We start from the raw sequence: 57,671 nt of genomic DNA on the forward strand, positions 1-57,671 counted from the left end.
CTGGATCTTGCGGCCTTCCGGGGGATGATGCTGGTCGAGATGTTCGGCCAGGTCGAGTTTCCACCGGTGGGCGACCATCCCTATTTCATCACCGTTGGTCCGCATAGTTTCTACTGGTTTAGCCTGGTGCCCCAGCGTGCCGAAGGTGTGCGCAGCGATGGAAGCGGACTGGTTGAGACTGCGGATGTGCCGTTACTCACCATTGAAGCCGGTGGTTGGGACGCAATCTTTTATGATGGCCGCCAGGCACAACTGGAACGGGTCTTGCCTGATTATTTGCGGCCACGTCGCTGGTTTGGGGCCAAGGCACGTCGGATGAAGCATGTGCATATTACCGATGTGGTGATGGTGCCTCATGATGATACGCTCTCCTACCTTGTCCTGGTAACGGTTCAGTACACCGAAGGAAGCGCTGAAACCTATCTCTTGCCGATGGCGTATGCCGAAGGCGAACGGAGCCGCGATATTCTCGCCGATGCACACCACGCGGTCATTGCGCGTCTGCGGGTCAACGATCAGCAGGAAGAACCTGGTATTCTCTATGAACCCTTGATTGACCGTGCGTTCTGTGCGATGCTGCTCGATCTCATCGTTGGTCGACGCCGCTTGCGCAGTGAACATGGGGCCGAATTGACGGCAGCAACAACCCGAGCGCTACGTGGCCTCGTTGGTGATGGGGCGGGCCTTGAAGCTTCCGTGATGCGTGGTGAGCAGAGCAATACCTCGATCAACTTTGGTGGACGGATGATTATGAAGCTCTTCCGCAAAGTTGATACCGGCGTCAATCCCGATCTCGAAATTGGACGCTACCTCACCGATGAGGCTGGCTATGTCCATACCCCGCCACTGGCTGGGGCGATCGAGTATACACGGCCTGGCGAAGAAGCGATCACGCTGGCCCTGTTGCAAGGCTTTGTGCCCAATGAGGGCGATGCCTTCGATTTTGCGATTGATGTCCTCAATGGCTATTTTGACCATGTGCTGGTTGAGCCCGAACTCGTCGCACCAAAGACCGAGGTGACGATTGCGGCGCTGCTTGATGCCGACGTTGAACCACCAGCCCCCGGGGGTGAGTTGCTCAGTGCCTATCTCGACTCGGCTCAGTTGTTGGGCAAACGTACCGCCGAATTGCACCTGGCCCTCGCACGCGGTAAATCATCGGCGTTTGCGCCTGAACCCTTCTCCCTGCTCTATCAACGCTCGCTCTACCAGTCGGTGCGCAGTTTGACCGCCGAAACCCTCCAAGGCTTGCGCAAGGTGCTGCCAGGCTTGCCCGAAAATATCCGCGAAGATGCCAGTCAGTTGCTGACGCTTGAGTCAGAGTTGATGGCGCGCTTCCGCCGGATTAGTGCGACGAAGATCGAGGCCACGCGAACCCGGATTCACGGTGATTACCACCTCGAACAGGTGCTTTACACTGGCCTTGATTTTATGATTATTGACTTTGAAGGTGAGCCGATCCGTCCGATTAGCGAGCGCCGGATTAAGCGTTCACCGCTACGTGATATCGCAGGGATGCTGCGGTCGTATCAGTATGCAGCCTATTCCAGCTATTTCGGGCGCCTCCAATCGACTGCGCTGTCGCCCGAAGAGACGGCACGTCTGCGCCAATGGGCCGATTTCTGGGCCTTCTGGGTTGGTGCCGCGTTCCTGCGCAGCTATCGTGAACATACTGAAGGGGCTTCGTTTGTGCCCGCTGCACGGGGCGATCTTGAGACCCTCCTTGAGGTCTTTTACCTCGAAAAGGCAGTCTATGAGGTTGCCTATGAAATGAATAACCGCCCCACCTGGCTCAGTATTCCGCTTAGTGGAATTTTGCGCCAGATTACAGGGTAAACTTCTCTAGATAGAAGTTCTGCCCATTTGACGAGGAATATATGTCAGAAGAGTCTAAAAAACCACGTCGTAGTCGTGCAAAAAAAACGACACCGTCACCCGAATCAGTGCTTGAAACGACAACCGCCCCTGAAGCGGATACGCCAGTTACGCTTACCGAGCCGCCAGTTGAGGCAGCGAGTCAGGCTGACGAAGCAGTCGTTACCACAACCGAAGATTCGGGTGCGCCAGAACCTGTGGCGGAACCTGTGCCCTCAGTTCCGCCGTCGATCCCGATCTCTGTGCCAGCGCCTTTCTATCCCGGATCGCCGATTCTGACTGATGATGATATCTACATCTTCAATGAAGGCAACCACTTTCGCTTGTACGAGAAACTGGGAGCGCATATCACGACAGTGGATGGTCAGGAAGGCACTTATTTTGCCGTCTGGGCCCCGAATGCCGAGTATGTTGCGGTCATTGGTGCCTGGAATAACTGGCAGCCGGGTCACAATCCGCTCAAGGTTCGCGGTGACTCGGGGATCTGGGAAGCCTTTGTGCCTGGGGTTGTCAAAGGGGCGAGTTATAAGTTCCACGTCTCGTCGCGCTTTCACGCCTACAAAGAAGATAAGACCGATCCGCTAGGGATTATGTATGAGGTCTCGCCTGGTACCGCCGCGATTGTCTGGGATCGTGAGTACACCTGGAATGATGAGGCCTGGATCGAGAGCCGCGCACAGCGTCAGAACTTGAATACGCCAATGTCGATCTATGAGGTTCACCTCGGATCGTGGATGCGTGTGCCCGAAGAAGGCGGACGCTCTTTGTCGTATCGCGAGATTGCGCCCAGGCTTGCCGAACACGTCAAGCGCTGTGGCTTTACCCATATCGAGCTGCTCCCCATCACCGAGCATCCCTTCTTTGGCTCGTGGGGCTATCAGACGACGGGCTTTTTTGCTCCGACCAGTCGCTACGGAACGCCCCAGGATTTCATGTACTTTGTGGATTATCTCCATCAGCACGGGATCGGGATTATTCTCGACTGGGTGCCTTCACACTTTCCTACTGATGGCTTTGGCCTGAGTTACTTTGATGGGACCCATCTGTATGAACATGCCGACCCCCGTAAGGGCTTTCATCCCGATTGGGGAAGCTACATCTTTAACTATGGGCGCAACGAAGTGCGGAGTTTCCTGATCAGTTCAGCCCTCTGTTGGCTCGATACGTTCCATCTTGATGGGTTGCGGGTTGACGCCGTCGCCAGTATGCTCTATCTCGACTATTCGCGGCAGCCGGGCGAGTGGATTCCCAACCAGTATGGTGGGAACGAGAATATCGATGCGATCATGTTCTTGCGTCAGTTCAATACCGAAGTCTACAAGAACGTCCCTGGTACGCAGACAATCGCCGAAGAGAGCACGGCATGGCCGATGGTTTCACGCCCGACCTATGTGGGGGGACTCGGCTTTGGGTTCAAGTGGGACATGGGCTGGATGCACGATACGCTCTCGTATTTCCAGCGCGATCCGATCTTCCGGCGGTTCCACCACAACGAATTGACCTTCCGCGGGCTCTATATGTTCACCGAGAACTACGTGCTCTCGATCTCGCACGATGAAGTAGTGCATGGCAAGGGTTCATTGCTCGACAAGATGTCAGGTGATGTCTGGCAGAAGTTTGCGAACCTGCGCCTCCTCTATAGCTATATGTATGGTCAGCCAGGCAAGAAGCTTATTTTTATGGGGAGTGAGTTTGGTCAGTGGCGTGAGTGGAAACACGACGAGAGCCTTGATTGGCATCTGATGATGTTCCCCTCGCATCGCGGGATCACTGATACACTCGCCGATCTCAATCGCCTCTATGTGAGCGAGCCAGCCCTGGCTGAACTCGATGCCGATCCGGATGGCTACGAGTGGATCGATGCGAATGATGCTGATAATAGCACCTACAGCTTCTTGCGCAAGGCCCGCTCGAATGGCGATCAGATCCTGGTCGTGATGAATGCAACCCCGATTATCCGTGAAAACTACCGTGTCGGGGTGCCACGTGGTGGTTGGTGGGAAGAGCTCTTCAATAGCGATGCCAAGGAGTACTGGGGCAGTGGCGTTGGCAATGCTGGCGGTGTCATGGCCGATGACCAGCCAAGTCACAATCGTCCCTTCTCGCTCAACATCGACCTGCCCCCGCTTGGTGCCATCTTCTTCAAGAGTCGCGGGTAGTGAGGGTTGAGGCCAGGGTGCCTGGCCTCAACCTACGCCCTTCGGCGGGGCTTGAAGGGTCCGATGGCCCTCAACATCTTTCTTTCGCGCAAAAAAGTTGAGTTGGGGATACCGCCCCCAAGAAGTTTGCTTGTTCTGGTGGAAGGTTTGTAGGGCGACAGCGCTACATTTAAGCGACATAGGGCCATTGGCCTACACCACATGCTTATGCCTGAGCGATATATCTGTATACACGGCCACTTCTATCAACCACCACGCGAAAATCCATGGATCGAGTCGATCGAGCGGCAAGATTCGGCCTACCCCTACCACGACTGGAACGAACGCATTACGGCTGAGTGCTATGAAGAGAACGCGGCTTCGCGGATTCTTGATGCCCAGGATCAGATTGTTCGCATTGTCAACAACTACAGCCGCATTAGTTTCAATGTTGGCCCTACTCTGCTAAGTTGGCTTGCCGAAAAATCCCCCCGTGTCTACCAGGCGATCCTTGATGGCGATGCCGAGAGCATTCGCTATTTTGGGCGTGGCTCGGCGATGGCCCAGTGTTACAACCATATCATTATGCCGCTCGCCTCGCGACGCGATAAGCTGACTCAGGTGCGCTGGGGGATTGCTGATTTTATCTATCGCTTTGGTCGTCATCCCGAGGGGATGTGGCTACCCGAGACGGCTGTCGATCTTGAAACCCTCGATATGATGGCTGAGCACGGGATTACCTTTACGATCCTTGAGCCGCATCAGGTCAGCCATTGTCGGAAACTTGGCGATTTGGTCTGGAACGATGTGCGTGGCGGTCGCATTGATCCGACCCGCCCCTATCGTGTGCAACTGCCGAGTGGCCGTACGATCGCCGTTTTCTTTTATGATGGCCCGGTCTCGCGCGCCGTTGCGTTTGAACGCCTCCTCGTCAATGGTTCAACCTTTGCTGCCCGCATCGCCGGAACCTTTAGTGAGTATCGCCCCTGGCCCGAGCTTGCCAATATCGCGACAGATGGCGAAACGTATGGTCATCATCATCGCCATGGAGATATGGCCCTTGCCTATGCCCTGCAGTATATCGAAGAACGTGGCCTCGCACGTCTGACCAACTATGCCGCCTACCTTGCGGCCTATCCGCCTACCGACGAAGTGCAACTTGTCGAGCAGACAGCGTGGAGTTGTGTGCATGGCGTTGGTCGCTGGAGTACCGATTGTGGCTGCAATAGCGGCGGCAATCCGGGTTGGCGTCAGACGTGGCGCGCACCACTACGTGCCGCGCTTGATTGGGTGCGCGATACGGTTGCCCCACGCTTCGAGGGGCTTGGTCGGCATTTGTTGCATGATCCCTGGGCCGCCCGTGATGACTATATCCAGGTGGTACTCGAACGAACCCCTGAACGCATCGAGGCCTTCCTTCAACGGCATGCCCGCCCCTCGCTTGACGAGAGCCAGCGCATCGCGGTGCTGAAATTGATGGAACTTCAGCGTCACCTGATGTTGATGTATACCTCGTGCGGCTGGTTCTTTGACGATCTCGCGGGGATCGAGACAGTGCAGGTGATCATGTATGCGGGACGGGCAATTCAGCTTGCCCATGAGCTCTTTGGTGAAGATTATGAGCCCAGTTTTCTCTCACGGCTCGCGCAGGCCCAGAGCAATGATCCCGCCGAGGGCGATGGCCGCCAGATCTATGAGCGCAAGGTGCGCCCAGCGATCGTCGATTTGCGCAAGGTCGGGGCTCACTATGCGATGTCTTCGCTCTTTACTGGTTACGAAGAGCGCGCCCAGGTCTATAGTTATATTGTTGAACACGAAGATTATCATCTGCTCCCCTCGGGCAAGGCCCGCCTCGCCATGGGTCGGATGCACATTCGTTCGGTAATCACCGGCGAAGCGGCCCGCCTGAGTTTTGGGGTCTTGCATATGGGTGACCACAATATCTCGGGTGGTGTGCGCGAGTATCAGGGCGAGACGGCCTATCACCTGATGATCGAAGAGTTGAGCGAGCTCTTTCTGCGCGCAGATCTTCCTGGTGTGATTCGCATGATTGATCATACGTTTGGTCGCGATGCGTCGTCACTCAAGTTGCTCTTTGGCGACGAGCAGCGCAAGATCTTGAAGATTGTGCTCGATTCGAGCCTCGCTGATGCGGCGGCTTCGTATCGGCGGATTTATGAGCAGTACGCTCCTTTGATGCGTTTTCTGGCGAGCCTTGGGACGCCGGTACCCAACGAATTTCAGATTGCAGCTGAATTCGCCCTCAATACCGAGTTTCGCCAACTGCTCGAAGCTGACACCCTCGATCTTGACCGCATTCATGCCTTGCGCCGTGAAGCTTCACGCGCCGGGGTAACACTTGATAACGCTGGTCTCGGTTATAGCCTCTCGCAGACCATCGAACTGATCACCGACGCATTTCAGGCGCAACCTCGCGATCTCGCCTTGCTGCAGCAACTCGATGATGCAGTCGGTTTGGCCCGCGGGCTGCCGTTTGAAGTGGATGTCTGGCAAACGCAGAATGTCTATTATCAGTTGCTCCAGAGTACCTACCTTGATGTGCGTGCCGAGGCCGCGCAGGGTTATAGCGAGGCACGTCAGTGGATCATTGCCTTTACGTCGTTGGGGCAGCGCCTTGGGTTTCAAGTGCGCGTCGTCAGTATGTAGCAGCACTTCTTGCTCTGCTGGTTGTCCCGGTCTGCATGCCCCTTTGCATAGCGAAAGAAATCTATGACAACATCACTCCCTCTCCAAGATAAAGAGCGTATCGAGCAACTGTTGCACCAGTTACCATGCCACCTTCCTCGGGCAACGTACCGGCTTCAGTTGCATGCTGATTTCAACCTTGACCAGGGGAGCCAACTTGCCGGGTATCTGCAACGCCTTGGCATTAGTGATGTCTATGCTTCACCAATCTTGACGGCCCGTGTTGGTAGTCCCCATGGGTATGACATTACTGACCATGGCCAGATCAATCCCGATCTAGGTGGCAATGAGGCCTTCGAGCGGTTCAGTGACACCCTGTTGCGGCATCAACTTGGCCTGATCCTTGATGTGGTGCCTAACCATATGGGTATTGGTGATCTGCGCAATACATGGTGGTCGGATGTCCTCGAGAATGGACCCTCTTCGATCTACGCACACTATTTTGATATTGATTGGGATCCTGTGCGCCCTCAGTTGCGGGATAAGGTCTTGCTCCCGATTCTTGGGGCGCAGTATGGCGATGTGCTCGATGCTGGTGAACTGAAACTTCGCTATAATGGCGGTGCGTTCTTCCTTGCCTACTACGAGCATCTTTTTCCGCTGGATCCATGTAGTTATGCCGAAGTGCTTGGCAATAAACTTGATGCCTTGATCGGCGAGCTTGGCAGCGATCACGTCGATGTGGTCGAGTTGCAGAGTATCCTGACCGCCCTCTCGTATCTGCCCGCCCATACCGAGGTTGCCCCGGAAAAGGTGTTGGAACGGAATCGCGAAAAAGAAGTCATCAAACGACGTCTGGCCAATCTCTATGAGCAGAGCGAACCCGTGCAGACGTCCATCGAAGCGACCCTGGCCTTCTACAATGGCACGCCAGGTCAACCCGAGAGTTTTGATCGCCTCGAGACGTTGATCGCAGATCAACCGTATCGTCTCGCGTTCTGGCGGGTTGCCACTGAAGAGATCAATTATCGTCGCTTTTTTGATATTAACGATCTCGCCGCGATCCGTGTCGAGTTGCCCGAGGTGTTGCAGGCGACCCATCAACTGGTCTTTGGCCTTCTTGCCGAAGGACGTGCGACTGGCCTGCGGATCGATCATCCCGATGGCCTCTGGCACCCGTCGGCCTATTTCCGCCAGTTGCAGGTGAGCTATCTTGAATATTGGGCCGCCACAACCCTCAAGGCCGCTGGCCTGGAACCCGGTGAGGATGCGGCAGACTCGGCTATCTTCGCCCACGTTGCTGATTGGATCGCTCAGACTCTTGCGCAGAGTGAACGCGAGGGGGCTGCGTGGCCGCTCTATGTGGTCGCCGAGAAGATCCTGTCGGCTGGTGAGGATTTGCCCGCTGATTGGGCCGTAGCTGGGACAACTGGCTACGATTTTCTGAATGAAGTCAATGGGATTTTTGTTGATCAGGCGGCACGCAAACAACTTGATCGCCTGTATACCGATGTGGCTGGTGTGCAGCCGCGCTTTGCCAATCTCGTCAATAGCAAAAAGAAGGAGATCATGCTCGTCTCGCTGGCGAGTGAGATCAATACCCTAAGCCATATGCTCGACCGGCTCACCGAGCGCAATCGCCACTATCGTGACTTTACCCTCAATAGCCTGACCTTCATTATCCGTGAGGTGATTGCCTGTCTGCCCGTCTATCGCACCTATATCAGTGGTCTTGACACTGTCACGCCCTGGGACGAGCGCTATGTTGAAGCCGCGGTGCGCGAGGCCAAGCGCCGTAATCCTCGTACCGCCGAGACGATCTTCAATTTCCTCTGCGATACGCTCTTGCTCCGCAATCTCGACAGCTTCGCCGAAGATGCTCGCCCCGAGGTGATCCGCTTTGTGATGAAGTTTCAGCAGATCAGCGGGCCGGTGATGGCCAAAGGCGTTGAAGATACGACGTTCTATGTCTATAACCGCCTGGTCTCACTCAATGAGGTCGGTGGGCATCCCGAGAACTATGGGCATAGCGTTGAGTACATGCATAAACATGCCGGTCATCGTAGTACCCGCTGGCCCTCTTCGATGCTCGGTAGTTCGACTCACGATACCAAACGGGGCGAAGATGTGCGCGCCAGGATCAATGTGCTCTCAGAGCTTCCTCAGGAATGGCGTCAGATCGTCAGCCGCTGGACCCGCCTCAATCTGCGCAAAAAGAAGACGCTTGATGACACGACGATGCCCTCGCGCAACGATGAGTATCTGCTCTATCAGACCCTCGTTGGCGCATGGCCTTTTGTCAATGGCGGAACCCCTGATCCCGAGGTCTATCGCGGTGAGGCCCTTGAAGGTTTCCGCGAGCGCATTGTCCAGTATATGGAAAAGGCGACCCGTGAGGCCAAGGTGCATACGAGTTGGGTTAACCCCAATGCCAACTATGATGCCGCTGTCCGCCGCTTTGTCGAGGGTGTCCTTGACCCACGCCGCAGCGGGCGCTTTCTCGATAGCCTCGCAACCTTCGCCGAGCGCGTCGCTTTCTTTGGCTTTTTTAATAGCCTGGCCCAGACCCTGATCAAACTGACGGCACCAGGGGTGCCTGATATTTACCAGGGCTGCGAGTTCTGGAATTTGAGCCTCGTTGACCCCGATAACCGCCGTCCTGTGGATTATGCGTTACGTGAGCGCTTGCTCGACGAGATGATTACCCGCGTTGAGGCAGGTGATCAGGCAGGCTTTGCGCACGAGTTGTTCGCACAGATCACCGATGGTCGCATCAAGCTCTATCTGACCTATACTGTCTTGCAACTACGTCGTGCCAAACCAGAACTCTTTGCTGAGGCAGGCTATCTGCCGCTCGCCGCCGCCGGTGACCGCGCCGACCACGTGGTCGCCTTTGCCCGCCAGAGCGATGCGGGCGAGTTGCTCACCGTTGTCCCACGGTTGCCGTTGCGCCTCGCCAATGGCGACCGTCTGCCCCCAACTGGTGAGCGCTGGGGCGAAACGCGCCTGATCGTTCCCCACGCAGGCGATGGCACCCACTACCGCGACCTGTTTACTGGGGCCATCATGACGATCGATACCCACGACGACCATACCGGCTTCTGGATGCGCGATGTGCTTGCCCAGTTCCCGGTCGCGTTACTGGAACAGATCTGAGCGATGGAGCGGCCCCTCCACGTCGTGGTAGCCAAAGCCCAGTCCTCACCTCGTTGTAACCAACCGCGCTAGCGCGGTTGGTTACAACGGAAAAACCTCTTCCACCGGAACCAGCCGTAACGACCCCGTGGGGCACCTGCTGACACACGTCAGGTCGTTGTACCCAGGGCACAGGTCGCATTTGTCAGCGCGATGCGTCGGCCTCGCCGGCTCCAGCGGGATCATCGGGCTCCGCCGCAGGCGATCACTCGCTGCCCGTAGCATTGTCACCAGCGGCCCGCGCTGAGGGCGTTGGTGGGGCAACGGGACACTCGCAACGGCATCGTAGGGGCACGCTTCAATGCATTTGCCACAGCCGGTGCAAGCGTCGGTGATGATCAACACACCGTTTTCGGTGCGCTCAAAGGCGTCATCAGGGCAGACTTCCACACATTCAGCGCCGACACTGCATTGCCGACAGGTATCGACAACATCAAACTGATCGATTTTGGCCCCGTTCAGACTCAAGCGAGCACGCCCATGCCGATCGGCACACGCCTGTTCACAGATACGACAATCTGGTGGGCAGAGTTCCGGGGTGCGCACGAGCAGATGGGTGCCTCGCAACAGGCCCTTCGTGACCGCCAGTTCAACCTGGTGCTTCCGCTCTTCATCATTGCTCACCTTCTCCGAGTTGCTGAGACGGGCTTCAATGACCTGGCGGAGTTGCGCTTCAAGTTCTGGACGCTCTTCAATCAGGCGGTAAAATTCAGCCCCTGGCAGGGCAAGCACATCGGTAGGGGTTAGGGCACGCACATTCGCCCGATGAGGCTTGCTGGTCAGCAACGCCATCTCACCAAAGAAATCACCCTCGCCCAATGTGGCAATGGTCACACCATCTTGTTCGACCATCACCTGACCATTCTCAACCAAATAGAGCGCACTCGCCGGTTCGCCCTGACGGATAATGGGGGTACCCCGCGCAATATGCATTGGTTCCAGCAACCCCGACAGAGCCAGGCGCTCCATCGGGAAGAGTTGACTCAACAAGGGAACACGCGCCAGGGTACAGTCAACCATGCGCTGCTTGTAGACGCGGCGCAAAGCCGCAGCCAGCATGGGCATGCTGCTCAGCGCATCGCGGAGTTCGGCAATCGGTATCTGTAACAGATGGCAGTCGGTTTGCGTCAGCGCACTCATCCGCCGAAAGAAATCACCAAACAGCGGCCCTTCGCCAAAACAATCGCCACGTGACAATGCGCCCATCAACACATCGCGGCTATCTTTGTCACGCAAGCGCAAAAACAGGCTCCCCTGCAACATAATGAAGAGGAAGCGATCCTGTTTCTGTTGTCCTAAGAGCGTCGCCCCGGCAGGGAAAGCGCGAAACGTGCTCATCGCCAGCAGGCGGCTCAATTCACCCGGCGGCACATCTTGGAAGCAATCAAGGCACGCCAGCACCGCCAGCGCTTCTTTACGCCGCATACTCTCACGATCAGCCCGCACCTGCGCGACAGACGAACGGGCTGGTGAAGATTTTTTTACCGCCATTACTGACTACCTTAGGTCTCATATGCATGAACTTTAGGGCGCTAGCCCTAAGAACCCATATGTATGCTGGTGAGAACGGCCAGCGCCACTGGCCGTTCTCACCAGCATACATATGACGAACTACTCACAAGCCTATGCCTTACTATAGCATACCAGATTGCGCGAGCAAGGTATAATAGGAAAAGAAGATGATGTAGCATTGTGAGCAATATACCTTATGGCTCTCCGTACTCTGACTATTGACCTGGCACGCGGTCACGCTCGCCAGTTTTTGCCGGCTACGGTCGAACGCGATTATCTTGGTGGTCGTGGCGCAATTGCCTGGCTGCTCTGGCATCACCTGCCGCCCGCTACGGCTCCGCTGGCCCCCGAAAATGTACTGGTCTTTGCCGCAGGTTCCCTCGCTGGTACCTCCGCATTTGCCTCGGGTGGCTTTGTGGTTGGGACTCGCTCGCCCCTGACCGGCGCAATTGCCTATAGCTGGGCCCAGGGTCACTGGGGGGCACAGTTGCGTCGCGCTGGCTATGATGTGCTCGTGATCCGTGGTCAGGCTACCAATTGGGTCTACCTCGCGATCGAGGATAACCAGGTGCAACTGCATTCGGCAACGCACCTGCTCGGTGCTGATACGGTAGCAACCGCCGCGATGCTTCAAGCCCGCCACGGCCATGAGGCCACTGTGGTCGCACTTGGCCCCGCCGGTGAGGCCGAGGTTGCTTATGCCAGCATCGTTGCCGAGGGTCGCTACCCTGCCGAACCCGCCGGTACCGGCGTTGTGATGGGGGCGAAACGCCTCAAGGCGATCGTCGTTCGCGGTGGCCCGCCCTTGACCGCCCACGATCCGCAGCGTATGCAGGCCGCCCTCGATGTCATCCGCCGCCGCGTTGAAAGCAGCCACGTTGCCGCCGGCCTCAGTGAAGTTGGCAGTAGCCATCTCCTCACGCGTGCCGTTGAGGCTGGCGCGTTCACTGAACACAATGGGCAACGTGGGTACGTCGGTGAGCACATGCTCACCCTTCGGGCTAGCCTCACGGCCCATCCCCGTGAGTCGCGTGGCTGCCAGGATTGCCCGATGCCCTGTTATTTCGATCTCTTCCAGAACCCCGAGGTGCGCCGCCCTGTGCCCGAACTTGAATGTGTCGCCGGGTTTGGGGCCTGGTGTGGCATTACTGACCTTGATTGCCTCACCCTCCTCGCTGACCGCTGCCTCCGCCTCGGACTTGATCCCGTTGCGACCAGTGCTGCCGTCAGTTTTCTGATGGAATGCCAAGAGCAAGGGCTGACTCAGCAGCAGTCGCTCGTCTGGGGCGATGGCGAGGCCGTCCTCACTGCTGTCGAAAACCTCGGTCGCAAGCACGAGAAACGTGACCTGCTCTCGCTTGGTGTTGGTGAGATGCAAGGCGTCTTCTGGGGTAGTGAAACGTTTGCACCTCAGGTCAAGGGCCAGGCGATGCCCGCTCTCGATGTACGCGCTTCCTATCTGCTGGCCCTCGCGACCGCGACCGCCCCCATTGGCGGCGATTATCGCTATGCGATGACCTACGAACCCTTCCATCTCGCGCCGCCTCCCTGGATTCCTGAACAGTCCGGGATGCCCCACGACGCTTATGGTAAGGTTGCCCGCCTCATCTGGCACGAGCGCTTCGCCGCCATCCTCGATGCCGCCGGAATCTGCCGCCGCCTCGGGTTGATGGGCTATCAGCTTTCACCAGGCGAATTGCTCGCGTTGATCGCCGGGGCAACTGGGGTGGTCTTGACCGGCGCTGATATGTCCCGTCTCGGTGAACGTATTCTGACGGTCGAACGCCTCTTTGCCCGTCGGTATGCCGATAATGGTGGCCTTGATACGCTCCCATCCCGCTGGCTGCGTGAGCCGCTTGAAGATGGACCCGCCGCCGATCAACTGCCGCCCCTTGCTTCAATGCTCGCCGCATATTATCAGCGCCACGGGTGGTCGCCTGCGGGCGATCCGACCCCCGAACGCCTGGATGAGCTTGGCATTAAACGTCCAACGAGTAGTGCTTAGTATGACAAACCTTCCTTCACGCTTTGTGATCAAGCTTGGTACCAGTGTCCTTACCGCCGGTACCGATCGCCTCAATCGCCCGTACCTCGTTAGCCTCGCTCGCCAGGTCGCCGACCTGCGCGCTCAGGGTGTCCAGGTGCTCCTTGTCTCGTCTGGGGCCGTCGCCGCTGGCCGCGAACGCCTCAATGATGCGCCCGATCACCGCTCGCGCGCCAATGTGCCCCTCAAACAGGTCTATGCCGCCGTTGGGCAGAGCCGCCTGATGCACCTCTACGAGCAACTCTTCGAGTTATATGGCCTCCAGGTCGCGCAGGCCCTCTTGACCCGCGATGACCTCCGCGATCGTCGGCGCTACCTCAATGCCCGTAATACGCTCTTGCTCTGCATCGAGCGTGGCATTGTGCCGATTATTAATGAAAATGATGCCGTGGTTACCGCCGAGATTCGTGTCGGTGATAACGATAATCTCTCAGCTATGGTCGCTGGCCTCGTTGACGCCGATCTTTTGCTGATCCTCACCGATATCACTGGTCTCTATACCGCTGACCCACGCAATGATCCCAGCGCTGAATTGATCAGTGAAGTCGAGGTGATCGATGAGCGAATCTGGAGCATTGCCGGTGCCGCTGGAACCCATCGTGGTACCGGTGGCATGCAAACAAAGATCCAGGCCGCTGAATTGGCGACCCGCGCCGGTACCACCGTCGTGATTACCTCGGGTATGCAACCCGATGTGGTACTCCGCGTTGCCCACGGTGAACGCCTCGGTACCCGCTTCCCGGCGGCGGCGAGCCACCTCGACTCGCGTAAGCGCTGGATCATTGCCGAAACAGCCCGCCAGAGCCGCCTCGTCGTTGATGCAGGTGCCGTCCAGGCTCTCCGCTATCAGGGTCGCAGCCTCTTGCCCGCTGGCATTGTGGCCGTCGAGGGCGAATTTGACCGCGGCCAGACGGTGCGTATCTTTGACCAGGAAGGCCACGAGATTGCCCGCGGTCTGACCCAGTATCGCGCTGCCGATGTCCGGACAATCAAGGGCCTCCGTTCAACGCAGATCGCCGAGACCCTTGGGTATGAGTATGGCCCCGCCGTCGTTCATCGTGATGACATGGTGCTGATGTGAGTTGGATTATTGTCCGTGGTGCCCGCGAGCACAATCTCAAAAACATTGATGTGCGCTTGCCCCGCCATCAACTGGTGGTCATCACCGGCCTCTCAGGCTCGGGCAAGAGTACACTGGCGTTCGATACGATCTTTGCCGAAGGCCAGCGTCGTTATGTCGAAAGTCTTTCGGTCGCCGCTCGTCAGTTTCTCGGCCAACTCGCGAAACCAGATGTTGATGCCATCGAGGGTCTTTCGCCAGCGATTGCCATTGATCAGCATAGCGGGAGCCGTCATCCGCGCTCAACGGTCGGAACCGTCACCGAGATCTATGATTTTTTGCGCCTCCTCTTTGCCCGCGCTGGTCAACCCCACTGCCCGCAGTGCGGCCTGCCCCTCATTCGCCACTCGGTGCAAGAAATGGTTGATGCGATCCTGACCCTCCCCGAAGGTAGTCGCCTGCTCTTGCTCGCGCCGCTAATTGCCCAGCGTACCGGCGATCACGTGCTTGTCTTTGAGGAAATGCGCCGCCGTGGCTTTGTCCGCGTGCGTGTCAATGGCGATGTCCGCGACCTTGATGAGGTCATTACCCTCGATCCTCTACACAGCCATACGATCGAGGTGGTGGTCGATCGCTTGATTGTCCGCCATCCTCCAACCAACGTCGCTCGCCCCCGCGCTGATCAACTCGCCGAACACCCCGATCGCGTGCGGATCACCGACTCGGTCGAGACGGCCCTCAAGCTTACCGCAGGACGTTTGCTTGTGCATACACTCAATGGCGCAACCCTGAGCTTTTCACAGGCCTATGCCTGCCCTGACCACGGGGCAATTAACCTCTTCAGCCTCGAACCACGTCATTTTTCGTTCAATAGCCCGCACGGTGCCTGCCCAACCTGTGATGGTCTGGGCCAGGTCGCTGAACGCGATCGCGGCGCGCATCGTGACCGCGAGTTGCTTGCGTCTGCGTTATCTGATGACGCCCCCGCTGATGAAGAAGAGGCCGATGAAGCCGCGTTCGTCAATGGGGCGTTCCAGATCTGCCCTGCGTGCCACGGCGATCGCCTGCGGGCTGAAGTGCGGGCCGTCACCTTTGCCGACCAGACTCTGCCCAACATCAATCGAATGCCGATTACCGAGGCGTTGGCATGGACCCAAAGGATCTTAATGCTGGTGGAGGAAAAACCGCCTACGCCACCACCAGACCATCCCTCAACCGACGCCGGCCTCGCCTCCACAGAAGCGGGCACGACACCCACAACCCTCACCACACGCCAACGCTTGATCGCCGCCCCGCTACTCAAAGACGTCGTCGAACGACTTGCCTTCCTTGTTGATGTTGGCCTCGGCTACCTCACCCTCGACCGGGCAGCCACGACCCTCAGCGGTGGCGAGAGTCAACGCATCCGTCTGGCAACCCAGGTTGGTGCAGGCCTCTCGGGGGTGATCTATGTGCTTGACGAACCAAGCACCGGTCTCCATCCCCGCGACCACGAGCGTCTGTTGCGGACGCTCATCCGCCTGCGCGACCTCGGCAATAGTGTGCTGGTGGTTGAACACGATGAAGCGACGATCCGTGCCGCTGATTGGATTGTTGATATTGGCCCCGGCGCTGGCCCACAAGGCGGCGAATTGATCGTCAGTGGCACCCTCGCAACCGTGCTCGCCGAGCCGCGCTCACTCACTGGGCAGTACCTCAGTGGCAAGCGACGAGTCCCGCGCCCAACGCAGCGACGCCCCGGCAATGGTCACTTCCTGACCCTCCGTGGTTGCCGTGAAAACAATCTCCACAATCTCGACGTGACGTTTCCGCTCGGATGCCTCGTGGTCGTCACCGGTGTTTCAGGGAGTGGCAAAAGCAGCCTCGTCATGGATACGCTCTATCCTCGCCTCGCCCAGGAATTGCATGGCGCCCAGGGGCGCGTCGGACTCCATACGAGCCTCGAAGGACTCGCCGCCATTGACAAAGTTGTCGCGATTGACCAGCATCCGATCGGGCGCACCCCACGCTCAAATCCAGCCACCTACAGTCGCGTCTTTGACCCAATTCGCAACCTCTTTGCCGCCACCATCGAGGCCCGCGCCCGCGGGTACGATGCCTCACGCTTTAGCTTCAATGCCCGGGGTGGACGCTGTGAAGCCTGTCGTGGCGAGGGCCTGATCCGCGTCGAAATGCAGTTTCTCCCTGATCTCTTTGTGCCCTGTGACCGCTGTGGTGGCACCCGCTACAACCGTGAAACCCTCGATATACGCTATCGCGACCAGACCATTGCCGATGTGCTCGCCATGACCGTCGCCGAAGGTGCCGAGTTTTTTGCCCGTGTTCCCGCGATTGCCGAACGGCTGCAAACTCTGCTCGATGTTGGCGTCGGCTATATTCGCCTCGGCCAGCCGGCCAATACCCTCTCGGGGGGTGAAGCGCAACGCATCAAACTGGCAACCGAACTGGCCCGTCGCGCCACTGGACGCACCCTCTATATCCTTGACGAGCCAACCAGCGGCCTGCACATTGCCGATATCGAACGCCTCTTGAGCATCCTGCATCGCCTCGTTGATGCAGGCAATACCGTTATGGTGATCGAGCATAACCTCGATGTCATCCTGCACGCCGACTGGGTGTTTGACCTGGGGCCCGAGGGTGGCAGCGGCGGCGGGCATCTCGTCGCCGCTGGCCCTCCTGAAACGGTGATGCAAGTCGCCGCCTCACCCACGGGGACATACCTTGCCAGACATCATGCTTCACTGGCTACTCAAGGTTAACATAATCTATTGACGATAGGGCAAGCCATCGTGTACAATACCAATACTCACCCCTACTGCGAAACCACGCATGGTTCTCGTAATGCGACTGTAACCTCGCCTACTTGTGATCCCAGTCGCTACATCCTATAGTACTTCGTAGGGGATGTATGCCATCAAGGTGGGTAGTTACTATCTCTCATGTTGTCGTGCAAGAAAGGGGATCTCGATGGAGCGCATCATCATCCGCGATCATCAACCGATCGCTCCGTTTGCTGAACCCGCACGCGAATTACGTATTCTGAATAAGCCCCTTTGGTTGCTCCAACGCGATCTGCTCAAACATCACTGCAAAGGTAGTCTTGAAATAAATTCAATTGAAGATCTTTTTACTGAGCAAAATAGCAACTCAAATGAATTATTAGTTTATCGCGATAATCTTTTTTTTAATGCAAATCTTATCGATGCATTCATCAGTGCCGCACGCGCTTCGGGGCGTGCCTGCCAGATCGCGTTTCGTGCCAGCAATCCTGCCACCGGCGTACGGGGTGACCCCACGATCGAACGCCATGCGTTGCAGTTGACCCGTGGTTTTGTTGCCCGCGCCGCGCAACCCTGCCTCGATGACGGTCGCGACGCGTGGGCCGATGTCTATCTTGCCGAACTCTACTATTTCCCTCACGGCCCCGTTCAAGACCCCACCCCGCTTATTATCGAAACCCAGAGCCACGAGATGGGCTATTATCATATCCCAAGCTATATGGCGCATAAGGGCGATCTCACCTATCAGATCCCGCTGCGCGCTTTTCTTTCCCTTGAAAGCTGGGTGCATGTCTTTATCGCCAATATCTTGATGGGTGTCTTCACCGATGCGGCAGCGCAAGATGTCAAAATGAGCCGCGCTCGCCTCAAAGATGTGCTCCACTGGAAACGCGAAGATTGGCGCATCTTTGTTGATAAGGCCGGCTTCTCTGCGGCGGCGATCTGGCAACGCCTCAATCCCTTTGAAGAGATGTGGCGCAACCATTTCCTCGCCTCGCATGCCCTGGTCAAAGTGGGCAAGAATTGCTCGATTGATCCCTCGGCAACCATCCACGGGCCAACCGTGATCGGGGATAATGTCTATATCGGGCCAGGCGTTGTGATTGCCAATAGCATCATTGGCAATAATGTCAATGTGATGCAGGGAAGCCAGGTAATGCTCAGTGTGGTGAGTGATCGCTGTTTCCTCCCCTTCAATGCAGGTCTCTTTATGACCACCTTGATGGAAAATAGTATGGTCGCCCAGAATTCCACCCTGCAGTTGACCGTCGTTGGGCGCAATACGTTTATCGGGGCCAATAATTGTTTTACCGATTTCAATCTACAAAATGAACCAATCAAAGTGATGCACCGCGGCGAAGCCGTTGAAGTACATCTCCCCGTCTTGGGGTCAGCTGTGGGCCATAATGTAAAAATCGGCAGTGGCTTTGTCGTCTACCCTGGACGAATGATCGAGTCGAATACCGTTATAATCTTTGATCATGATCAGGGCTTGATTAGCAAGACGGTCAGGGGGCACGATGTCGACGATGTCGACGTTGATACCAGTGAACCACGCCGGATTATCTATCACTGGCCCAATGTCTACCACGACCCAGCCCAACCAGACCAGCCTGAACCACCTGGGGCCTCCCTTGATCAGATCCAACCAGCCTATTCCAACGGAAGCTGCCGTTCCAATGGCGATCACCACGATGCCTCCACTTTGCATGAGCATCAGTCGTTGCCAACCCCAGCCCGATCAATTAGTCAATCGACTGGCTCTGTCAGCCAGCAGCACCAGCGCGTCGGTGTTTCTCCCACCAGTGCGAGGAGGTCAATCCGGTGAGCAAAGAACGTATTCTAGTCGTTGAAGACCAGCCTGATATTTCCAACCTGCTCAAGATCTATTTCACATCGCGCGGTTACGAGGTCTTCACCGCGATGCGTGGTTCCCATGCACTGGAGATCTGTAGCAAAACACCACCCAATCTCGCCCTCCTCGATGTCAATCTTCCCGATATGGAAGGCTATGAAATCGGGCGGGTGTTACGGGCCAACCCCCGTACACGCCATATTCCGATCATCTTTTTGACGGCACGCGGTGAACGCCGTGACCGTCTGATCGGCCTTGGTGAAGTGCAGGCTCAGTACTATATCGTCAAACCCTTTGATATCGAAGAAGTTCATACGATTGTCAAGAACCAGCTCGATGAGGCCCGGCGCAAAAATCAATTGCACCCCGTCACCAATCTCCCTACCGCCGAGTTGATCAATGAGCAACTCCGCAATCTCTTGACGACCCAGGGCTGGGCAATGGCCCAAATCCATATCAATGGCTTCGAGACCTTTACCCAGAGTTATGGCTCGGTTGTGGGTGAGGATGTGCTGAAGTTTACCGCATTGCTCCTCAACGAGGGGGTCAGTGAAGTTGGCATAGGTAATTCTGATGAGTTTGTCGGCCAGATGGTGGTCGGACCTGATTTTGTTGTGACCTCAACCCCTGAACGGATCAAACTGATCTGTGAACATTTGCTAAATCGTTTTGACGAAGAAATTGGGTTGCACTACAATTTCCGCCATCGTAAACAGGGCTTCCTGGAGATCACGGATGAAAACGGAACGATGCGCCAGGTGCCGTTGATGTCGCTCGCTATCGGTGTCCTGACCAGTCAAGATGGCCCGTTTTACGATATTCGTGAACTCAGCGAGACGGCTGCCGAAACACGCCAGCGCGCCACCCATCAGGCGCGTGAGCAGGGCCGTAAGAGTTGGATTGCCTATGGTCGGGGTCATGCCTAAACAGAAGTTGTCCGTTCAGGCTCTTCAGAAAGCTGCTTCATCTCCGTTTATATGAGCAGAACGTCGCTGTGGAGGAGCACCACGACTGCACTATGGATACCACACTTGCCCTGACCTCTGCAACAGGCTGGGAATTGCTCGCACAGCTTGCCCAGAGCATGCAACATCAAACACCAGTACCCTCAGCCGACTATGCCGGTCGGCTCGTTGCGTTACTGACTCGCTATCTTCCTTGCTCAGCAGGTCGCCTTGAACTCTGTGAGCAAGGATATGTCGTGGCTACCGCAGCCTGGGGTGCGGAGTTTGCACCGCCTGAAGCCTCGGCCCTCCTCGAGTGTCGTGCAGATGCTGAGTTGGTCGGGCAGTTGTTCCTCCATGAGCCCTACGGTGTTCTCCTCGAACCTGCGTTTCGTGCCGCCCTCGCGGCGCAACTTGCCTTCTTGATCGCCTCCCAGCAGCGCTTACTTGCCTCAAATCAGATCGAGCAGATCTATGAAATCGCCGCCGCTAGGCTCAAACTGGTCGGTGATCGCGATCTCGTGACCCTGCTTCAGTCGTTTCTGGCCAGTGTTGCCTCCCTTCTGCAGGTTGAGGCGGGCGCGATCTATACCGTTGACCCCGATGAAGGCCGCCTCAATTTGCTCGCCCTCGGTACGCGTGATCTGCGCCTCACCACGAGCTTGCCCCTGTCAAGTGAAAACCTGATTGTTCAGGCCCTCCAGGGCATGCAAGTTGGCACACTGACGCTTGACCTAGGTCGCACGACCCAGCCCCCCCCACAAGACCTTGCCCGACCCGCGCTGGCGGTGCCGCTCAAGCATCAGGACGAACCTGTCGGTACCCTCGTCTTCCTCTTGAAGCATGCGCACGTTGCGGCCTGGCTCTTGCAGGCCGCTGACGTATGTGCCTCCCAGGTGATGCTGCTGGTGCGCAATGCACGCCTCTTGAGCCATCAACAACAGCGTGCCCGTGAGCTCTTCGTCCTCTATGAAAATAGTCAACAGATTACCGGCACTGGTCAACTTGACGGTATGCTCGCCCGCGCAACCGAGAATATTGCCCTTACCCTCAAAGCTGATATCTGTGCTGTGCATCTGGTCGAACAATCACCGCCCGATACGCTGCATACTATCAGTGTCTACAGCGACGACTCGACCCACCATGCCGAGCGCAATGGACGCTTTCCTTCGACCCTGAAAGGGGCCAGGTTTATCCTCGCGCAAGTGGGTCGCGACGAGACGATGCTGATCGAGGATACGCAGGCGATCGCCAGCCATAATGATTTCGCCGCGATCCTCGCTGCCGCAGGCTGCCAGAGTGCGCTCGTTTTGACGCTGCGCGGTCAGGATCAGATCCTCGGGTTGATGACGCTTGGCTTCAACCGCCCCCGTCACCCTGTCTCGCCAACTGACCGCAACCTCGCACAGGTGCTCGCCGCTCAGGTTGCAACGGCTATTCTTAATCGCCGCCTCTATCTCGCGGCCCAGCAACGCGCCACCGAGCTTGAGTTGCTGCAGAGCATTAGTCAAAAACTGACGGCAGAACTCTCGCTTGAAGAGACGATCGAGGCGATCCTCGCCGGGGCCAAGGAACTCGCTCGTTTTAACGGTGCCCGCATTACCCTTGTTGATCAACGTGCGCAAGCGTTGCGCCTCGGTGCCCAGTGGGGTCTCGACGAGGCACTCGCTGCGGCTGAGTTGACCACCTGGCTTTCACGTCATCAGCGTACCCTGCGCATTAGTGACCTCGCACACCTTCCACCTCAACTCCGCGATCTGCATCTTTCAGGTGCTGTCAAACTCACTGATCAGGGGCCTGCACGATCCTATCTGGGGGTTCCGTTGCGCCTCCGCGAAGAATTGCTTGGAACCTGTGAGTTGTTTGCAGTACAACCTGGCGCTTTTACCGAAGATGATGCCCGTTTGCTCACGATTGTCGCTGGCTATGCCGCGCAGGCCATTGCCAATGCCAGTCGCTATGAACAGGCGGACACCAGTCTTCAGGCTCGTATTGAACAGTTGCGCGCACTCCAGCGCGTCTCGAGTCAGCTTGCCTCCACGCTCGACCAGAAAGAGATCCTGCGGTATGTGCTCGATCAGGCCCTCAAGGTGACCGGGGCGAGCCATGGCTTGATCGCTCTCCGTAACACCGCTGATGATGAGACGGCTGAACACGCACTGCTGCTCGATACGCTCGGGTTGGGTGACCAGCAAACCCCCGCCATCTATCGCGATGCCCTCGATACCGCTGTACCACAGGTTCGTTCGGTCTATTTTATTGCTGAGGCAGTTGGGTTTGAAACGGCACGCCATGATCAATTGATCGGCACTCCTTTGCCCTTCACCGCAACCACGGCCTGGCGCGCCCTCGAACGACGTGAGCCCGAGTTCAACGATCGGTTGTCTGCTGATGAGTGGGTTCCTGAACACCTTGCCGATAAGCAGTCAGCCCTCGCAGCCCCTATCTTCTATCAGGCTGGGGTCTATGGGGTCTTGATCCTTTTTGCACCTCGTTTGCGTGCGTTTGATTATGATGCCGTTGAGTTTTTGCGTGCCCTGACCCACCAGGCCGCGGTTGGGATTGGCAATGCCCAGCGTTACGCCGAGTTGGAACACCTCTACCGTACCCAGGAGACAAAAGCCGAGATCCTGAATAATGTGCTCGAAATTGGTCAGGCCCTGCGCGGTGAGCGTTCGCTTGAGAATCTGCTCGAACAGGTCGCGTATAGTGCCGTCGAGTCGGCCAATTATCGTAAGGCGCTCTTCTGCCTGACCAGCCCCCAGCAACCTCGTCTGCTCACGCCGTTCGCCGCTGCGGGTATTCCACGCGATGTGCTTGCCTCAATGAAACAACTGACGCTTGATGATCGCCTCGTAACTCGTTATCTCGAACCTCGTTTTCGGCTCGGACGCTGCTATTTCATTCCCGCTCAAGAAGCTCGTGTGATCGAAAGCGAGTTTGAGACCAACATTTTTGCGTATCTGCAAGGTGATGACGAGCCCTTGTCCTCCGAGTGGCAAATGAGCGACCGCCTCTGTGTGCCCCTCTATGCCACTGACGGCGATCTGCTCGGGGTCATGCTGGTCGCCGATCCGCTCGATCATCGCCGTCCAACTGAACGTACCGTTGAGCCACTCGCAATCTTTGCTGACCAAGCCGCTATCGCGATCGAGAATGCCTGGCTTTTGCGTGATGCCGATGCCCGCGCCGACGAGATGACTGCCCTCTTTCAGGTTGGTACGGCCGCAACCTCAACCACTGATCTCGATACCCTGCTCAACCGTGTCTATGCCGAGCTTACCTCCTTCCTTGGGGTGCCAAGTTTCTTCTTTGTGGCAAGCTATCACCACGAGACCGATGATATCTATTTCAATCTGTTTATGCAAGGCAACGAATTGGCCTATGCCATGCATAAGACCGTGGTGCCAAGATCGGGCCTGATTGAACTGGTACTCCACAATGGCGAACCACTGTTGATCGCGGATCTCTGGGCTCAACCAGCCTATCAGGCTCAGGCTGTGCATTATGCCGATGAAGCAGCATCCATTCGTTCCTGGCTGGGGGTGCCGCTCATCAGTCAGGGCCGCGCTATCGGTCTGCTCTGTCTGCAAGATGTGCAACCCCATGCCTTTGCCCAACCTGAGGTTCAGTTCCTGTCAACGGTCGCCAGCCAGCTTGCTATTGCAATCGAACGGGCAAGTCTCTTCGATGAGCGCGAACGCCGCCTCACTGAGCTTGATGTGATCAATCAGATTGGCCACGTTACCAGTTCAACCCTCGATCTCCAGATGATGCTTGAACAGGTCTATGATCACCTGAAGAGTTTCCTGTCACTCGATTCCTTCTTTGTCTTTATCTACTATGAAGAAGAGAATCGGATCACTCTCTCGATTGAAGTTGATGATGAGATCTTGACGTTCGATGATCATTGGCGTACCCCCAGTCCAACGAGTTTGACCGCACGGATTATTCAGACCCGTAGCCCCCTGCTCTTCCACGATCTCCGTCAGGAAGAGATGGACGAGAACTTCAACCCGGTTACCTTTGGTACCGAACGCGTCTCGGCCTCATGGCTGGGGGTGCCGTTGCTCGTTGGCGAGAGCAGTGTTGTCGGTGTCATTGCCGTCATGAGTTATAGCCCCGGGTTGTATGGCCCGCGTGAACGCTCCTTCTTGACGACGGTAGCAAATCAACTGGCCCTCGGTGTCCAGAATGCACGCTTGCTCGAACAGGCCGAGGCCCAGGTTGACCATTTGCAACTCGTCAATCAGGTATCGTTCATGGCGAGTGCCGAAACTGATGTCCAGGCGATCTATCAACTCGTGGTCGATGCGATGGCACAGGCCACGCGCGTCGATCAGGCCCGACTGGTCATCTATGACCGCGAGGCTGGGGTTGCCTATGCTGTCGCTGAACATCGAGCCAGTGGCGTTCTTGATCAGATCCGCATTCCGCTGCGCGATAGCCCGTCCGTTGATTGGCTCGATCAACACCGCGAGCCGCTGGTTGCCCTTGATGCGCAGCATGATCCACTCTTTGTCCTTTCTCATGCTACCTTCCGTGAGCTTGATATTCGCTCGATTGCCCTCGTACCGCTTGTTGTCGCGGAAGAGGTAATCGGTGCCGTGGGCCTCGATTTTGTTGGCCGAGTCGGTGAGTTCAGTACCCAGCGCGTCAAGCTGTGCCATACGATCGCGAATCAAACCTCGACCGCGATTAGCCGCGCTCAAGCGTTTGCCGCCGCAAGTGCGAGTGCCGAGGCCCTTGAACAAAAGGTGAAAGACCTCTCGACGGTGCTTGATGCCGCCGGGATCCTCTCCTCACTCTTGCGCGCCGATGAGGTGCTGAATAAACTGATGGATCTGGTGAGCCGAAGCCTCGGTGTGGCTACGGTGGCACTCTGGATTATCAATGGTGAGGATGTCCTGGTACCAATCGCCATTGCGGGCATTCCCATTGACCAACGCCAGAGTATGCGCGTTCCCGTCGGTGAAGGTATGACCGGACGCGTCGCCTCCACTCGCAAACCGCTCATTATTGATAATGTGGAACTCTCTGGCACGTCACTCTATCCAACCTACCAGCGCGAAAATCACCTCATCTCCTATATGGGTGTGCCCGTCATCTATCAGGGCGAAACGATCGGTGTCCTCAGTGTGATGACGAACGCCGAACGTCATTTTAGTCAGGACGAACAGGCGCTCTTGTTAGGTCTCGCTGACCAAGCGGCGACGGCCCTTCAGACCGCCCGCCTCTTTCAGGAACGCGAACAGAACATTCACGAGCTCTCGACCATCAATACGATTAGCGCTGATGTCAATGCCACCCTCCAACTTGATGACCTCATTTCCCATCTCCACGAGGGCATTGGCAAGGTTCTTGATGTCCGTACTTCAATGGTGACTCTCTATGATGTCCCCACCAATACCTTTACCTGCCCCCTCGCCTATCATCAGGGCCTTCGTGTGCAGCCTACCGCCCAGATGCTCCGTGATGCGGTGAATGCCAGGGTTGTCCAGTCTCATCAGTCGCTCCTGTTCACGAGCCGCGATGATATCCTGACCGCTGGCTTGCTCCCGGAACCATTTGATCCCGCGCTGGTCGAGTATCCGGTCGAATCGCTGCTGGTTGTGCCCATCCTGTTTGGCAATCAACCCCTCGGCGTGATCAATGTGCAGAGCTATGAACCACGTGCTTTTACCGAGGGCGACGAGCGTTTCTTGATGACAGTGGCGAATCAGGCCGCAGCCGCCATCAATAATGCCCGCCTCTTTAGCGAAATGACGCGCAATGCCGACGAGATGCAGACGCTCCTCGATGTGACGCGTAGCCTCGCAGGTTCCCTTGATCTCGATGAGACCCAGCGCCTCATTGCGTCCGGTGCGCTTGGGTTGCTCAATGCCGAGTTGTGCGCCGTGCTACGCCTTGATGCTCACGGAACCATCGAACAGCAGGTGCTCGTTGATGCCTCTGGCCTCCGTGACGATCTTCATATCGACTTCCGCTTCCACGGGATGACCCACGCGCTGCTCGAACGGAATGCCCCTCTCGCCATCGCCGATCTCCATGTACTCGAAGATTCAAATCCCGATGCGCTCCGTCTCGGTATTCGTAGTGTCGTCGGTACCGCGATTGGTCTGCACGATGAACGCCTTGGTGTGATTTGGATCGGATTGTATCAACCTCACGAATGGTCGTCTCAACAGATTTCTCTGCTTGGCATTCTCGCAAATCAGGCCGGTCAGGCCCTCAAGAGTGCCCGCCTCTTCGCCGAGGTCTCGAATCTCGCCGCCGATCTTGAGCATCGCGTGAAAGAACGAACCGCTGAGGTTGAACTCGCGAATCAGCAACTCTCTGAGGAAAAAGAACGCCTCGAAGCTGTCCATACCATTACGCTTGAATTGACAACCCAGCTTGATACGTCGATCATTCTGCGCGAATCCCTCGAGTCGATCTCGCTGAATCTTGGCGTCACACGCGGGTCAATTATGCTCCGCGACCCCGAAACCCAGGTGCTTATCTGCCGTGCTGTGCTCTTTGGCCTTGGTGATGCCCGTACCGCGAATATCCCCCTCAGCCTGGGCGGCGGTGAGGGACTCGCCGGCTGGGTGATGCAATACCACGAGTCGGTCAATATCCCTGATGTCCTCCAGGATCCGCGCTGGCAACAAGAACCCGGACGCGCTGATGATGTACGCTCTGCTGCTGCTGTACCTTTGCAAACCAGCGACCAGGCCCTTGGGGTGCTCGTGCTCTCGAGTACCCAGGTGAACTATTTTACCGACTCGCAGATGAATCTCCTTGGCACGATTGCCAGCGTCGTTGCAGCTGCCGTCTCGAATGCCCAACTCTATAGCTATATTAATGATCTCGCGAATAGCAATGGCTTACTCCTCGAAGCCCAACGCGAAGAGAGCTCCAAACGCGCCGCTGTCTTTAGCTCGGTCAGTGAGGGCATTATCGTGCTCGATCCCGACCAGTGCATTACCCTCTTCAATCCCGCAGCTGAACAGGTCGTCGAGGTTGCTTCGGACATGGTGCTTGGTCATCCGCTGAGTATCCTCGAACACCTCAACACCGATGATATGGCCGTGCAACGGCGTGCACGGGCGATCTTCCAGGCGCTCGCCAATGGCCTCAAACAGGTGGAGTTGCATCAGCAGATCTACTCAACTTCGATTGATCTCACCGATCCGACCCAGTTTATTGCGGCTAATCTGGCCCCCGTCATTGGTCCTAGTGGCGACCATTATGGCAATGTCGCTGTGTTACGTGATGTGACCGGTGAAATCGAGGCCGATCAGGCGAAACGCCAGTTTATCTCGGATGTGAGCCACGAACTGCGGACGCCCCTCACGGCAGTTAAAGGCTATGTCGATGTTCTGCTGTTGACCGCTGCGGATAGCCTGAATGAGGATCAGATTGGGTTTCTCCAGATTATCAAAAATAATACCAATCGCCTCCGGGCGCTGATTGACGATATTCTAGAATTCTCGCGCCCCGACTCCAAGCGTAAACTTCAGATTAGTGACATTGATATTCCATCTTTGATTAAAGAGGCCGTGCAGTCGTTGCTGCTCGAGGCCGAGCATAAGCAGATGCATGTCTCGCTTGATGTCCCCGACGATCTGCCGCTCGTGATGGGCGATCAACGCCGCATTAGCCAGGTCTTCTTCAATCTCTTCTCGAATGCCGTCAAGTATACCTTTGAAGGCGGGCACATCCACGTCCGGGCTTTTATGAATCCAGGTGGCATGCTCCAGATCGAAGTCGAAGATACTGGCGTCGGCATGACCCCCGCCCAACTCAAGAAACTCTTCCGTCCCTTCTACCGTGCGGATAATCCCCTCCGTGATATCACCGGAGGCACCGGTCTCGGCCTGGCGATTGCCAAACAGATTGTGGAACAACACGGGGGCGAAATGTGGGTACCTTATAGCGAACCGGGACGCGGCAGTGTCTTTAGTTTTATTCTGCCCCTTGACCAGCCTGAAGCTGAGCAGACTGACGAGGACGCCACGTGAGTGCCATTCATCTTGACAATCGTCTGGTTCACTACGAGGTCGTAGGACGTGGCCAGCCAATTATTTTCCTCCATAGCTGGCTCGGCTCGTGGCGTTACTGGGTCTCAACGATGGATCTTGTCTCCGAGCGCTACCGTGCCTATGCCCTCGATTTCTGGGGCTTCGGTGAGAGCGATCGGCACGGTAGTCATTTCACGATTACTGATTATGTGCATATGCTCGGCCAATTTATGGATCAGATGGGGATTGCCAAAGCTAATCTGGTCGGTCACGGCCTCGGTGGCATGGTGGCGATACGGGCTGCACGCGAGCAACCAGATCGCTTTTTACGCCTGATGACGGTCTCGACCCCGATGCAAGGCCATACCCTCGCCGATCTGGTCAAGCCAGGTACTTTTTCGCGCCTCCTCGGTAAATCGAATCCAAGCAATGTCTGGTCGAAGTTGCTCCGCAGCATCCCGATCACTGATCCTGAAGTGCAACACGAACTGCTCGAAGATACCGAGGGCCTCAGTGAAACAGTGCTCGCCAGTGTGCAAGAATCCCTCTTTGATACCGATCTCCGCTCAACCGTCAATGTGCTTGAGCGCCCCCTCCTGGCGGTCTATGGCGCCCAAGATAAGATTATCAATCTTGACCACGTTATGTTTCTCAATCAACTCCATGATCGCCCGGTGCAGTTGCTGATTCTGCCCAGAGCTAACCACTTCCCCTTCCTTGAGCAAACGACAACCTTTTCACGCCTGTTGCTCGATTTTCTCATCGCTGAACAGCAACCGGTGGAGATCAAGGAGGAATGGAAACGACGGGTCAATCAGCGCGAGTATCTCTAATCTATACCTGTACCGCGCTCCGCCGCATCGCATAGAGCATCATGCCCAGGACAATCAGGCCGAGACAGAGCAAGGCCACCAGTTTTGCACTCGCTGGGATGGCAAGCAGGGCGATCACTCCAAAAACGGTGCTGAGCGTGTAGTAGATCATAACGACTTGCCGCTGTGAGAGGCCTAGATCCAGCAGGCGATGGTGCAGGTGATCACGTCCCGCATGTGCAGCCGAGTCGCCCCGCACCGTACGGCTCAGAATCAGCCAGGCCATGTCAATCAAGGGCACCCCCATCACGAGTAACGCGGTGGCTAGTTTGGCCCCACCAATGATGGCACTGACCCCTAGAATGTACCCCAGTGACATCGCGCCCACATCACCCATAAACGTGCGTGCCGGGTGCAGGTTAAAGGGTAAAAAGCCCGCACATGCCCCCGCCAGCGCAAGCGGTAGAAACGCAACCGTGTATTGTGGCGGCTCAAGACTCAGGGTGTGCAAGGCGAGAATAACCCCGGCAATGAGCGTGATGCCCCCCGCCAATCCATCCAATCCATCTGTCCAGTTGACCATATTCTGCATCCCGACAATCCAGAAGACCGTGGCCCCAATCGCAAGCCACGGACTCAGGTTATGCAGATGGATCTGTTGGAGAAAGGGGAAATTAAAGGCTGTCAGAATAATGCCCCGTGCCTCGGTGGCTTGCCCCATCGCATCAGGATAGAGTGTCTGATCCCAGAGGTAGGGGCCAACCGCGATCAAAGCCGCCACGATATGCAGCACAAGACGACGTCCGGCGGGCAGATTGCGCAGGTCGTCAATGAGGCTGACGCACGCCACGACGCTCAACCCCGCCAGCAACAACCCGAGCCGCGTGCGTTCGGCTGAGGTGCGTTGCAACACAGGATCAAGCTGCTCAAAGGCAAAACTGGCGAGCAAGGCGATGGCAAAACCAGCAATCATCGCCAGGCCACCGACTGTTGGTGTCGCGATCCGATGCACATGGCGCGGCCCTGGCTGCGCAACCCATCCCTCGCGCTTGCTCAACCGGATCAGCGGTGGCGTAAGCAAGGCGGTGAGCACCAGGGCAACCCCAAAGGTGAGCGCCAGGGCAAGGATTACCATGTCACGGTGCCCAATCAACCCGTCCCAAACTGACGGTCGCCGGCATCACCGAGGCCTGGCACAATGTAGCCAAGCTCATTGAGAAAGCTGTCAATCGCGGCCAGATGAATATCAACATCCGGATGCGCAGCCGTCAATGCCTGCACACCCTCGGGGGCAGCAATCAACCCGAGAAATTTGATCCGGCGCGACCCCCACTGCTTGAGAATATCGACTGCCGCTACGGCTGAGCCACCCGTGGCCAGCATTGGATCAACGATCAACGACAGATCAATATTCGGTTCTGAAGGCAGTTTATTGTAATACGTGACCGGCTGAAGCGTCTCGTGATCACGGTAGAGCCCGAGATGCCACACATGCACGGTAGGCAAAATATCAATAATGGCCTCAGACATTCCCAGGCCCGCCCGCAGAATCGGAATGACGCCGATGCGATCAGCGACTTCAAAGCCTTCACACGGGGCCAGCGGTGTCTGCACCGTCAGCGGGGCAAGACTAAGATCTTCCGTCGCTTCATAAAAGAGCAACTGGGCAATCTCGCGCACCAGTTCGCGGAATTTCTTCGGTTCAGTCAGATTGCTCCTGAGCAAGGCTAGTTTATGTTGAACAAGCGGATGGGTGGAAACAAAAACCTGATCGCCCATAGCAAGACACCTTTAAGCTTCAGTGAGTTTATACCCTACACCTCGAACCGTCACAATCAACACCGGGCGTGAGGGTACTTCCTCCACCTTCTCGCGCAGGCGTCGTATACAGACATCTACCAGATTCGTCTCGCCCGCATACTCGTAGCCCCATACCTCACGAAAAAGTGTCTCACGGTCAAAGACCTGACCAGGATTCGCCGCCAGAAAATAGAGCAATTCAAACTCCATTGGCGTCAAGTTGACACTCTGCTCGCGGACGGTCACGTAATGGCGTGGACCATCAATAAAGAGCGGCCCGATCCGCAGTGTGGGGGGGGCTCGTCGCGACTTATAGCCCTCGACCCGACGCAGGATCGACTCGACACGGGCAATCAGTTCCACTGTCTTGAATGGTTTGCGAATATAATCGTCAGCCCCGAGTTCAAAGCCTTGAATGACATCATCAGTCCCATCGCGGCTCGTCAGCATCACAATAGGGACATCGCTTTCAGCCCGGATGTGCCGACATACTTCAAAGCCATCAGCAAAGGGCATCATGACGTCAAGGATGACCACATCAAACGGCTGTTTGCGAAACGCCTCGACCGCCTCAAGCCCATTACTAACCGCCGTCAGTTCATAGCGCGGATCACTGAGGGTGACTTTGATCAGATGGGCGATTGACGGGTCATCGTCGGCAATCAAAATACGCCGGGGGGGGCGTGGATCTTCAACGGCCCGGTCATTTGTACGAAGGAAAGGCATCCGTATAGAACCTGATCAGACGGCTTCATCAAGACGCCGCCGGTACTCACTGCGTTCGGTGCGGGGCATCAAGATCGGCAAGCCGCGCCCGTAAACAACTTCGGCATTGATAATGCATCGTCCAATATGTTCCTGGGCCGGTACCTCATACATCACATCAAGCAGCACTTCTTCGACAATGCTCCGCAAGGCTCGCGCCCCGGTACGCGCCTGCATGGCCCGCTCAACAATTGCCTCGATCCCATCCGCAGTGAATTCTAACTCACAATGATCAAGTGCCAGCAACTTCTGATACTGCTTGATCACGGCATTGCGCGGTTCGGTCAGAATCCGTGACATCGCGCTATGTGACAGCGGCTCAAGGGCCACAACCACCGGCAGACGCCCAATGAATTCAGGGATGAAGCCGTAGTGCATCAGATCATCAGGACTGATCTGCGCCACCAGGGCCGCGTGATCATCGACTGTGTTCCCTGTCGCCTGGCCGCCAAACCCGATCATTTGCCGACCCCGCAAGCGCTGCGTCACCACCGTTTCGATGCCTTCGAAGGCACCACCACAGATAAAGAGCACGTTCGTCGTGTCAAACGAAATATACTCTTGCTGTGGGTGTTTACGTCCTGGCAAAGGTGGCACATGCGCCACGCCGCCCTCAAGAATCTTCAAAAGGGCCTGCTGCACACCTTCCCCCGAGACGTCGCGCGTAATCGAAGGATTATCAGCCTTACGGGCAATCTTATCAATCTCATCAAGATAGATGATGCCGGTCTGCGCACGCTCAACATCGCCATCGGCCGCCTGGATCAGACGCAAGAGGATATTTTCTACATCCTCACCAACATACCCGGCCTCCGTCAGCGCTGTTGCGTCGGCGATCGCAAAGGGGACATCAAGAATACGGGCGAGCGTCTGTGCAAGCAAGGTCTTGCCACTGCCCGTTGGCCCAAGCAAGAGGATATTGCTCTTACTAATCTCGACATCATCAATTTTTGCCCCGGCGCGAACTCGCTTGTAGTGGTTGTAGACGGCAACTGAAAGCACGATCTTCGCTCGATCCTGCCCAATCACATACTGGTCAAGTTTCTCACGCAACTTACGCGGCGCAGGCAAACGTGCCGGACCGGGCGGTGTATTGCGACGCGGGGCCGCCATCTGCTGCTCGGTCTCTTCGGCAATGATCGCGCTACAGAGCGCCACACACTCATCACAGATAAAGACCGTGCCTGGCCCGGCAATCAGGCGTTGCACCTCGTCCTGACCGCGACCACAAAACGAGCAGACATACGCTCCACGATTGTTACTACCACTATTACGAGAACGGGACATGAACTTCTCCGCTAATCCCCAGGTCAAGGCCGATCATCAAGCCCAGATTGCCATGGCAACCTCTGGTCTAACCCTTTCAGGCCCGTTGATCGACCTCACCCGGTCATGTCACTTCTTGTCAGTCAAATCTTCGCGGCTCAGAATTTCATCAATAATGCCGTACTCTTTGGCCTGTTCAGGCGTCATAAAGAGATCACGGTCAAAATCTTTGGCAATGCGCTCAACTGTCTGACCCGTATCCTTTGAAAGCAATTCGCGCACCACCTGCTGCATACGCAGCAACTCACGCGCCATAATCTCGACATCAGGCGCATAGCCCCGCGCCCCACCACCAGCAGGATGCATATGGATCGTCGAGTGCGGCAGACTATAGCGTTTGCCGCGCGCTCCACCCGCAAGGATCGGTGTTGCCATACTTCCTGCCATCCCAACACAGACTGTGGCAACATCCGGGCGAATGTGGCGCATCGTATCATAGATCCCCAACCCGGCTGTAACCGAACCGCCAGGGCTATTGATATAGAGCCAGATATCGCGATCGGGATCTTCACTTTCAAGGAAGAGCAACTGAGCGACAATCAGATTAGCAATCTGATCTTCCACCGGCGTCCCAAGAATGATGATCCGTTCCTTGAGCAGCCGTGAATAAATATCAAAGGCCCGCTCACCACGACTCGTACTCTCAACAACCATTGGAATCAGAGCTTCGGGGCCTTGTGATGACCATTCCATGCTCTTGGGCGAAATCCATTTCATAGGGTTCGTTCCTCACTTGTCACAGGCTCATCACGTGTCACCGGTGCTGTTTCGCTCACGCTGGGTGCCTCAGCGTCCTCAGCCTCACCCTCAAGCGCTTCTACGTCAGACCCTGCCGCATCGACTGGTTCTTCTTCCACGCTAGGTTCAATCCCGGCTGCAAGCTTGAGTACCCGCTCACGCAATTTACGGTCAATCAACGCATTGAAAATCATGCCACGCATCTCCCCCTGAAAGGCATGCATGACCTGAGCGCGCTGCTCTTCACTGTAATCAGCGACCGCACGGATAATCTCGGCCTCGATCTCTTCTTCCGAGACATTCAATTCTTCACGTTCCACGACCTCGGCCAACGCAAGCGTCACTCTCGTGCGCTTCTCGGCCTCGGGCAAGAGGGCTGCAATCGCCTGCTCTCTGGTTTCACCACGAAACTGGAGCATCTGCTCGAGCGTAATGCCGTAGCGAGCAAATTCGCGGCCCTGATCTTTCAGCATATCATCCGCCATGTTCTCGATCATGACGTCAGGGATATCAAACTCGGTTATCTCGAGCACATGGTCGATGAATGTATCAAGCACTTTGCGCTCGGCAACATGACGCGCCGTTGTTTCAAGATCACTACGCGTCTTGGCGCGGAGTTCTTCGAGGGTTCCCTCGAATTCCTGCAACTGAGGCAACTCTTCCCACAACGGCAAGACCCGTTGTTGCATGCTCAGCACTTCAACCTTGAACGTGACTTCCTTGCCACGCACACGCTCATCTTCGTGATCCTCAGCCATCTGCGAAACAACGTCAACGGTATCACCAACGTTGACCCCGATGAGTGCATTGTAGAGTTCGTCTAGCAGACGACCTTTGACCAGATCGAGGGTATGTTCACCACGCTCCTCGCCTTCTTCGCGCTCATCAAGTGTTTCACCATCGACAAAGGTCTCAAGGTGAACTTTGAGGCTATCTCCCTCCTGGGTTGGCCGTGGCTCGTCCAGTTCCTTGAGTACCACATGACGATCACGCATTGCATCCATCATGCCTTCAAGCTGTTCGTCGGTGATTTCATCAGGCTCGAACGGCACCTGGATCGCTTGGTAATCACCAACTTTGACGGTGGGGGGCAAGGGCACCGTAATGGTGAAAACAAAGGGGTCAACCGAGGTAATGACATCAAGTTCGGCAGGGCCGATTGGTTCGAGCTCTTCCTGGATGATTGCATCCTGAAAGGCTTTTGAGATCAGATCATTCTGCGCATCTTGAATCAGTGCTTCGCGCCCAAAGGTACGCTCAATGATAAAACGCGGTGCTTTGCCTCGGCGAAAGCCATGAATCTGATACTTCTGAGAAAAACGACGAGCAGCCTGGTCGAGCCCGTGCTCGAAGCGTGCTGCATCAAGCTCAATCTGCAAAGACATCCGGCTCTTGGGTAATTTTTCGGTGGTAACCTTCACGCTGACATCTCTCCGTACTCAAAGCTACACTGCACGAACAATCGCTGTACCACAAGGCACAGCAGCACGCGCCGCTGCGAGACGCTATCCTGTGCCATTATAGCACGTTGATGCGGTCGTGGAAAGTCTCAGGTCGGTTGCTCTGGTTGACATCGCTTCTTCTTCATGGTACATGTTACCCCAACTTCATCTGCGTCGTAGCCTTTTTCCGGCACCCTGTTAGTGCTGGAGGAGTAAACTATTTTGTCGCCTATTCAACGCGCAATGACAGCGCTTGCATCGGTTGTTGGCTTGCTCACCCTCTTTGTGCTGTTAGGAGCTGGTGTGCCTGAGCCTTCACCTTCGATGTACTCAGCTGCGGTTATTGTTGCCCCCCAGCAACTGACCCCTTCAGCAGTGGCTGTTGTGCCAACTGCGACGGCTACACCAATTCCGTTGCATCCAACCGCAACCCTTGCCCGCCGCGATTTTAATGAGACGACGGCAGTCAAGGTTGCCCCCACGAGTTTCCTCCCCGGACGTGGGCCTGCGCTCCCGGGTGAGTTTGTCTATGCTAGTCGCCGAGCCGATTTTTATGTAGGTCGGGGGACTTTTTCTCCTGAGCAGGTCATCCAGCTTGCTCTCAAGTCCGAGCACGCCCTCTCGTACATGCAACGCCGTTTTGCGGTAACCCTGAATGAGCGCATTTCAGCTGGTGTCTACCATACGAGCCTCGCGCCTGGTCGAGGGACACGTGGTATTGCGTATACCTACGGTCATACAAATGTCCGTATTTATTACCGTGCCAACGAAGATATGCATAATGCGCTCGTTATTCTGGCGCACGAGTTTGCGCATGCACTTCAGGCCGAAGCTTATGGCAAAGATGCGCAGTCCCGTTCCGATCTGGTTTTACTCGAGGGCCTCGCGAGTTGGATCGCTGGCGAATACTGGTTGAGTCTGTCAGGTGCCATGTCATTCCAAGAACTCGCCCAAAAGCACTATCGGGCTGGCTATACGAGCAGTCTTGCGACCATGGATCGCCGCAATCAGAATGTTGCCTACGATATGTGGGCCGGCTTTGTTGATTATCTGACCCGTACCTATGGCTGGGATAAGTTCAATACGCTCTATGCCAATGGTCGTGGGCGCGCCGCAGGCTCAGCCAATTATGTCGAGATCTATGGTAAGTCGTTTCAGGAGTTGCAAAACGAGTGGTATGCGACCCTCCGATAGGCCCCTGGAGCTATCTTGGGCTTGATCTGGCTTGGTCAGCCCGCAATCCGAGTGGTCTTGCTGTTCTCCGTGGTGGGCCGCATGGCGCAACGCTCGTTGAACCACCACGCCTGATAACGGCGCTTGATGATCTTGTTGCCTATATGCTGGCTCAGGTCGGCGATGGCCCGGCGATCCTTGCCGTTGATGCACCCCTCTGGGTGCCCAATGTGACTGGTCAGCGTCCTGCTGAAACTGCCCTCGCACGCGCCTTTCGTGCGTATGAAGCTGCAGCCCATCCTGCGAATCGCCGCTTGCTCAATCGTGATGGCACTGGTGTACGCGGCGAACAACTACTCGAACGCCTGGCCCCCTACGGTTTTCTGCCTGTCACCTGCCCTGAACCCACCGCCAGCGGTCGTTTGGTGACCGAGGTCTATCCGCATCCCGCCATGATCGCCCTCTTCGGACTCAACAAAACCTTGAAATACAAAAGCCGCCCCGGGCGTGACCACAACCAGCGAGTCGCAGCATGGCACATCTATCAACAGCATCTGCGCTTGCTCACCAACACCGATCCGAGCCTCAATGGCCACCTCGCTATGCTCGAGCCTGATGTCGCCACTCTACGCGGACAGCGCCTCAAAGCCTACGAAGACCAGATCGATGCCCTCTTCTGTGCCTACATTGGTCTCTATGCCCATCGGTGGGGCGAGGCACGTTGCCAGGTCTTTGGTGATCGTGCTACTGGCTGGATCATGACGCCGCGTATCTAGGGCTGACGCTATGCCACCCTCACCCGTATCAGCATACGGGCGGAACGAACACCCTGAGCGCCAAGCCACCCTCACCCGTATCAGCATACGGGCGGAACGAACACCCTGAGCGCCAAGCCACCGATGAACGCTATGCCGCCCTCACCCGTATCAGCATAGGTTGGTAGGGCGAACGCCCTACCAACCTATGCGCCATCCCTCACCTATACAGCTTCAAGCGCACGCTTGATATCCAGCAACAACGTATCTGCCGTTGCCCCGTCAGCAATGCGGTGATCAAAGGTAAGTGACAGATATGCCATAGGCTTGATCGCAATCGCATCTACCCCATGCTGGGTGATGACGATCGGTCGTTTGACGACCGCCCCGACACCGAGGATGGCTGCCTGTGGCTGATTGATGATCGGCGTGGCAAAGAGGCTACCTCCGACCCCGTGATTGGTGATGGTAAAGGTGCCGCCCTGGGTCTCGTCAGGTTGGAGCCGCCGTGTGCGTGCGCGGCTTGCCAGGTCACCCACAGCCCGGGCCAAGCCAAGGAGGTTCTTTTCGTCGGCATCGCGAACCACCGGTACCAGCAGACCTTCATCAAGCGCAACGGCCACCCCAATGTGGATGCGCCGATGGATCACAATGCCTTCGGCGGTGAAACTGCCATTAAAGACCGGCGTTTTGCCTAGCGCCGTCGCTACCGCTTGGACGACATACGGTGTGACCGTCAGGCGTACGCCCTGTTGCTCAAAGCTCGCCCGGTGCGCCTCACGATGCGCCATAACGCTGCTCAGGTCAACTTCCATCACCGTGGTTACATGGGGCGAGATGCGCACCGAGCGTTCCATGTGTTCGGCGATCCTGCGACGCATCGGCGAAAGCGGTACCAATTCAGCGTCTTCAGGCAAGGCAAGCCGTTCCACTGGGCGTGCGTGCGATGCCGGCATTGCTGGCCCCGCCTGCGCAACCGGGGGCACCATCGGTGGCATCGGGGCTGAGACAGGTGCCGCCAACTGAACTGGATCGCTCGTGGGGGCAGCATCACGCGCCGCAACAAAGCGAAGGACATCTTGCTTGGTAATCCGGCCCCCCTGACCCGTTCCAGGAATACCCGCTGGATCAAGCCCATGTTCAGCGATCAGGCGCGCAACAACCGGCGAAAGAAAGGTATTGTGTCCTGATGCAGAGGGTGTCGGCGTAGCTGCCAGAGCAGACCCAACCTCGGCACGAGGAAGTGCCCCGGCCTCGGTGGGCGCTGGTTGCGCCGCCATCTCGGGCGGCACTGGCGCTACCGCGTCAGCAGGGCTACCCAGCCGGGCAATGACCGTACCCACCCGGACGGTTTCACCCTCTGGCACCAAAATCTCCAGCAACGTCCCAGCAACAGGGGCCGGCACCTCACTATCAACTTTATCGGTAATCACCTCAAGCAGAGGCTCATATTTCGCAACAGTCTCGCCCGGTTGTTTCAACCAGCGCCCGATGGTTCCCTCAGTAACACTCTCGCCCAGTTGGGGCATCGTAAGCTCGGTAGTCATAGGTTGTTGCGTTCCATCTGCACACTAATAGGCGGCGAGGCGGCGCATCGCCTCGGCAATCTTCTGCGGATTCGGCATAAAGGCATCTTCGAGCGACCGCGCAAATGGCATCGCAGGCACATCAGGCCCACCAAGCCGCACAATTGGGGCATCCAGATGCTCGAAGGCATGCTCGGCGATCAGGGCCGCGATTTCCCCCCCGAAACCTCCGGTCAGGTTATCCTCGTGAACAATCAACACCTTGCCAGTCCGTCGGCTACTCGCCAGGATCGTCGGCACATCCAGCGGGCGCAGCGTACGCAGATCAACGACTTCAACGCTCACCCCACTGGCAGCAAGACTCTGCGCTGCCTCAAGACAGTAATGGATCATCAAGCCGTAAGCAAAAACAGAGAGATCCTCGCCAGGGCGTTTGATCTCCGCAGGCCCGATCGGCACGCGATAATCATGCTCGGGCACCTGACCTTTGATCAAACGATAGGTCTTTTTATGTTCAAGAAAGAGCACGGGGTTATTATCTTCAATCGCACTCTTCAACAGACCCTTGGCATCATAGGGGGTCGCAGGCGCAACCACCTTGAGCCCGGGCACGTGCGCAAAAAAAGCCTCGATACTCTGACTATGGTAGAGTGCGCCGTGAATCCCGCCGCCATAGGGGGCACGGATCACCATCGGCACCGACCAGTCACCATTCGAGCGATAATGGATGCGGGCGGCCTCCTGGACAATCTGGTTAAAGGCGGGGGCAATGAAGTCCGCAAACTGAATCTCAGCAATCGGGCGCGTATCATTCATCGCGGCCCCGATGCAGGCACCAACAATCACACTCTCGGCGAGGGGTGAGTCAAGCACCCGCAAGGGCCCATATTTATCAATCAAACCCTCGGTCACGCGAAAGACCCCGCCACGGCGTCCGACATCCTCCCCAAAAATAAAGATCCGCTCATCCTGAGCCATCATCTCATCGAGGCCCTGACGGATGGCCTCCAGCAGGTTTATCTCTGGCATAATCGTTTCTCACAGTGCATAAACATGGTTATGGAGCGTCTCGGGATCGGGCATAGGCGCCTGTTCGGCCGCTTCAGTTGCCGCATCAACTTCAGCGGCGACGTCAGCACGCAGATCGCGTTCTTCGGCCTCACTCACCATATCCTGGTCGTGCAGATAGGCCGCAAAACGGGCCAGAGGATCGCTGAGGCGCATACTCTTCAGTTCACGCTGTGAGCGATAGGTACGATCATTATCATCAGAACTATGGGCGGTGAGACGAACGACCCGCGCCTCAATCAAGGTAGACCCATCGCCACGCCGGGCTCGTTCAACCGCACGGCGGGTCACCTCGTAGACCGAGAGCACATCGGTGCCATCCACACTGATGCCAGGAATGCCATAGGCTGGCCCACGGTCAGCTACACTCGTCACGGCCATCTGCTGCTTCTGAGGAACACTGATCGCGTATTCATTATTTTCACACTGGAAAATGACCGGCAACTGCTGTACCGCAGCCAGATTAATGCCCTCATGAAAATCACCCTGACTGGTTGTCCCTTCACCAAAGCTTGTCCAGACCACGGCATCACCACCTTTAATTCGTTCCGCGAGACCAACACCAGCTGCGTGGGCAATCTGGGTTCCCACCGGTGACGACTGCGTAATAATCTTGAGGCGGCGATGCGAATAGTGGGCTGGCATCTGTCGCCCACCGGAACTGGGGTCAGTGGCGCGGGCAAAGAGTCCGAGCATCACTTCGGTTGGAGTCATCCCCATCACAAGCACGGTTGCGAGCCCCCGGTAATAGGGCAACGTGAAATCCTTGCCACGGGTCAGCGCAAAGGCCGCACCCACCTGTGCGGCCTCGTGACCCTGGCACGAAATAACAAAGGGCGCTTTGCCAGCCCGGTTCAGCAACCACATCCGCTCATCGAGCACCCGTGCCAGCAACATAAACCGAAACATCTCGCGCAATGTCGCTGCCGATAGATCCCCTCCCGACTCGGAGGCACCAGGGACAAGATCAGCAATGGATACAGTCATCAGGCTCTCCTCAATCTGCGCTTACGCACAATAGCTACGCAGCAAAAAACCCCGTAACCGTGTGGCACGGGGTGCATTGAAAAGTGTGCGCCGGTTGGCACTCGTGCGAAACAGAGTTGACACACAACGTCTTCTTTGACGGCCACCTGGATATATAGTAGTGTAGCACAGAGCACGTCTCGCTGCAAAAGCGCAAGGTTGCTATGGCGTAGCTGCGCCCCTCATGCTACAATATGCTCGTTCATAATCCATCGCTTCTGCATTGACGTAAGGTATGCCGTCTCATGAGTAGTGACACAATCACGAAGCCGAGCCTGAAGCGTGATATCGCTCGCCTCATTCCTGCCGAAGATGAACAACCGCTCCTGCGCGGTGTCTTGATCGGTGTCGCAATTGGGGCGACAATCGTGACGGTCGTGCTGGTTGCACGGACAATCAAACAACGACGGGCAGCGGCCAACCCTACCCCGCCTGCACCGTCAGCCTGAAAATGGCCTATCTCGACGGAGTAAAAAATGTTTGTTTTTGATCCACTTTATTTTCTCTTTGCTGTCCCTGCGATGTTATTCGCCATGTGGGCACAGTTCCGGGTCAAGTCTGCTTACAACAAATGGTCACAGGTGCGCAGTGCGCGCAGTCTGAATGGTTTCGACGTTGCCCGTACCTTGATGGACAATGAAGGCCTGCAACATGTCAAGGTCGAACGCATCGATGGCATGTTGACTGATCATTACGATCCACGCGACAAAGTTATTCGTCTCTCTGAGGGATCCATTCAGCCTTCGGTGGCAGCCATGGCGATCGTGGCCCACGAACTTGGGCATGCCGCTCAAGACAAAGAGGGGTACTTCTGGTTGCGTGCCCGGGCCAGCATTGTTGGCATTGCCAATCTTGGCTCAAACCTTGGGACGATCCTCTTTTTTGTTGGTCTCTTACTGGCTTCCCTAGTTGGGCAGGGCCAGCTTGGTTATAGTATCGCGGTTGCTGGGGTTGTCCTGTTCTCGGCGGCAGTCGCCTTTACGCTAGTGACGTTGCCCGTCGAGTTCAATGCGAGTGCTCGTGCCAAAGCAATGCTCGAGCGGAATGGGCTTGTCTCAGCCAACGAAGCTGCAGGTGTCAATGCGGTCTTGCAGGCAGCAGCCCTGACCTATGTTGCTGCGGCAGCTCAATCAATTGCACAACTTCTCTACTTCATCACCATCCTTATGCGACGGAGGGACTAAACAATGGATCAGGATCTACGACGACGAATGGTATACGGTCTGATTAATCTCGCCCTGGGCCTTGCCGCAGCATGGCTCGCAACCTATCTAACGAACAAAATCCTTGGATCATCTGAGAGCGAGGCCTAAAGCGTTCGTTGACCAGAAAAGGTGGGGCCAATGGAGAACTGGCAAACTAATTTGCTGCATACGTCTGATGCGATCAGGCAGTTACTGAGTCAGTTGCGTCGCGTGGCGGTGCTTGGTATTCGTCCCGAACGTATGGCACATAAACCAGCCCATTATGTCCCGGCGGCTCTGGTCGAGATGGGGCTCGAGATTGTCCCTGTCCCAGTGCTCGACCAGGATGTTCCGACCATCCTGGGCCGCCAGGTCTATCCAACGCTTGCCGCCATTCCTGGCCCACTTGATCTGGTTGATGTCTTTCGTCGCTCGCAAGACCTGCCAGCCCATCTTGATGATATGCTGGCCGCTCGTCCGCAGGCTGTCTGGTTCCAGTCGGGCATTTATCATCATGAGGTTGCAGAACAACTCGCTCGCGCCGGCATTCAGGTCGTACAAAGCCGCTGCCTGATGGTTGATTACCGCCACTTCCTCCATACACCGTAGGGTACGTGTTCAGCATTCCACGTTTCAGGTGGGGGTGAACAGCGACGCTGTACACTCCCACCTGAAACAAATTCTCGCCTCATTTGCCGCACGAAAAAGGGTGTGGTATACTCGCCCTTGGCACCCGAAAAGCCCTGTCTCGTTAGCCACGTTGCAACTTGTGCTTTTTATCGTCCTGTGTTATTCTTGTTTGTGAAGGACGGAACGAATAGCCGGTGCAACTGTCAAGGGAACTGGCTTAAGCGTTCTAACCATAACGCGTGACAGAGTTAGGTTGGCCGCCAGGGTGCGGTTTGGCAGTGTCGAGGAGGTAGTGCGTTGTCGTCACGTAATCGCAACATCCTGATCGTGGTTGGCGCGATCATTGCCGGAATTGCCGCACGGTTACTTTTCCCCATGGGTCAGCCTGCCATCTCGGTCAAGGCTGAGGACATCTTCGGTATCCCCAATTTCACCAACTCCATGTTCGTCCTGCTTCTGGTCGACATCTTCTTGATTGTGATCGCCTTCCTGGCGACGCGCAATATGCAGATGGTACCCAAAGGGCTCCAGAACTTTATGGAGTGGGTGATCGAGATGATGTTCAACTTCTTCAGTTCGATCAACAAGAAGTGGACACCAGCGGCCTTTCCACTGCTCGCCACCATCTTTTTGATGGTTCTGGTCTCGAATTGGACGGGGTTGCTCCCTGGTTTTGGTTCCATTGGTTTCTGCCACGCTGGCGAGAAGCAGGCAACGCTCGCGCTCAATGTGAAGGATCCGTATGCAGGCCTGGTTCCGTCACCGTTTGCTGCTGCCGAGGGCGAAAGCAAATACCTCGGGTGTCAACCCAATGAGAGCCTGGTTGCGCTGTTCCGTGCCCCCACAGCTGATCTGAATCTTACCCTCGCTCTGGCCCTGATTGCGGTCTTCGCCATCGAATACTTTGGCTTCCGAGCCCTGGGAGTCGGCTACCTCGGGAAATTCTTCAATGTAAAGGGCGGGCCAGTTGGGTTTATTGTAGGCATCTTTGAATTCATTTCCGAGATTGCCCGTATCCCAGCGTTTATGTTTCGTCTCTTTGGCAACATCTTTGCGGGCGAAGTGCTGCTGATCGTGATGATTTTCCTGTTGCCCCTTGCTCTGCCTATTCCGTTTTACATCTTTGAAGTCTTCGTTGGCTTCATTCAGGCCTTTATCTTCTCGGTACTGACCATTGCCTTCATTGGTCTGGCAACCGAACACCACGGCGACGATCATGGTCACGCCGAGGGAGCCCATCACTAAGCGGTTCCGGGTCTTTCGGCCCTGTTCCATACAAGACTGTACGACAAGGTATAGAGGATAGCGTAGGAGTACACACACAATGGACGTAGAGGCTGCTCGCTTGCTCGCAACGGCACTTGCAATTGGTCTGGCCGCCATTGGCCCTGGCATCGGGATTGGCTTTCTCGTTTCGGGTGCGCTGCAGGCGATTGGACGGAACCCTGAGGCACAAGGCACGATCGTTACCAATATGTTCATTGGCATCGTGTTTGCTGAAGCGCTTGCCATCTTTGGTCTGGTTATCGCGTTCCTGATCGGTTTCCGTGTTCTGTAACGTCGCGTCACGTAGGGGGTCTTCATGGAAGCGCTGGGATTGAATCTGCCCAAGCTGATCTATCAGATCATCAACTTTGTTCTGTTGATGGTCATCCTCTACGCGCTGCTCTATCAGCGGGTGCTGGCGATGCTTGCAGAGCGCCGACAGCGGATTGAGCAGAGCTTGAAGGACGCCGAACAGGTGAAGTTGCAACTGGCTAACGCCAGACGGGATTATGATGCCGAGATTGCCAAGGCCCGTCAAGAGGCTGCGACAATTGTGGCTCAGGCCCAGGAACGTGCTCGGGCACAAGAGGCCGAGATTGTCGCACAGGCCCGCCGCGAGGCCGAGCGCGTGCGCGATGAGGCCCGCACCCAGGCGGTTCAAGAGCGTGAACAGTTGTTGCGTGAGGCGAAAGATCAGATTGCCGAGTTGGTCACGTTGACGGCTAGTCGGGTTCTCGATGCAGAATTGAAGGCGAGTGGGCACGATAAGCTGATCGCTGAGTCGTTGTCGGCCCTCGGTCGTCGTAACTAATGCACGTTCTGTCGCTGTGGCCTGAACGTTCTGTGAAGACCGTAGCGACATAACGTATTTCACAAGCTCGTGTGGCCTCAGGCCGCGCACGAATGAGAAGATTATGGCAACGACAGTTGACGCCAGGGCAATCGCAAGTACACTCTATGATGCACTGATCGGCACAGCCGTTGAGCAGTTGCAGTTGGCTGCCCCCAAGCTTGCCAAAGTTTCCGACGGTGAGTTGGCCAAACAGATCGATGCAGCGTTGCCACCCCAGGCTCTGCCTCAGGTGCGTAATTTCTTGCTCGGTCTCGCCCGCGAAGGCTTGCTCGGCCAGTTGGATGATATTGTGACCGCTTTCACCGCATTTGCGAGTGGGGCACCCGAAGCGGCCCTTGATGCTGTGGTGACAAGCGCCGTAGAGTTATCGTCGGCCCAGCAAGCGAAAATCCTTGCTGAACTGAAAGAACGCTATGGCACAGGCGTGGTGGTGAGTTTTGCGGTCGATCCGACCTTGATTGGTGGCCTGATTATTCGTGTCGGTGATCAGGTGCTTGATAATAGTCTGCGTACACGCCTCAGCGTGTTGCAGCGCAGTATGCTTGCAGGGTAGTTTCAATATCCAGGGGCGACAAGGCCGGCGGCTTCAGGACGTGTATGCGCCCGCAGGCTCCGGCTTTTCATCTGCTGATGGAGCGTCTAGATGACCACGATGACTGATGAATTGCTTGCCCGCTTGAAGCAAGGCATTGCGAGCGGGGTTGAATTTGAGCCGCGTCAGGTTAATGTTGGCACTGTCACCTCAATTGGTGATGGTGTGGCCCGCATTAGCGGCCTTGACCAGGTGCGTGCTTCCGAGTTGATCGAGTTTCCGCCGAAGGCAGGACGTGTCGAGTCGATCTTTGCCTATGCCCTCAACCTTGAAGAAAATAGCGTTGGTGCGATCATCCTCGGTGATTATCAGTCCATCGAGGAAGGCGATATCGTCACATCGACAGGACGGGTGATCTCGGTTCCTGTTGGCCAGAGTTTGCTTGGACGAGTGGTTAATCCGCTCGGTCAGCCGATGGATGGCAAAGGACCAGTTGAGGTTAAGGCCTATCGCGAGGTCGAGCGCATTGCCCCTGGTGTAATTACCCGCCAGTCGGTTGATACGCCAGTGCAAACAGGAATTGTGGCGATTGACGCCCTTATTCCGGTTGGTCGCGGCCAGCGTGAGTTGATTATCGGTGACCGGCAGACTGGCAAGACGGCCGTTGCTATTGATACCATCCTGAACCAGAAGGGTCAGGGGATGGTCTGTATCTATGTGGCAATTGGCCAGCGCCGTGCCCAGGTTGCCCAGGTCGTGGGTATTCTCGAAAAGTATGGTGCGCTTGATTACACGATTGTTGTGTCAGCAACCGCATCTGAGTCAGCAGCACTGCAGTATATTGCCCCCTATGCTGGCTGTTCAATGGCCGAAGAGGTCATGGAAAACGGGGTCACGCTGGATGGGAAACTCGTCAAGGATGCCCTGATTGTGTATGACGATCTGAGCAAGCACGCGGTGGCGTATCGCCAGGTGTCGTTGCTGCTCCGTCGGCCCCCTGGCCGCGAAGCCTATCCCGGCGATGTCTTCTACCTCCACTCGCGCTTGCTTGAACGCGCTGCACGTCTCAATGACGATTATGGTGGTGGCTCGATTACGGCCCTGCCAGTGATTGAGACCCAGGCGAATGACGTGTCGGCCTATATCCCGACCAATGTCATTTCGATTACCGATGGTCAGATCTATCTCGAGACCGACCTCTTCAATGCAGGCCAGCGCCCAGCCTTGAACGTTGGTATCTCGGTGAGCCGCGTCGGTTCTTCCGCACAAACCCGGGCGATGCGCTCGGTTGCCGGTAAGCTCAAGGGTGAGCTGGCACAGTTCCGCGATCTGGCAGCGTTTGCTCAGTTTGCCTCGGATCTTGATGCAACGACCCGCGCCCAGATCGAGCGAGGTCAGCGGATGCAGGAGTTGCTCAAGCAACCCCAGTATAATCCACTGCCCATTGAAGATCAGGTCGCCATCCTGTATGCAGCCAACAATGGCTTCCTCGAGGAAATTCCCGTTGCCTTTATTACAACGTGGCGCGATGATTTCTTGAACTTTCTCAAGACAGCCCATCCCGAGGTGCGTACCCTGATCCGCGATAATCGCCTGGATCGCAAGTTCCCCTCGGATGAGGTCAAGAATGCGCTTACGTCGGCGATTAAAGAGTTTAACGCCACGAGTAACTATGCTTGATGTTTGTGCATGGACGTTGCCCCTGACAGGGTAACGTCCATGAGCAAACTGCAATTCGGAGTATCCCATGGCGAGTAGCCGTGAAATCAAGCGGCGGATCCGCTCAGTCAAGAATGTTGCCCAGATCACTCGCGCAATGGAGATGGTCTCGGCTTCGAAGATGCGCCGTGCGCAGCGGAATGTGGTCGCTACCCGTCCCTACGCTGAGAGTATGCGTCAATTGATTGCTGAGTTGACCGGCCGTATTGTTGGTACCGGGCGTAAAGGCACGTTGCTGGAAGTCCAACCTGAAAGCGGGAAAGTGGGGTTGATCGTCGTGACCCCTGACCGTGGTCTGTGTGGGAGCCTTATCTCGAATGTGCAGCGCCAAACCGGGCGCTTTATTCTTGAGCAGAATAAGGCAGGCAATCAGGTCGAGAGCTTTACGTATGGCAAAAAAGGGCGCGATTTTCTTGTGCGCAGCGGTCAGAAGGTGATCGCTGAGACCATGAAACTCGGTGATGCTCCGTCCCTCGAACAGGTGCTTGGAGTGGCACAGGCAGCGTTGGCCCGTGTGCAGACAGGCGAGTATAGCGAAGTGTATATTGTCTATAGTGAGTTTGTCAATACGCTTGTCCAGCGACCTGCCCTGAAACGCCTGGTTCCGGTGGAAACACCTGAAGCAGGTGGGGCACCACGCCTCGACTTCACCTATGAGCCAAGCCAGGAAGAGTTGCTCGAAGAATTGTTGCCGCGCTATGTCGAAACCCAGATCTATCAGGCCGTGCTCGAAAGCATTGCCAGCGAACATTCGGCACGCATGGTGGCGATGCGCAATGCAACCAAGAGTGCCAAGGATCTCGCACGTGAGTTGACCCTGACCTTTAATAAGGCTCGCCAGGCGGCAATTACCAAAGAGGTGAGTGAGATCTCTTCGGGAGCCAATGCCCTGGCCGATGGATAGTGCTGTCAGCACTGGCTGGCAGGCCCCTGAGCAATCGCGGTGGATGCCGCTGTAACTGCAACACTGAGATGGAGTGAATGTTATGACCAACGCGACCGGCGAGCAAGGCACTGTGGTTGCGATCCTTGGCGTGGTGGTGACTTGCCGCTTTGAGAATCACGTTCCTGAAATTTATAACGCACTGTTGATTCCCCTTGAGGATGGAACGAACCTGGCCTGTGAGGTTCAACAACAGCTTGGCAATGGTCTGGTCAAGGCAGTTGCTATGGGTTCGACTGATGGCTTGCAGCGTGGTGTGCCCGTGTATAATACAGGCGCAGCTATTTCTGTGCCGGTTGGCCCGGCGACCCTCGGACGAGTGATGAACGTGCTCGGTGATCCGATTGATGGGGGTGAACCGATTGCTGCTTCGGTTGAACGCCGTCCGATCCATCGCCCCCCGCCTTCATTTGAAGAGCAGAGCACCGAGGCCCAGGTCTTCGAGACGGGGATCAAGGTTATTGATTTGATGGCTCCGTTTACCCGCGGTGGCAAGACAGCGATTTTCGGTGGTGCCGGGGTGGGCAAAACCGTCGTCATTCAGGAATTGATTGCGAATATCGCCAAAGAGCAGTCTGGCTATTCGGTCTTTGCCGGTGTGGGTGAACGCTCCCGTGAAGGCAATGACCTCATGCACGAAATGAAAGAAGCACGGATTGATGAAAACTCGACCGTGTTTGACAAGACAGTGATGGTCTTTGGGCAGATGAATGAGCCCCCTGGGGCGCGTCTGCGCGTTGGCCTGACGGCGCTGACGATGGCAGAATATTTCCGCGATGAGGGCCGTGATATTCTGCTCTTTGTGGATAATATTTTCCGCTTTGTGCAGGCTGGCTCTGAGGTCTCGTCACTGCTCGGGCGTATGCCTTCACAGGTGGGCTACCAGCCGACCCTCAGCACCGAGATGGGTGAACTTCAAGAGCGTATTACGTCAACCCGCCGCGGCTCAGTCACCTCAATGCAGGCCGTCTATGTGCCTGCCGATGACTACACTGATCCGGCTCCTGCAACGGTGTTTGCGCACCTCGACGCGACGATTTCACTTGAGCGTAGTATTGCCGAACGTGCCATCTTCCCGGCGGTTGATCCGCTCGCCTCAACGAGCCGCATCCTTGATCCAAATGTGGTTGGCGATGAGCACTACCGGGTAGCCCAGGATGTCAAGCGGGTATTGCAGCGCTATAAAGACCTCAAGGACATCATTGCCATCCTTGGGATGGAAGAACTCGGCGATGATGATAAGTTGACGGTTTCCCGCGCACGCAAAATCGAGCTCTTTTTCTCACAGCCCTTCACGGTGGCCCAGCAATTTACCGGTCTCGCAGGCAAGTATGTGCCCGTCAAGAAGACGGTTGAAAGCTTCCGTCGGGTGATGAACGGCGATGGCGACCATATTCCTGAACAATTCTTCTATATGAAGGGTGATTTCGAGGAAGTTGTGGCTGCCTATGAAGCGAGTAACAAGAAGGGATAGGCCATGCCAGTCCATCTTGAGATTGTCACTGCCGAGCGTCAGATATATTCCGATGAGGTAGATCTGATCAGTGCCCCAACACGTGATGGGCGCGTCGGTATCCTGCCCCGCCATGCACCATTGCTGACCATCTTACAGCCTGGTGAGTTGACTATTGTCAAGGACGGCACCCGCACCCCGTTTGCCGTTTCGGGTGGCTTTATGGAGGTTTTACCCGATCGCGTCACGATTCTGGCTGATACGGTAGAACGCGCTGATGATATTGATGCCACTCGGGTTGAAGCGGCAATTAAACGAGCCGAAGAACTGCGTCAGTCGGCTCAGACCGATCAAGAAATGGCGCTCGCCGAAGCCAAGTTGCGCAAAGAGATGGTACGCCTCCAGGTGATGCGTATGCGCGAAATCGGGCGGCGCCAGTAAGGTTCGCCTTCGACAGTGTTGCGAGAGGGTCAGGGTGAGCGTTTGGCACGCCCTGACCTTCGCTTTTGCGCATCATTGGTCTCGTTACATCAGCTTTTTGTCAGCTACAGATACACTGAAAAGGTTCTTGGAGAGCTAAAGATACGTTATAATAGGGGATGTTTTGGCTCTCTTTCTGTACCTACTGGGTGTATGTTGGTAGATACCAGGGGAAATTATGGCCCGCAAAATTGGCATTGATCTCGGAACCGCAAATGTCCTCGTGTATGTCAAAGGCAAAGGCATTGTGCTCTCTGAGCCGTCGGTGGTGGCGCTGAGCACCCGCGATGGCCGTGTGCGCGCTGTTGGGGCCGAGGCCCTGGCTATGCTTGGGCGTGAACCCGAGAGCATTGAAGTGGTGCGCCCGATGCGCAATGGTGTCATTGCCGACTATGTTGTCACTGAAGCTATGCTGAAATATTTCATCATGCGAGCGGCAGGGCGCTTTCGGGTAGCCAAGCCAGAGGTAATGATCTGTATTCCAGCCGGTGTGACAAGCGTCGAGATGCGTGCGGTTCGTGATGCCGCGCTCGAGGCCGGGGCTGGGCGCGCTTTTCTGATCCGTGAACCACTGGCCGCCGCCATCGGGGCGAATATTCCAGTTGCCCAACCCTCGGGCAATCTGATTATCGATATCGGTGGAGGGACAACCGAGGTGGCCGTTATTTCCCTCAATGATATTGTGGTCAGTACTTCGGTGCGGGTCGGCGGTAATAAATTTGACGAAGCGATCGCAGCTTATGTCAAACGAAAATATAATGTCCTCATTGGCGAACGTACGGCCGAGAGTATCAAGATCGAGATTGGTTCGGCGCTCCCCCTCGAACGACCTTTGACCACCCAGGTGCGCGGTCGTGACCAGGTCGCTGGTTTGCCGCGAACCATCGAAATTGACTCGAATGAGATCACCGAAGCGATCCAGGAACCCCTCGAGGCGATTGTCAATGCGGTGCGGGCGGTACTGGTCGAAACCCCGCCGGAACTGTCGTCGGATATCATTGATAAAGGCATGGTGATGACCGGCGGTGGTGCGATGCTGCGCCGCATCAATGAACTGCTCACCGAAGTCACCGGTGTGCCATGTTACGTCGCTGATCAGCCGGCTTCCTGTGTGGCAATTGGCACAGGCCTGGCTCTCGAAAACCTCGATATTCTGCGTGATAGTCTCAGTGGGGATGATTTGAATTGACGGGCAAGGGGCTCTGACCCTGGCCCATCGATGCGGGCTTTGGCGGTAGCAATATGAAACAGTCGTGTAACCCGCCCAGCGATGGGCTTGTGCTTGAAATTGGGAGTGGGGATAATCCGAATCCACGGTCGAATGTCCTGGTGGATCGTTTTTTGGGGTCAGATAATCGCGAACGCGGCGGCGATCTGGTGGTCGATCGCCCGTTTGTGGTAGCTGATGCGCACTTTTTGCCGTTCAAGGATGGGGCTTTTGCTTATGCGATCTGTTCGCATATCCTTGAACATATGGACGACCCCAAGCAATTTGCGCGTGAGTTGCAACGTACCAGTGCCGCCGGTTATATCCAGAGTCCGTCAGAAATTGCCGAGCGCCTCTTTCACTGGTCCTTTCACCGCTGGTATGTCAACCTCGTTGGCGACACGCTCGTATTGCACCCCAAAGAACCTGCCGAACCCTTTGGCGAGTTGTTTGATTATCTCTATGAGTATAATCCAGCCTACTATTTTTTCCAGCGCAGCATGCCCGACCTCTTCTGGGTTGAGCGTGAATGGCACGGTGACAATTTGCAGGTAGAGGTACGCGAAACGTCACCGTTACCACTCCGTGATCCGGTTGCACTGCGTGAACTTGTTCGCCCGCGCCGTAACCCCCTGGTGCTGATCGGCCTCTTTTTTGCCGCCCTTGGGGCGCGGAGCCTGCGTACTCGCGCACGCCGCCTCTTGCGTAAGGCTGTTGGGCGGAGCTACGTCTGAGCCTGGTGTGCCGGCATCTGGAGGGGTTGCGCAGGATCATTGATCGGCAGGGTTACGGTACATGTCGTGCCATGGCCTTTGCCCGCGCTCGAGGCGCTCACGTTGCCGCCATGCATTTCACTGATGGCTTTCACGATTGCCAGGCCGAGACCGGTTCCTCCCGTGCCTCGACTCCGCGAGCTATCGGCGCGGTAAAAGCGCTCAAAAATCGCATCGAGCTGTTCTGGGGTCAACCCTTCACCGGTATCCCGTATTTCAAGACGGATCCATAGCTCATCAACGCTCGTCACCACCGTAACACTTCCCCCGAAAGGTGTGTGTCGTAGTGCGTTCGTGAGCAGATTAAAGAGCACTTGCCGTATGCGGAGTGGGTCGATCCACAAGCGAGGCAAGCTTACAAGCTGACTGGTCAAGCGCACACCTGCTTCGTCGGCAAGTGGCGTAAGAGCTTGGAGACTCTCGGTTACAAGATCGCTCAGGTCAGTCCATTGGCGTGTAAGTGGCAACTGATGGCTTTCAGCGAGCGCGAGTTCACCAAGGTCAGTTACAAGGCGGGTTAGGTGGCGTGTCTGACCATAGAGGTGAGCGATGGCAGCTCCATCGAGCGGGGTGAGTTCGTCTAACGCAATGCGAAGATTGCCTTCGAGAACGGCCAATGGTGTGCGTAACTCGTGCGAAATATCATTCATCAGATTGCGGCGTACGATCTCGCCTTGATGCAATTCATCTGCCATCTTATTAAACGTCCGGGCCAGATCTTGCAATTCCTCACTGCCACAGACTGGGACAGTCACCGCCAAGTTGCCTGAGCCGATTTGCCGAGCAGCCTGGGCTATGGCACTTACCGGAGCACTAACCACGCGAGCAATAACGATACCACTAGCGAGACCTACCAACGCAGAGAGTGCCATAAACTCGAGTAAACGGCTGGCAATCTCTGCATCAGGCGGATCGCCACGGGGTTCTTCCCAACCAGCGGTATGTGGGATGATGATGGAGAGGAACTGGAGGAAAAAGACCGCAAAAAGCACCCCTCCGATCAGCACGCTAAAGCGTACCCAGAGGCGATTCATAGACTGTTCCTACTGTTTAGTGAAGCGGTAACCGACGCCATAGACCGTACAGATATAACGCGGATTATTGGGATCGGGTTCGATTTTACGGCGCAGATTGCGGATGTGTGTATCAAGCACGCGGCCCATACCTTCGTAGGCATACCCCATCGCTCGTTCCAGCAGATCATCACGGGTGAGGGTATAGCCAGGATGTTCGAGCAGTGCCTCAAGCAGTTTGAACTCGGTACGCGTGAGTTCAACCGACTGCCCCTGAATGGTCAGGCTATGCTGATCCAAATCGAGACAAAGTTCCCCAGCGCTGAGCGTACGGGGCGTGACAGAGCCGTGCAGATCAAGGGATCGGCGGCGAAGGAGAGCGCCAACACGAGCAACCACCTCGCGCCCGTTGAATGGTTTGGTAATGTAGTCATCAGCACCAAGTTCGAGGCCTAGGATCTTATCCCCTTCATCAATACGTGCGGTCACCAGAATGATTGGTAGGGCACCAAGGATCGCATCAGAACGTGCGACACGAATGAGCGACCAGCCATCGCGGCCTGGCAGCATGAGATCAAGGATAACGAGATCAACCTGATCGTAGCGCATTGCTTGCAAGGCTGCGTTGCCATCGTGTGCCGTCAGCACATGATAGCCAGCCTGCTCGAGATAGCTCTGCAAGATATGGGCGATTGATTGGTCATCGTCAACGACTAGAATGCGCTGCTTCATAGGCATATCGTAGCACATCATGCTGAAGAAACTCCGAAGAAATGGGGCCATTTCTTTAGAAAGCTTCGAGACAATCTACGGATTTTCTTGAGATTCGCTTGTTATGCTGGTGTACGAGTGCTCTATATGACGGGAGGATGCGATCACCATGAATGATAGGATTATGCTCAAACGTCGGTTGGCCATGCTGAGTCTGGTTTTTACCCTTGCCGTAGTTGCGCTTGCCGGGTGCGGTGCAACCCCTGCTTCGCCAACGGCGCCTTCAGCCGTTCCAGTTGAGGGCACCATGATCGCCCCAACGGCGGAGGTTTCCGTAGCGACTACCGAGCAGCCAAGTTCTACTCCTGCTGCACAGATGCCATCTGGTGGACGCCCCGCAGGTGTAATGCCTGGTGGGCCGGGTAGCAGTATGCCTGCCACCACAGCCACCCCCATCGTGAAAGATGCCGCCTATGCAAACATCTCTACCGCACAGCAACTTGACCTGTATGTTCCTGAGGGTGAAGGCCCGTTTCCTGTCATCGTGACTATTCACGGCGGTGGCTTTATGCTCGGTGATAAAGCGGATGCGATGGCTACGACGGGCATTGATCAATTGCTTGAAGCGGGCTATGCCGTTGCGAGTATCAACTACCGTTTGAGCAGTGAAGCATTAGCACCTGCGCAAATCCAGGATGCCAAAGCTGCTGTTCGCTGGCTTCGTGCGAATGCGGTAACGTACCAATTAGATCCCGAGCGTGTTGGTGCGTGGGGCGCTTCAGCAGGTGGAAATCTGGCTGCGCTTTTGGGTACATCGTGTGATGCTGCTGCATTAGAAGGTGCTGAGTTAGGCAACGCAGATCAGTCGAGTTGTGTGCAGGCCGTGGTGGACTGGTTTGGCCCAACTGATTTTCTCCAGATGGACACTCAATTTGCTGGGACAAGTTGTCCGCAAACCCATGATGAAGCCAACTCACCCGAGTCGCAATTGCTTGGTGCTCCTATTCAAAGCGTACCAGAGCAAGCGCAGCTGGTTAACCCGCTTACTTACATTGATGCCAATGATGCGCCATTCCTGATCCAGCATGGAACGGCTGATTGCAATGTGCCACCGCAACAGAGTGTCTTGCTCTATGATGCGCTTGTGGCGGCACAGGGTGATGAGAACGTGACCTTTATATCGATTGAAGGTGCTGGTCACGGCGGCGAACAGTTCTTTGATGCCGCCAACTTCCAAGTGGTACTCGACTTCTTTGCGAAGCATCTGGGAAGGTCGTGAAAAGGACAAACGAAGAGCGCATACTGAAGGCTTACTCGCCCTCGAGAATTTCAAAGACCAGGCTGTGGGGGAGCGAGAGAGTACGGTGATCAAGCAGGTCATGACGGATCTGGGCCATCTCGATGAGGTGGCCTTTTTCGTGATCAACAATCCAGTTGCCTTGATGGGTCAGGGGGATTGTGCCAAAGATCGTGTGGTGCCCGGTACGACGCCAGGCAGCCACGGTCAGACCACGGAGCAGATCGATGGTCTGCTCACGACTGGTATAGAAAGCCTCCATGAGATCGATCATCGGGTGGTTACGATAACGAGCAGCCTGAACCAGGGTTGGCGGATGGGCATTGGGCAACTGAGGGGTATCTGTTTCAAGGATCAACCAGGCCCGTTCGCGAAAAACCACATCCATATCCGTCAGATGACCGACCTGCTCTTTGATCGAAGCTGCGCCCACAGCCGGGGTAGCCAGTTGCTCTTCGCTGAGATCAGCCACCAGAGCCTGGAGGGTTCCCCAGGTCTGTTCAAGTTGCCGGACAATAGTGTGCGGGCCAAGCGTCCCCATTGACTCGGTGGCACGGAAACTAAGAAAGCCCTCGCGCACCGTACCACAGACATCACAGGTGGCCGGGGCTCCTTCCATAAGCTCGCCACAACTCCCACAGACAAAAAGATCGCCCATCTCTTCGGCAACAAGATCACGGCCTTCGCCAAGAGCCTGGGCCGCCCGTTCGAGCAATTCCCGTGGGAGGGTGCTGATCCCGGTCACTGGCCCGGAGGCGATCATATCAGGCTCAAAACCTGCTAGTGCGTGGGCCACATTAAGGCGTGTTTTGCCCACTTCGCCGAGCGCACGAAAGGCTTGTTCGGCCCGCACCCGCTTCATACTGCTGAGGGCGGCGAGTAAGCGAGAGACATTGTATTTGCGCTCACGGCGAGCCTGGAGTGACCAGACATAATAGGCTGTGTAGCCCATGCTGGTACTGCAGAGCAACTTCCGATAATCTTCTTGATCAGAATTCATGGCTCACTTGCTTTAATGCTGATGTTGTACCAGTTCCGTCAGGACACCCTGAGAACCGGCTTTGGGATGCACGAAGGCGACCAGTGTATTATGGATACCTGGACGTGCCTGTTTGTCGATCAGCGGAACACCGCGTGCCTGAAGTTCAGCGAGCGAGGCAGCGATATCATCAACGCGATAGGCAATATGGTGAATGCCAGGACCTTTCTCACGTAGAAACTTGGAGAAGGCCGCTTGATCTGAGGTCGGGGCAATCAATTCGATCAAAGTTTCACCAAGGCGGGCAACCCCAACGGCCATATGGCGATCGTCCAGACTGATGCGCTCCCACTCGGTGATGCCGTAGGCCTGACTGTAAAAAGCAATCGCCTCTTCGACATTATGAACAGCAAAGCCAATGTGATCAATAACCGTGAACATATGTACTCCTTTGTGCATAGTAACCAACGCTCAGATACAGGCTATTATACCCTGTCTCGCCAAATCTGGCAGATGAATCTGGGTCTACGTCACTTTTTTGTAAACTAAACCATAGCGTCAGTGCCCATGAGAGAGTACAATGCAAACAATGATATGGTGGACACGTTGTAGAGTTTTCACTGCCCTACATTATTGTACGGTCTTCCTTTATGCTGAGTGTACAGCCTGAGCAAGCTACAGAGGCCCTAATGCTGCTGGCCGAAGCAACCCGGTTGCTGTACGAAGATCAGCCGCTCCAACAGCGTGTTCATCGTGTGTTTGAACTCTTGCGCGGGCCAGTCAGTTTTCGTGATGCGCGCTTAACATGTTGGCTCCAGTCAGCTCAACCTGGCACAGCTCGCCAGCAATACTATTCTGCCCGTGGTTGGCCCTATCCGTGGGATGAAGCACTCACACGGCGGGTGGCTCTGAACGGAGTTTTTGAGAGTCGGACAATTGTACTGAGCAACGAGGCGGCTGGAGATGGTGATTTGCCAGTCATGCAGGCAGCCTACCTTGGCACACCGATCTTCTGGGGCGGGCGTTTATGGGGTGTCATCGAGTTACGCGCCCCCACCGGTACCAACCTAGTCAACCTCGGACGTGAAATGCTCACAGGCTTGCTGCCTCAGTTAGCCATTGCGATTGCCCGGGAAGGGCGGCGTGAGCCAGTCCCTGCTGGTCTTGTGCCCGTGAGTGAGACACCAACTGGTCTCACCCTTGAACCACAACGTCGCCAGCAATTGAGTGAACTCGATACAAATCTAGAACAGATGCTCGATCTGCATGAATTATTGAGTTTACTGTTACGACGTACCATCGAGGCAACCGGGGCTGACGCCGGAGCGATTGTGCTTGTCGATCACCAACGGCGTCAGTTGATCCTGCAACTGGCCGAAGGCTATCCAACATCTTTGCAGCAGGGGCTGACCAACCAGGGCCGACAGCGGTTTAACTGGGAAGCAGGCTCGGCGGGTCAGGCGGCCCACACTGGGCAGGTCGTACTTGTACGGGATCACACAACGCAGACCGGGCTACAGCCGACCTGGGCAGGCGCACGAACCGAACTTGCGGCACCAGTGTTGCTTGGTGATCGTCCTGCCGCCATCATTTTATTGCACAGTACGCGGGCAAATGCCTTTGGTGAAGATGAACTGAGTTTTATGCGTGCCCTCTGCCGCCGGGTCGCCAACCCGCTCAACCGGGCCATTCATTACCAGGAAGCGCTTGAGAGTGCCAATTATCTTGGTCAAGTCTTTGCCAGTTTGCCAACGGGGTTGGCATTGATTGATGCAAGTGGCAAGGTATTGCGGGCGAACCCTGCCTGGAGTGAAATCTGGGGCTTTCGCGGGGCACTGACCCGTTCGCCCTTTCACGTCAGTTTTGATCTCGTCGAACTACTCTTACCGCGCCTGCAGGATCCGATGCGCCTGACCGAATTTTTCACCCGGTGTCAGCGCAACCCTGCCGAACTACAGACAACCCGTGTGCGCCTGGTCAATCCGAATCAAAACCTACAAATCCTCTCGGTGCCAACCTCTGACAGCCAGCACCGGATCACCGGACGGCTCTGGGCAGTGACTGATGTCACCCGCGAAGGCGAAGCCGATCGCCTCAAACACGAATTTGTTTCGATGGTCAGCCACGAACTGCGCACACCATTAA

43 protein-coding genes (2 of these 43 cut by a window edge) are annotated in these 57,671 nt (G+C 56.1%); 29 read left to right on the top strand and 14 right to left on the bottom strand.

The features are described 5' to 3' along the window. From treS to treY, 4 genes are all read left to right on the top strand, one after another. On the top strand, positions 1-1,836 hold the 3' portion of the coding sequence (gene treS / locus A9Q02_RS10955; protein ID WP_097653052.1) for a maltose alpha-D-glucosyltransferase. 1,545 nt of this gene lie to the left of the window's left edge; only the last 1,836 of its 3,381 coding nucleotides appear in the window; the start codon falls outside the window, past its left edge; the stop codon is at positions 1,834-1,836. 41 nt (positions 1,837-1,877) lie between these two features. Next, on the top strand, positions 1,878-4,034 hold the full coding sequence (gene glgB / locus A9Q02_RS10960; RefSeq protein ID WP_097653055.1) for a 1,4-alpha-glucan branching protein GlgB: 2,157 nt from the start codon (positions 1,878-1,880) through the stop codon (positions 4,032-4,034). Positions 4,035-4,241: 207 nt separating this feature from the next. Beyond that, positions 4,242-6,680 (top strand): DUF3536 domain-containing protein, encoded by a 2,439-nt coding sequence (locus tag A9Q02_RS10965; protein ID WP_097653321.1) that lies wholly within the window; start codon positions 4,242-4,244, stop codon positions 6,678-6,680. 63 nt (positions 6,681-6,743) lie between these two features. Next, entirely contained in the window at positions 6,744-9,815 is a 3,072-nt protein-coding gene (treY, locus tag A9Q02_RS10970; protein ID WP_097653057.1) for a malto-oligosyltrehalose synthase, read from the top strand. A gap of 81 nt (positions 9,816-9,896) precedes the next feature. Here treY and A9Q02_RS10975 read toward each other — a convergent pair whose 3' ends face one another. Further along, entirely contained in the window at positions 9,897-11,345 is a 1,449-nt protein-coding gene (locus A9Q02_RS10975; protein ID WP_097653059.1) for a cyclic nucleotide-binding domain-containing protein, read from the bottom strand. Positions 11,346-11,562: 217 nt separating this feature from the next. Here A9Q02_RS10975 and A9Q02_RS10980 point away from each other — a divergent pair, with 217 nt between their 5' ends. The 7 genes from A9Q02_RS10980 to A9Q02_RS11010 all read left to right on the top strand — a co-directional run bounded on the left by A9Q02_RS10980 (position 11,563) and on the right by A9Q02_RS11010 (position 28,888). After that, on the top strand, positions 11,563-13,371 hold the full coding sequence (locus A9Q02_RS10980) for an aldehyde ferredoxin oxidoreductase family protein (RefSeq protein WP_097653062.1): 1,809 nt from the start codon (positions 11,563-11,565) through the stop codon (positions 13,369-13,371). 1 nt (position 13,372) lies between these two features. Continuing rightward, positions 13,373-14,491, top strand: a complete 1,119-nt coding sequence (proB, locus tag A9Q02_RS10985) for a glutamate 5-kinase (RefSeq protein WP_097653064.1) — start codon at positions 13,373-13,375, stop codon at positions 14,489-14,491. Beyond that, the gene (uvrA, locus tag A9Q02_RS10990; RefSeq protein ID WP_172450882.1) at positions 14,488-17,229 is read left to right on the top strand and encodes an excinuclease ABC subunit UvrA; all 2,742 of its coding nucleotides are present in this window, start codon (positions 14,488-14,490) and stop codon (positions 17,227-17,229) included. Before proB ends, uvrA begins: the two co-directional genes overlap by 4 nt. Before the next feature lie 208 nt (positions 17,230-17,437). Continuing rightward, positions 17,438-19,078, top strand: a complete 1,641-nt coding sequence (locus A9Q02_RS10995; protein WP_097653066.1) for an LbetaH domain-containing protein — start codon at positions 17,438-17,440, stop codon at positions 19,076-19,078. Beyond that, positions 19,075-20,031, top strand: a complete 957-nt coding sequence (locus A9Q02_RS11000; RefSeq protein ID WP_097653069.1) for a response regulator — start codon at positions 19,075-19,077, stop codon at positions 20,029-20,031. Before A9Q02_RS10995 ends, A9Q02_RS11000 begins: the two co-directional genes overlap by 4 nt. Positions 20,032-20,123: 92 nt before the next feature. After that, complete coding sequence (locus A9Q02_RS11005) at positions 20,124-28,055, top strand: GAF domain-containing protein (RefSeq protein WP_097653071.1); 7,932 nt, start codon at positions 20,124-20,126, stop codon at positions 28,053-28,055. Continuing rightward, positions 28,052-28,888 carry an alpha/beta fold hydrolase gene (locus A9Q02_RS11010; RefSeq protein WP_097653074.1) on the top strand — a complete coding sequence of 279 codons (837 nt, stop codon included), beginning with the start codon at positions 28,052-28,054 and terminating at the stop codon, positions 28,886-28,888. Before A9Q02_RS11005 ends, A9Q02_RS11010 begins: the two co-directional genes overlap by 4 nt. 1 nt (position 28,889) lies before the next feature. Here the strand turns inward: A9Q02_RS11010 and A9Q02_RS11015 are convergent, their stop codons facing one another. The 6 genes from A9Q02_RS11015 to tig all read right to left on the bottom strand — a co-directional run bounded on the left by A9Q02_RS11015 (position 28,890) and on the right by tig (position 34,917). Beyond that, positions 28,890-30,002, bottom strand: coding sequence for a glycosyltransferase family 4 protein (locus A9Q02_RS11015; protein ID WP_097653077.1), 1,113 nt, complete (start codon positions 30,000-30,002; stop codon positions 28,890-28,892). Between the two features lie 14 nt (positions 30,003-30,016). Beyond that, entirely contained in the window at positions 30,017-30,646 is a 630-nt protein-coding gene (gene upp, locus A9Q02_RS11020) for a uracil phosphoribosyltransferase (RefSeq protein ID WP_097653079.1), read from the bottom strand. Between the two features lie 12 nt (positions 30,647-30,658). Then, positions 30,659-31,393 carry a response regulator transcription factor gene (locus A9Q02_RS11025; RefSeq protein WP_097653081.1) on the bottom strand — a complete coding sequence of 245 codons (735 nt, stop codon included), beginning with the start codon at positions 31,391-31,393 and terminating at the stop codon, positions 30,659-30,661. A 15-nt stretch (positions 31,394-31,408) separates the two neighbouring features. Next, the gene (clpX, locus tag A9Q02_RS11030) at positions 31,409-32,719 is read right to left on the bottom strand and encodes an ATP-dependent Clp protease ATP-binding subunit ClpX (protein ID WP_097653082.1); all 1,311 of its coding nucleotides are present in this window, start codon (positions 32,717-32,719) and stop codon (positions 31,409-31,411) included. Positions 32,720-32,827: 108 nt separating this feature from the next. Then, positions 32,828-33,475, bottom strand: a complete 648-nt coding sequence (locus A9Q02_RS11035) for an ATP-dependent Clp protease proteolytic subunit (protein ID WP_097653083.1) — start codon at positions 33,473-33,475, stop codon at positions 32,828-32,830. Continuing rightward, the gene (tig, locus tag A9Q02_RS11040) at positions 33,472-34,917 is read right to left on the bottom strand and encodes a trigger factor (protein WP_097653084.1); all 1,446 of its coding nucleotides are present in this window, start codon (positions 34,915-34,917) and stop codon (positions 33,472-33,474) included. The genes A9Q02_RS11035 and tig overlap by 4 nt, the downstream gene beginning before the upstream one ends. A 243-nt stretch (positions 34,918-35,160) precedes the next feature. Here tig and A9Q02_RS11045 point away from each other — a divergent pair, with 243 nt between their 5' ends. Further along, a complete protein-coding gene (locus A9Q02_RS11045) occupies positions 35,161-36,132 on the top strand; it encodes a hypothetical protein (RefSeq protein WP_245860497.1) in 972 nt (323 codons plus the stop codon). Further along, a complete protein-coding gene (locus A9Q02_RS11050) occupies positions 36,111-36,887 on the top strand; it encodes a DUF429 domain-containing protein (protein ID WP_245860498.1) in 777 nt (258 codons plus the stop codon). The genes A9Q02_RS11045 and A9Q02_RS11050 overlap by 22 nt, the downstream gene beginning before the upstream one ends. A gap of 203 nt (positions 36,888-37,090) precedes the next feature. On the opposite strand, the gene A9Q02_RS11055 is transcribed toward A9Q02_RS11050, so the two are convergent. Genes A9Q02_RS11055 through A9Q02_RS11065 form a run of 3 tightly spaced genes read right to left on the bottom strand, consistent with a single transcriptional unit; the run spans position 37,091 to position 40,447 of the window. After that, positions 37,091-38,413 carry a dihydrolipoamide acetyltransferase family protein gene (locus A9Q02_RS11055; RefSeq protein ID WP_097653087.1) on the bottom strand — a complete coding sequence of 441 codons (1,323 nt, stop codon included), beginning with the start codon at positions 38,411-38,413 and terminating at the stop codon, positions 37,091-37,093. A 24-nt stretch (positions 38,414-38,437) separates the two neighbouring features. Beyond that, on the bottom strand, positions 38,438-39,421 hold the full coding sequence (locus A9Q02_RS11060) for an alpha-ketoacid dehydrogenase subunit beta (RefSeq protein WP_097653089.1): 984 nt from the start codon (positions 39,419-39,421) through the stop codon (positions 38,438-38,440). Positions 39,422-39,430: 9 nt separating this feature from the next. After that, positions 39,431-40,447: a thiamine pyrophosphate-dependent dehydrogenase E1 component subunit alpha gene (locus A9Q02_RS11065; protein ID WP_097653091.1), complete on the bottom strand. Its 1,017-nt coding sequence runs from the start codon at positions 40,445-40,447 to the stop codon at positions 39,431-39,433. 284 nt (positions 40,448-40,731) lie between these two features. Between A9Q02_RS11065 and A9Q02_RS11070 the strand changes: the two genes are divergently transcribed. The 14 genes from A9Q02_RS11070 (at position 40,732) to A9Q02_RS11135 (ending at position 51,487) form a co-directional block, all read left to right on the top strand. Continuing rightward, a complete protein-coding gene (locus A9Q02_RS11070; protein ID WP_097653093.1) occupies positions 40,732-40,935 on the top strand; it encodes a hypothetical protein in 204 nt (67 codons plus the stop codon). A gap of 27 nt (positions 40,936-40,962) precedes the next feature. Then, positions 40,963-41,670, top strand: a complete 708-nt coding sequence (locus A9Q02_RS11075) for a zinc metallopeptidase (RefSeq protein ID WP_097653095.1) — start codon at positions 40,963-40,965, stop codon at positions 41,668-41,670. A 3-nt stretch (positions 41,671-41,673) separates the two neighbouring features. Beyond that, positions 41,674-41,799 (top strand): hypothetical protein, encoded by a 126-nt coding sequence (locus A9Q02_RS25060; protein WP_097653097.1) that lies wholly within the window; start codon positions 41,674-41,676, stop codon positions 41,797-41,799. Between the two features lie 30 nt (positions 41,800-41,829). Next, entirely contained in the window at positions 41,830-42,279 is a 450-nt protein-coding gene (locus A9Q02_RS11085; RefSeq protein WP_097653098.1) for a CoA-binding protein, read from the top strand. A gap of 318 nt (positions 42,280-42,597) precedes the next feature. Beyond that, positions 42,598-43,545: a F0F1 ATP synthase subunit A gene (gene atpB / locus A9Q02_RS11090; RefSeq protein WP_097653100.1), complete on the top strand. Its 948-nt coding sequence runs from the start codon at positions 42,598-42,600 to the stop codon at positions 43,543-43,545. A gap of 79 nt (positions 43,546-43,624) precedes the next feature. Beyond that, on the top strand, positions 43,625-43,858 hold the full coding sequence (gene atpE, locus A9Q02_RS11095) for an ATP synthase F0 subunit C (RefSeq protein ID WP_097653102.1): 234 nt from the start codon (positions 43,625-43,627) through the stop codon (positions 43,856-43,858). A gap of 24 nt (positions 43,859-43,882) precedes the next feature. Next, on the top strand, positions 43,883-44,377 hold the full coding sequence (locus A9Q02_RS11100) for a F0F1 ATP synthase subunit B (protein ID WP_097653104.1): 495 nt from the start codon (positions 43,883-43,885) through the stop codon (positions 44,375-44,377). A 103-nt stretch (positions 44,378-44,480) separates the two neighbouring features. Next, positions 44,481-44,972 (top strand): ATP synthase F1 subunit delta, encoded by a 492-nt coding sequence (atpH, locus tag A9Q02_RS11105; RefSeq protein ID WP_097653105.1) that lies wholly within the window; start codon positions 44,481-44,483, stop codon positions 44,970-44,972. A gap of 90 nt (positions 44,973-45,062) precedes the next feature. After that, positions 45,063-46,631 carry a F0F1 ATP synthase subunit alpha gene (atpA, locus tag A9Q02_RS11110; protein WP_097653107.1) on the top strand — a complete coding sequence of 523 codons (1,569 nt, stop codon included), beginning with the start codon at positions 45,063-45,065 and terminating at the stop codon, positions 46,629-46,631. 67 nt (positions 46,632-46,698) lie between these two features. Then, entirely contained in the window at positions 46,699-47,574 is an 876-nt protein-coding gene (locus tag A9Q02_RS11115; protein WP_097653109.1) for a F0F1 ATP synthase subunit gamma, read from the top strand. An 82-nt stretch (positions 47,575-47,656) separates the two neighbouring features. After that, positions 47,657-49,087, top strand: a complete 1,431-nt coding sequence (atpD, locus tag A9Q02_RS11120; RefSeq protein WP_097653111.1) for a F0F1 ATP synthase subunit beta — start codon at positions 47,657-47,659, stop codon at positions 49,085-49,087. Positions 49,088-49,090: 3 nt separating this feature from the next. Continuing rightward, on the top strand, positions 49,091-49,507 hold the full coding sequence (locus tag A9Q02_RS11125) for a F0F1 ATP synthase subunit epsilon (RefSeq protein WP_097653112.1): 417 nt from the start codon (positions 49,091-49,093) through the stop codon (positions 49,505-49,507). Positions 49,508-49,724: 217 nt separating this feature from the next. Continuing rightward, complete coding sequence (gene mreB, locus A9Q02_RS11130) at positions 49,725-50,735, top strand: rod shape-determining protein (protein WP_097653114.1); 1,011 nt, start codon at positions 49,725-49,727, stop codon at positions 50,733-50,735. Between the two features lie 53 nt (positions 50,736-50,788). Continuing rightward, positions 50,789-51,487 (top strand): methyltransferase domain-containing protein, encoded by a 699-nt coding sequence (locus tag A9Q02_RS11135; RefSeq protein WP_097653116.1) that lies wholly within the window; start codon positions 50,789-50,791, stop codon positions 51,485-51,487. Here A9Q02_RS11135 and A9Q02_RS11140 read toward each other — a convergent pair. Then, positions 51,478-52,560: a sensor histidine kinase gene (locus A9Q02_RS11140; RefSeq protein ID WP_097653118.1), complete on the bottom strand. Its 1,083-nt coding sequence runs from the start codon at positions 52,558-52,560 to the stop codon at positions 51,478-51,480. The genes A9Q02_RS11135 and A9Q02_RS11140 overlap by 10 nt on opposite strands. A gap of 9 nt (positions 52,561-52,569) precedes the next feature. Beyond that, positions 52,570-53,271, bottom strand: a complete 702-nt coding sequence (locus A9Q02_RS11145) for a response regulator (protein ID WP_097653325.1) — start codon at positions 53,269-53,271, stop codon at positions 52,570-52,572. Between the two features lie 148 nt (positions 53,272-53,419). Between A9Q02_RS11145 and A9Q02_RS11150 the strand changes: the two genes are divergently transcribed. Next, positions 53,420-54,529: an alpha/beta hydrolase gene (locus A9Q02_RS11150; RefSeq protein WP_097653120.1), complete on the top strand. Its 1,110-nt coding sequence runs from the start codon at positions 53,420-53,422 to the stop codon at positions 54,527-54,529. Between the two features lie 31 nt (positions 54,530-54,560). Here the strand turns inward: A9Q02_RS11150 and A9Q02_RS11155 are convergent, their stop codons facing one another. Then, on the bottom strand, positions 54,561-55,547 hold the full coding sequence (locus tag A9Q02_RS11155; RefSeq protein WP_097653121.1) for a DinB family protein: 987 nt from the start codon (positions 55,545-55,547) through the stop codon (positions 54,561-54,563). Positions 55,548-55,559: 12 nt separating this feature from the next. Beyond that, a complete protein-coding gene (gene mce / locus A9Q02_RS11160; protein ID WP_097653122.1) occupies positions 55,560-55,967 on the bottom strand; it encodes a methylmalonyl-CoA epimerase in 408 nt (135 codons plus the stop codon). Between the two features lie 209 nt (positions 55,968-56,176). Between mce and A9Q02_RS11165 the strand changes: the two genes are divergently transcribed. Then, on the top strand, positions 56,177-57,671 hold the 5' portion of the coding sequence (locus A9Q02_RS11165) for an ATP-binding protein (RefSeq protein ID WP_245860499.1). The gene runs 692 nt beyond the window's last position; 1,495 of the gene's 2,187 nt are visible here — the first part of the coding sequence; it begins with the start codon at positions 56,177-56,179; its stop codon lies off the right edge, out of view.

Origin of the sequence: Candidatus Chloroploca asiatica (assembly GCF_002532075.1) — a bacterium.
GTDB classification, from domain to species: Bacteria; Chloroflexota; Chloroflexia; order Chloroflexales; family Chloroflexaceae; genus Chloroploca; species Chloroploca asiatica.

Bases quoted from the DNA above. Each gene is read 5' to 3' on its own strand.
- A9Q02_RS11015 (WP_097653077.1), bottom strand. From the start codon at position 30,002: ATGGTAATCCTTGCCCTGGCGCTCACCTTTGGGGTTGCCCTGGTGCTC.
- A9Q02_RS11005 (WP_097653071.1), top strand. From the start codon at position 20,124: ATGGATACCACACTTGCCCTGACCTCTGCAACAGGCTGGGAATTGCTC.
- A9Q02_RS11025 (WP_097653081.1), bottom strand. From the start codon at position 31,393: ATGCCTTTCCTTCGTACAAATGACCGGGCCGTTGAAGATCCACGCCCC.
- A9Q02_RS11085 (WP_097653098.1), top strand. From the start codon at position 41,830: ATGGAGAACTGGCAAACTAATTTGCTGCATACGTCTGATGCGATCAGG.
- mreB (WP_097653114.1), top strand. From the start codon at position 49,725: ATGGCCCGCAAAATTGGCATTGATCTCGGAACCGCAAATGTCCTCGTG.
- A9Q02_RS11145 (WP_097653325.1), bottom strand. From the start codon at position 53,271: ATGAAGCAGCGCATTCTAGTCGTTGACGATGACCAATCAATCGCCCAT.
- A9Q02_RS11155 (WP_097653121.1), bottom strand. From the start codon at position 55,547: ATGAATTCTGATCAAGAAGATTATCGGAAGTTGCTCTGCAGTACCAGC.
- A9Q02_RS25060 (WP_097653097.1), top strand. From the start codon at position 41,674: ATGGATCAGGATCTACGACGACGAATGGTATACGGTCTGATTAATCTC.
- atpD (WP_097653111.1), top strand. From the start codon at position 47,657: ATGACCAACGCGACCGGCGAGCAAGGCACTGTGGTTGCGATCCTTGGC.
- A9Q02_RS11055 (WP_097653087.1), bottom strand. From the start codon at position 38,413: ATGACTACCGAGCTTACGATGCCCCAACTGGGCGAGAGTGTTACTGAG.
- A9Q02_RS11075 (WP_097653095.1), top strand. From the start codon at position 40,963: ATGTTTGTTTTTGATCCACTTTATTTTCTCTTTGCTGTCCCTGCGATG.
- A9Q02_RS10980 (WP_097653062.1), top strand. From the start codon at position 11,563: ATGGCTCTCCGTACTCTGACTATTGACCTGGCACGCGGTCACGCTCGC.
- clpX (WP_097653082.1), bottom strand. From the start codon at position 32,719: ATGTCCCGTTCTCGTAATAGTGGTAGTAACAATCGTGGAGCGTATGTC.
- atpA (WP_097653107.1), top strand. From the start codon at position 45,063: ATGACCACGATGACTGATGAATTGCTTGCCCGCTTGAAGCAAGGCATT.
- A9Q02_RS11150 (WP_097653120.1), top strand. From the start codon at position 53,420: ATGAATGATAGGATTATGCTCAAACGTCGGTTGGCCATGCTGAGTCTG.
- A9Q02_RS10965 (WP_097653321.1), top strand. From the start codon at position 4,242: ATGCCTGAGCGATATATCTGTATACACGGCCACTTCTATCAACCACCA.
- glgB (WP_097653055.1), top strand. From the start codon at position 1,878: ATGTCAGAAGAGTCTAAAAAACCACGTCGTAGTCGTGCAAAAAAAACG.
- atpH (WP_097653105.1), top strand. From the start codon at position 44,481: ATGGCAACGACAGTTGACGCCAGGGCAATCGCAAGTACACTCTATGAT.
- A9Q02_RS11070 (WP_097653093.1), top strand. From the start codon at position 40,732: ATGAGTAGTGACACAATCACGAAGCCGAGCCTGAAGCGTGATATCGCT.
- A9Q02_RS11065 (WP_097653091.1), bottom strand. From the start codon at position 40,447: ATGACTGTATCCATTGCTGATCTTGTCCCTGGTGCCTCCGAGTCGGGA.
- A9Q02_RS10975 (WP_097653059.1), bottom strand. From the start codon at position 11,345: ATGGCGGTAAAAAAATCTTCACCAGCCCGTTCGTCTGTCGCGCAGGTG.
- treY (WP_097653057.1), top strand. From the start codon at position 6,744: ATGACAACATCACTCCCTCTCCAAGATAAAGAGCGTATCGAGCAACTG.
- upp (WP_097653079.1), bottom strand. From the start codon at position 30,646: ATGGGCGATCAGGTTTTTGTTTCCACCCATCCGCTTGTTCAACATAAA.
- A9Q02_RS11135 (WP_097653116.1), top strand. From the start codon at position 50,789: ATGAAACAGTCGTGTAACCCGCCCAGCGATGGGCTTGTGCTTGAAATT.
- A9Q02_RS10995 (WP_097653066.1), top strand. From the start codon at position 17,438: ATGGAGCGCATCATCATCCGCGATCATCAACCGATCGCTCCGTTTGCT.
- proB (WP_097653064.1), top strand. From the start codon at position 13,373: ATGACAAACCTTCCTTCACGCTTTGTGATCAAGCTTGGTACCAGTGTC.
- A9Q02_RS11060 (WP_097653089.1), bottom strand. From the start codon at position 39,421: ATGCCAGAGATAAACCTGCTGGAGGCCATCCGTCAGGGCCTCGATGAG.
- A9Q02_RS11100 (WP_097653104.1), top strand. From the start codon at position 43,883: ATGGAAGCGCTGGGATTGAATCTGCCCAAGCTGATCTATCAGATCATC.
- A9Q02_RS11140 (WP_097653118.1), bottom strand. From the start codon at position 52,560: ATGAATCGCCTCTGGGTACGCTTTAGCGTGCTGATCGGAGGGGTGCTT.
- A9Q02_RS11035 (WP_097653083.1), bottom strand. From the start codon at position 33,475: ATGAAATGGATTTCGCCCAAGAGCATGGAATGGTCATCACAAGGCCCC.
- A9Q02_RS11115 (WP_097653109.1), top strand. From the start codon at position 46,699: ATGGCGAGTAGCCGTGAAATCAAGCGGCGGATCCGCTCAGTCAAGAAT.
- A9Q02_RS11125 (WP_097653112.1), top strand. From the start codon at position 49,091: ATGCCAGTCCATCTTGAGATTGTCACTGCCGAGCGTCAGATATATTCC.
- atpE (WP_097653102.1), top strand. From the start codon at position 43,625: ATGGACGTAGAGGCTGCTCGCTTGCTCGCAACGGCACTTGCAATTGGT.
- mce (WP_097653122.1), bottom strand. From the start codon at position 55,967: ATGTTCACGGTTATTGATCACATTGGCTTTGCTGTTCATAATGTCGAA.